Annotated in this window: 52 protein-coding genes, 2 pseudogenes and 1 riboswitch (2 of these 55 running past the window's edge); of the genes and pseudogenes, 28 read left to right on the top strand and 26 right to left on the bottom strand. The window is 69.1% G+C overall.

All coding sequences use genetic code 11. From position 1 onward, the window contains the following. Positions 1-209, bottom strand: the 5' portion of a protein-coding gene (locus tag Q9K23_RS18775; RefSeq protein ID WP_020793411.1) for an ABC transporter ATP-binding protein. Its footprint begins 736 nt before the window's first position; only the first 209 of its 945 coding nucleotides appear in the window; its start codon is at positions 207-209; the stop codon falls past the left edge of the window. A 133-nt stretch (positions 210-342) separates the two neighbouring features. On the opposite strand from Q9K23_RS18775, the gene Q9K23_RS18770 reads away from it, so the two are divergent. From Q9K23_RS18770 to Q9K23_RS18755, 4 genes are all read left to right on the top strand, one after another. Then, on the top strand, positions 343-903 hold the full coding sequence (locus Q9K23_RS18770) for a hypothetical protein (protein WP_053776644.1): 561 nt from the start codon (positions 343-345) through the stop codon (positions 901-903). Positions 904-1,054: 151 nt separating this feature from the next. Then, a complete protein-coding gene (gene serC / locus Q9K23_RS18765; RefSeq protein WP_053776643.1) occupies positions 1,055-2,200 on the top strand; it encodes a phosphoserine transaminase in 1,146 nt (381 codons plus the stop codon). A 127-nt stretch (positions 2,201-2,327) separates the two neighbouring features. After that, on the top strand, positions 2,328-3,413 hold the full coding sequence (gene sepH, locus Q9K23_RS18760) for a septation protein SepH (protein ID WP_053776642.1): 1,086 nt from the start codon (positions 2,328-2,330) through the stop codon (positions 3,411-3,413). Positions 3,414-3,421: 8 nt separating this feature from the next. Next, positions 3,422-4,273, top strand: a complete 852-nt coding sequence (locus tag Q9K23_RS18755) for a hypothetical protein (RefSeq protein WP_053776641.1) — start codon at positions 3,422-3,424, stop codon at positions 4,271-4,273. 22 nt (positions 4,274-4,295) lie between these two features. Here Q9K23_RS18755 and Q9K23_RS18750 read toward each other — a convergent pair whose 3' ends face one another. After that, entirely contained in the window at positions 4,296-4,700 is a 405-nt protein-coding gene (locus Q9K23_RS18750) for a DUF2537 domain-containing protein (protein WP_082365760.1), read from the bottom strand. Positions 4,701-4,702: 2 nt separating this feature from the next. Continuing rightward, the gene (locus Q9K23_RS18745; protein ID WP_261977757.1) at positions 4,703-5,584 is read right to left on the bottom strand and encodes an RNA methyltransferase; all 882 of its coding nucleotides are present in this window, start codon (positions 5,582-5,584) and stop codon (positions 4,703-4,705) included. A gap of 67 nt (positions 5,585-5,651) precedes the next feature. Here Q9K23_RS18745 and Q9K23_RS18740 point away from each other — a divergent pair, with 67 nt between their 5' ends. Then, entirely contained in the window at positions 5,652-6,893 is a 1,242-nt protein-coding gene (locus tag Q9K23_RS18740; protein WP_053776640.1) for a GNAT family N-acetyltransferase, read from the top strand. Between the two features lie 75 nt (positions 6,894-6,968). On the opposite strand, the gene Q9K23_RS18735 is transcribed toward Q9K23_RS18740, so the two are convergent. Both Q9K23_RS18735 and Q9K23_RS18730 read right to left on the bottom strand, forming a co-directional pair. Further along, a complete protein-coding gene (locus Q9K23_RS18735) occupies positions 6,969-7,346 on the bottom strand; it encodes a MarR family transcriptional regulator (protein ID WP_152972651.1) in 378 nt (125 codons plus the stop codon). Between the two features lie 149 nt (positions 7,347-7,495). After that, the gene (locus Q9K23_RS18730) at positions 7,496-8,881 is read right to left on the bottom strand and encodes an NCS2 family permease (protein WP_202927014.1); all 1,386 of its coding nucleotides are present in this window, start codon (positions 8,879-8,881) and stop codon (positions 7,496-7,498) included. Between the two features lie 131 nt (positions 8,882-9,012). On the opposite strand from Q9K23_RS18730, the gene Q9K23_RS18725 reads away from it, so the two are divergent. After that, a complete protein-coding gene (locus Q9K23_RS18725) occupies positions 9,013-9,282 on the top strand; it encodes a DUF2530 domain-containing protein (RefSeq protein WP_053776639.1) in 270 nt (89 codons plus the stop codon). A gap of 342 nt (positions 9,283-9,624) precedes the next feature. Beyond that, complete coding sequence (locus Q9K23_RS18720) at positions 9,625-11,145, top strand: transposase (protein ID WP_305950235.1); 1,521 nt, start codon at positions 9,625-9,627, stop codon at positions 11,143-11,145. A 383-nt stretch (positions 11,146-11,528) separates the two neighbouring features. On the opposite strand, the gene Q9K23_RS18715 is transcribed toward Q9K23_RS18720, so the two are convergent. The 8 genes and pseudogenes from Q9K23_RS18715 to Q9K23_RS18680 all read right to left on the bottom strand — a co-directional run bounded on the left by Q9K23_RS18715 (position 11,529) and on the right by Q9K23_RS18680 (position 19,404). Beyond that, positions 11,529-12,758, bottom strand: coding sequence for an acetyl-CoA C-acetyltransferase (locus tag Q9K23_RS18715; RefSeq protein ID WP_059036978.1), 1,230 nt, complete (start codon positions 12,756-12,758; stop codon positions 11,529-11,531). Continuing rightward, a complete protein-coding gene (locus Q9K23_RS18710; RefSeq protein WP_059036979.1) occupies positions 12,745-14,457 on the bottom strand; it encodes an AMP-binding protein in 1,713 nt (570 codons plus the stop codon). Before Q9K23_RS18710 ends, Q9K23_RS18715 begins: the two co-directional genes overlap by 14 nt. Next, positions 14,454-14,924, bottom strand: a pseudogene (locus Q9K23_RS18705) (alpha/beta hydrolase); the annotation flags it as partial. The pseudogene Q9K23_RS18705 and the gene Q9K23_RS18710, both read right to left, overlap by 4 nt. A 14-nt stretch (positions 14,925-14,938) precedes the next feature. Then, on the bottom strand, positions 14,939-16,249 hold the full coding sequence (locus Q9K23_RS18700) for an ISL3 family transposase (RefSeq protein WP_053778629.1): 1,311 nt from the start codon (positions 16,247-16,249) through the stop codon (positions 14,939-14,941). Positions 16,250-16,386: 137 nt separating this feature from the next. Then, positions 16,387-16,821: pseudogene (locus Q9K23_RS18695) on the bottom strand (alpha/beta fold hydrolase); the annotation flags it as partial. Further along, complete coding sequence (locus tag Q9K23_RS18690; RefSeq protein ID WP_053778785.1) at positions 16,818-17,498, bottom strand: hypothetical protein; 681 nt, start codon at positions 17,496-17,498, stop codon at positions 16,818-16,820. The pseudogene Q9K23_RS18695 and the gene Q9K23_RS18690, both read right to left, overlap by 4 nt. Then, positions 17,495-18,691: an acyl-CoA dehydrogenase family protein gene (locus Q9K23_RS18685; RefSeq protein ID WP_059036981.1), complete on the bottom strand. Its 1,197-nt coding sequence runs from the start codon at positions 18,689-18,691 to the stop codon at positions 17,495-17,497. Before Q9K23_RS18685 ends, Q9K23_RS18690 begins: the two co-directional genes overlap by 4 nt. A 92-nt stretch (positions 18,692-18,783) precedes the next feature. Further along, entirely contained in the window at positions 18,784-19,404 is a 621-nt protein-coding gene (locus Q9K23_RS18680) for a TetR/AcrR family transcriptional regulator (RefSeq protein WP_053778786.1), read from the bottom strand. A gap of 138 nt (positions 19,405-19,542) precedes the next feature. Between Q9K23_RS18680 and Q9K23_RS18675 the strand changes: the two genes are divergently transcribed. From Q9K23_RS18675 to Q9K23_RS18635, 9 genes are all read left to right on the top strand, one after another. Beyond that, on the top strand, positions 19,543-20,076 hold the full coding sequence (locus tag Q9K23_RS18675) for a nuclear transport factor 2 family protein (protein ID WP_020793281.1): 534 nt from the start codon (positions 19,543-19,545) through the stop codon (positions 20,074-20,076). Next, a complete protein-coding gene (locus Q9K23_RS18670; RefSeq protein WP_020793282.1) occupies positions 20,073-20,423 on the top strand; it encodes a DUF485 domain-containing protein in 351 nt (116 codons plus the stop codon). Before Q9K23_RS18675 ends, Q9K23_RS18670 begins: the two co-directional genes overlap by 4 nt. Beyond that, entirely contained in the window at positions 20,420-22,012 is a 1,593-nt protein-coding gene (locus Q9K23_RS18665) for a cation acetate symporter (protein ID WP_053778787.1), read from the top strand. Before Q9K23_RS18670 ends, Q9K23_RS18665 begins: the two co-directional genes overlap by 4 nt. Before the next feature lie 202 nt (positions 22,013-22,214). Next, on the top strand, positions 22,215-23,015 hold the full coding sequence (locus Q9K23_RS18660) for an enoyl-CoA hydratase-related protein (protein WP_053778788.1): 801 nt from the start codon (positions 22,215-22,217) through the stop codon (positions 23,013-23,015). A 32-nt stretch (positions 23,016-23,047) separates the two neighbouring features. Beyond that, entirely contained in the window at positions 23,048-23,797 is a 750-nt protein-coding gene (locus Q9K23_RS18655) for an SDR family oxidoreductase (protein ID WP_053778789.1), read from the top strand. A 37-nt stretch (positions 23,798-23,834) separates the two neighbouring features. After that, positions 23,835-25,532, top strand: a complete 1,698-nt coding sequence (locus tag Q9K23_RS18650; RefSeq protein ID WP_059036989.1) for an AMP-binding protein — start codon at positions 23,835-23,837, stop codon at positions 25,530-25,532. Further along, a complete protein-coding gene (locus Q9K23_RS18645) occupies positions 25,529-26,752 on the top strand; it encodes an acyl-CoA dehydrogenase family protein (protein WP_053778790.1) in 1,224 nt (407 codons plus the stop codon). Before Q9K23_RS18650 ends, Q9K23_RS18645 begins: the two co-directional genes overlap by 4 nt. 58 nt (positions 26,753-26,810) lie before the next feature. After that, positions 26,811-27,956, top strand: a complete 1,146-nt coding sequence (locus Q9K23_RS18640) for an acyl-CoA dehydrogenase family protein (RefSeq protein ID WP_020790471.1) — start codon at positions 26,811-26,813, stop codon at positions 27,954-27,956. A 40-nt stretch (positions 27,957-27,996) separates the two neighbouring features. Then, positions 27,997-28,680, top strand: a complete 684-nt coding sequence (locus Q9K23_RS18635; RefSeq protein WP_053778819.1) for a TetR/AcrR family transcriptional regulator — start codon at positions 27,997-27,999, stop codon at positions 28,678-28,680. Here the strand turns inward: Q9K23_RS18635 and Q9K23_RS18630 are convergent. The 4 genes from Q9K23_RS18630 to Q9K23_RS18615 form a co-directional block, all read right to left on the bottom strand. Continuing rightward, positions 28,666-29,340, bottom strand: a complete 675-nt coding sequence (locus tag Q9K23_RS18630; protein ID WP_053778820.1) for a hypothetical protein — start codon at positions 29,338-29,340, stop codon at positions 28,666-28,668. The genes Q9K23_RS18635 and Q9K23_RS18630 overlap by 15 nt on opposite strands. Positions 29,341-29,481: 141 nt before the next feature. Then, entirely contained in the window at positions 29,482-32,019 is a 2,538-nt protein-coding gene (locus Q9K23_RS18625; RefSeq protein ID WP_305950234.1) for a PQQ-binding-like beta-propeller repeat protein, read from the bottom strand. Between the two features lie 3 nt (positions 32,020-32,022). Further along, positions 32,023-32,613 carry a phosphatase PAP2 family protein gene (locus Q9K23_RS18620; RefSeq protein WP_082366142.1) on the bottom strand — a complete coding sequence of 197 codons (591 nt, stop codon included), beginning with the start codon at positions 32,611-32,613 and terminating at the stop codon, positions 32,023-32,025. Between the two features lie 58 nt (positions 32,614-32,671). Further along, positions 32,672-33,817: an acyl-CoA dehydrogenase family protein gene (locus Q9K23_RS18615; protein ID WP_053778791.1), complete on the bottom strand. Its 1,146-nt coding sequence runs from the start codon at positions 33,815-33,817 to the stop codon at positions 32,672-32,674. Positions 33,818-33,976: 159 nt separating this feature from the next. Between Q9K23_RS18615 and Q9K23_RS18610 the strand changes: the two genes are divergently transcribed. Further along, a complete protein-coding gene (locus Q9K23_RS18610; protein WP_053778822.1) occupies positions 33,977-34,507 on the top strand; it encodes a TetR family transcriptional regulator in 531 nt (176 codons plus the stop codon). Positions 34,508-35,266: 759 nt separating this feature from the next. Here the strand turns inward: Q9K23_RS18610 and Q9K23_RS18605 are convergent. Further along, entirely contained in the window at positions 35,267-37,987 is a 2,721-nt protein-coding gene (locus tag Q9K23_RS18605; protein ID WP_053778792.1) for an ATP-binding protein, read from the bottom strand. After that, positions 37,984-38,769, bottom strand: coding sequence for a DUF3027 domain-containing protein (locus tag Q9K23_RS18600; RefSeq protein WP_053778823.1), 786 nt, complete (start codon positions 38,767-38,769; stop codon positions 37,984-37,986). Before Q9K23_RS18600 ends, Q9K23_RS18605 begins: the two co-directional genes overlap by 4 nt. 226 nt (positions 38,770-38,995) lie before the next feature. Between Q9K23_RS18600 and Q9K23_RS18595 the strand changes: the two genes are divergently transcribed. Both Q9K23_RS18595 and Q9K23_RS18590 read left to right on the top strand, forming a co-directional pair. After that, a complete protein-coding gene (locus Q9K23_RS18595; protein WP_053778824.1) occupies positions 38,996-40,849 on the top strand; it encodes an MFS transporter in 1,854 nt (617 codons plus the stop codon). A 6-nt stretch (positions 40,850-40,855) separates the two neighbouring features. Beyond that, positions 40,856-41,395 carry a DUF2771 family protein gene (locus Q9K23_RS18590; RefSeq protein WP_202927354.1) on the top strand — a complete coding sequence of 180 codons (540 nt, stop codon included), beginning with the start codon at positions 40,856-40,858 and terminating at the stop codon, positions 41,393-41,395. A gap of 65 nt (positions 41,396-41,460) precedes the next feature. On the opposite strand, the gene Q9K23_RS18585 is transcribed toward Q9K23_RS18590, so the two are convergent. After that, a complete protein-coding gene (locus Q9K23_RS18585) occupies positions 41,461-41,886 on the bottom strand; it encodes a cold-shock protein (RefSeq protein ID WP_053778793.1) in 426 nt (141 codons plus the stop codon). Positions 41,887-42,146: 260 nt separating this feature from the next. On the opposite strand from Q9K23_RS18585, the gene Q9K23_RS18580 reads away from it, so the two are divergent. The 5 genes from Q9K23_RS18580 to Q9K23_RS18560 all read left to right on the top strand — a co-directional run bounded on the left by Q9K23_RS18580 (position 42,147) and on the right by Q9K23_RS18560 (position 45,345). After that, the gene (locus tag Q9K23_RS18580) at positions 42,147-42,356 is read left to right on the top strand and encodes a hypothetical protein (protein ID WP_053778794.1); all 210 of its coding nucleotides are present in this window, start codon (positions 42,147-42,149) and stop codon (positions 42,354-42,356) included. Then, a complete protein-coding gene (locus Q9K23_RS18575; RefSeq protein WP_020793605.1) occupies positions 42,353-42,898 on the top strand; it encodes a flavin reductase family protein in 546 nt (181 codons plus the stop codon). The genes Q9K23_RS18580 and Q9K23_RS18575 overlap by 4 nt, the downstream gene beginning before the upstream one ends. After that, on the top strand, positions 42,895-44,013 hold the full coding sequence (moaA, locus tag Q9K23_RS18570; protein ID WP_053778795.1) for a GTP 3',8-cyclase MoaA: 1,119 nt from the start codon (positions 42,895-42,897) through the stop codon (positions 44,011-44,013). The genes Q9K23_RS18575 and moaA overlap by 4 nt, the downstream gene beginning before the upstream one ends. Positions 44,014-44,018: 5 nt before the next feature. Then, on the top strand, positions 44,019-44,267 hold the full coding sequence (locus Q9K23_RS18565; protein WP_020794380.1) for a MoaD/ThiS family protein: 249 nt from the start codon (positions 44,019-44,021) through the stop codon (positions 44,265-44,267). Between the two features lie 227 nt (positions 44,268-44,494). After that, positions 44,495-44,698: riboswitch (cyclic di-AMP (ydaO/yuaA leader) on the top strand. Between the two features lie 8 nt (positions 44,699-44,706). Continuing rightward, positions 44,707-45,345 carry a transglycosylase family protein gene (locus tag Q9K23_RS18560; RefSeq protein WP_059036995.1) on the top strand — a complete coding sequence of 213 codons (639 nt, stop codon included), beginning with the start codon at positions 44,707-44,709 and terminating at the stop codon, positions 45,343-45,345. Positions 45,346-45,468: 123 nt separating this feature from the next. Here Q9K23_RS18560 and Q9K23_RS18555 read toward each other — a convergent pair whose 3' ends face one another. From Q9K23_RS18555 to Q9K23_RS18540, 4 genes are read right to left on the bottom strand one after another with little or no spacing between them, the layout of a single operon-like run. Continuing rightward, positions 45,469-45,921 (bottom strand): molybdenum cofactor biosynthesis protein MoaE, encoded by a 453-nt coding sequence (locus tag Q9K23_RS18555; RefSeq protein WP_305950233.1) that lies wholly within the window; start codon positions 45,919-45,921, stop codon positions 45,469-45,471. Then, on the bottom strand, positions 45,918-46,400 hold the full coding sequence (locus Q9K23_RS18550; protein ID WP_020792096.1) for a molybdenum cofactor synthesis domain-containing protein: 483 nt from the start codon (positions 46,398-46,400) through the stop codon (positions 45,918-45,920). Before Q9K23_RS18550 ends, Q9K23_RS18555 begins: the two co-directional genes overlap by 4 nt. Beyond that, positions 46,397-46,840 (bottom strand): cyclic pyranopterin monophosphate synthase MoaC, encoded by a 444-nt coding sequence (moaC, locus tag Q9K23_RS18545; protein WP_082366144.1) that lies wholly within the window; start codon positions 46,838-46,840, stop codon positions 46,397-46,399. The genes Q9K23_RS18550 and moaC overlap by 4 nt, the downstream gene beginning before the upstream one ends. A gap of 51 nt (positions 46,841-46,891) precedes the next feature. Then, positions 46,892-47,095 carry a hypothetical protein gene (locus Q9K23_RS18540; RefSeq protein ID WP_152972937.1) on the bottom strand — a complete coding sequence of 68 codons (204 nt, stop codon included), beginning with the start codon at positions 47,093-47,095 and terminating at the stop codon, positions 46,892-46,894. 130 nt (positions 47,096-47,225) lie between these two features. On the opposite strand from Q9K23_RS18540, the gene Q9K23_RS18535 reads away from it, so the two are divergent. The 3 genes from Q9K23_RS18535 to Q9K23_RS18525 all read left to right on the top strand — a co-directional run bounded on the left by Q9K23_RS18535 (position 47,226) and on the right by Q9K23_RS18525 (position 54,048). Next, on the top strand, positions 47,226-49,703 hold the full coding sequence (locus Q9K23_RS18535; RefSeq protein WP_305950232.1) for a protein kinase: 2,478 nt from the start codon (positions 47,226-47,228) through the stop codon (positions 49,701-49,703). A 54-nt stretch (positions 49,704-49,757) separates the two neighbouring features. Continuing rightward, on the top strand, positions 49,758-52,103 hold the full coding sequence (locus Q9K23_RS18530; RefSeq protein ID WP_305950231.1) for a helicase-associated domain-containing protein: 2,346 nt from the start codon (positions 49,758-49,760) through the stop codon (positions 52,101-52,103). Positions 52,104-52,851: 748 nt separating this feature from the next. Next, complete coding sequence (locus Q9K23_RS18525; RefSeq protein ID WP_053778826.1) at positions 52,852-54,048, top strand: RtcB family protein; 1,197 nt, start codon at positions 52,852-52,854, stop codon at positions 54,046-54,048. 5 nt (positions 54,049-54,053) lie between these two features. Here the strand turns inward: Q9K23_RS18525 and Q9K23_RS18520 are convergent, their stop codons facing one another. Then, on the bottom strand, positions 54,054-54,779 hold the full coding sequence (locus Q9K23_RS18520; protein ID WP_020790697.1) for a class I SAM-dependent methyltransferase: 726 nt from the start codon (positions 54,777-54,779) through the stop codon (positions 54,054-54,056). An 86-nt stretch (positions 54,780-54,865) separates the two neighbouring features. Here Q9K23_RS18520 and Q9K23_RS18515 point away from each other — a divergent pair, with 86 nt between their 5' ends. After that, positions 54,866-56,536 (top strand): DNA repair helicase XPB, encoded by a 1,671-nt coding sequence (locus Q9K23_RS18515; RefSeq protein ID WP_348533947.1) that lies wholly within the window; start codon positions 54,866-54,868, stop codon positions 56,534-56,536. A 21-nt stretch (positions 56,537-56,557) separates the two neighbouring features. Here the strand turns inward: Q9K23_RS18515 and Q9K23_RS18510 are convergent, their stop codons facing one another. Further along, a protein-coding gene (locus Q9K23_RS18510; protein ID WP_053778827.1) for a serine/threonine-protein kinase crosses the window boundary here: on the bottom strand, positions 56,558-57,671 show its 3' portion. 695 nt of this gene lie beyond the right edge of the window; only the last 1,114 of its 1,809 coding nucleotides appear in the window; its start codon lies beyond the right edge, outside the window — the gene reads right to left on this strand; it ends in the stop codon at positions 56,558-56,560.

Below are 57,671 nucleotides of genomic sequence, written 5' to 3'. Positions count from 1 at the left end.
GGGTCGGCGTCGAGAATCCGGACCGTTCCGGCGTCGGACCGGTACAGGCCCAACAGGATTCGGATGGTGGTCGACTTCCCGGAACCATTCGGCCCGAGAAAGCCCGCCGTCTCCCCGGCCCGGACCGTCAGGTCGAGTCCGTCGAGTGCGACAAAACGCCCGAAGGTCTTGCGCAGACCCCGGATATCGATCACCACATCCCCGGTCATGGGCATACCCCGAGGCTAGACCCGCCCCGACCCGTGGGTCTGCCGATCGGCCCGGCCCGATCGCACCCGGCCCGATCACACCCCGCCCGATCACACCCCGGCGCGATGCGCGCCCGGGTCCTATCGTGGTCAGGTGAGCGTCACCCTGCAGTGGATTCCGCTGGGCGCGGGCGGCCGGGTGGTCCCGGTGTGTGGCCGCGTCTACGAGGCGATCTGCGCCGGCACCGCCCGGCGCCGGCCCCGGCGACTCGTCCACGCCGCCCTGATCGTCGGCGTGGACGCGCGGCGGTACGCGGTGGAGATGGCACCGGCGTGGGGTGTCCCGGCCGGTGACCGCGGCGTGCGGCGCACCGGACCGGTGGGGCTCGGTCCCCTCGGCATGTCCCGGTTCTTCCGCTACGAGATCCGCTGCCGGCCGGACGGGGACATCCCGGATGCGGCATACGCCGTCCAGAGCCGGGTGATCACCGACGACCCCGCACGCTCGCGCCGCGTCGTCGAGTACACCGCGCTGGTCCCCGAACTCACCTGGGGCCGGCGCGCACCGGGCACCACCGAGATGTGGAACTCCAATTCGGCGGTGGCCTGGATGCTGACGATGGCCGGACTCGAAATGGACCCGATCGGCCCACCCGGCGGGTGCCGGGCCCCGGGCTGGGCGGCCGGCGTCGAACTCGCCGGCAGCGGACGGTGAATGCCCGGCCGCCGACCGCACCCGAGGGGCGGGTCGAGGTGTCCGCTCGGCGGGGATCGACCCTGACCGACCAGGTCGAATCCGCTGGTGCGGACGCGTTGGTGCAGGGTGGTAACCCTGTGTCCGGGCGCACATCCCTAGAATTGCCCCCATGAGCGACGCCGCCACCGCACCGATCACCATCCCCGCCGACCTGCTGCCCGCCGATGGCCGTTTCGGCTGCGGCCCGTCGAAGGTTCGCCCCGAGCAGCTGCAGGCCCTCGTCGACACCGGCGCCTCGGTGTTCGGCACCAGCCACCGACAGGCCCCGGTCAAGAACGTCGTGGGCTCGGTCCGTGAGGGCCTGTCCCAGCTGTTCTCGCTGCCCGAGGGCTACGAGGTGATCCTGTCCAACGGCGGTACCACCGCGTTCTGGGACGCCGCCGCCTTCGGCCTGATCAACCGCCGTTCGCTGCACCTGACCTACGGCGAGTTCTCGTCGAAGTTCGCCACCGTCGCCAAGAAGGCCCCGTTCCTGGACTCGCCCGCGGTGATCTCCACCGATCCGGGCACCGCCCCCGACCCGGCCGCCCTGACCGCCGACGACTTCGGCGGCGTCGACCTGATCGGCTGGGCCCACAACGAGACCTCGACCGGTGTGGCCGTGCCCGTCGTCCGCCCCGACGGCTCCGACGACGCGCTGATCGCGATCGACGCCACCTCCGGTGCCGGCGGCCTGGCCGTGAACGCCGCCGACACCGACGTCTACTACTTCGCACCGCAGAAGTGCTTCGCCGCCGACGGCGGTATCTGGCTGGCCCTGATGAGCCCGGCCGCCCTCGAGCGGATCGACCAGATCGCCCACACCGACCGCTGGTGCCCCGAGTTCCTGTCGCTGCCGACCGCCGTCGACAACAGCCGCAAGAACCAGACCTACAACACCCCGGCGCTGGCCACCCTGCTGCTCCTCGACAACCAGGTGCAGTGGATGCTGTCCAACGGCGGCCTCGACTGGTGTGTCGCGCGTACCGCCGACTCCAGCTCGCGCCTGTACAGCTGGGCCGAGAAGTCGCAGTTCGCCACCCCGTTCGTCACCGATCCGGCGCTGCGCAGCCAGGTGGTCGGCACCATCGACTTCGATGACGACGTCGACGCCGCAGCGGTCGCCAAGACCCTGCGCGCCAACGGTGTGGTCGACACCGAGCCGTACCGCAAGCTCGGCCGTAACCAGCTGCGCATCGGCATGTTCCCGGCCATCGATCCGGAGGACATCAGCAAGCTGACCGCCTGCATCGACTACGTCGTCGAGCGCCTCTGAGACATCGGTCGCCGCGATCGGGCCGCGCTGAACTGCGGCTTTGCCGCGTGTCCCGGCGTCCAGAGGACGGTTTGTGGTCTACCCTGGCCCCAATGCCCGCACTCATGGTCAACCGGAGGAGGAGCAGATGCGCGAGCTTCGAGTAGTCGGCGTCGACGCCGAGGGCTCCCGGGTCATCTTCCAGGATCCCGAGTCGGGTGAGAAGTTCACCGTCCCCGCCGACGAGCGCCTGCGCGCCGCCGCCCGCGGTGACCTCTCCCGACTCGGTCAGATCGAGATCGAGATGACCAGCGCGCTGCGCCCCCGCGAGATCCAGGCACGCATCCGCGCCGGTGCGACCGTGGCCGAGGTGGCCGCGATCGCCGGTGTCGGGACCGACAAGATCGAACGCTTCGCCCACCCGGTGCTGCTCGAACGCACCCGCGCGGCCGAACTCGCCGCCCTGTCCCATCCGATCCGGCACGACGGGCCGTCGGAGTCGACCCTCGCCGACGCCACCACCGAGGCGCTGGTCGCCTTCGGCGTCAACCCGGCCGATTCGAGCTGGGATGCGTGGAAGGGCGACGACGGGCACTGGGCGGTGCAGGTGTCCTGGAATCTCGGACACACCGAGCATCGCGCGCACTGGCGGTTCCAGCCCGGCTCGCACGGCGGGACCACCGATCCCCTCGACGACCTGGCCGAGGAGATGACCCATCCCGAGCTGATCGAGACCCGACGGCGGTTGTCGCCGGTCGCGATGCCGGCGTTGACCCCGGTCGTCGAGGCGTCGCCGCGGCACCCGAATGTCGACGTCGACGACGACGGCCGGGAGCACGTCACCTTCGACGCCGACTCGATCATCGGCGCCCAGCGCACCCTGAACGACCCGCGTCCCGCCCCGTTCGACGAGCACGGCACCTATGCCATGGATTTCGAGGTCGTCGAGGCCGAGTACGTCGAGGTCACCGTAGAGACCGGCGACGAGCGGGTACGGCCGGACCACCCGAGCCGGGCCGAACACGATGATCGTCCGGGCCGGGACCGTCCGGGTGGGGATCCGCAGGACGATCACCACGACGACCCCGCCGACGAGAACGACGACGACGGCTCCGACCAGCACGGACCGAAGCCTGCGCCGGTCGCCGCGGCCCGACGGCGCAAGGGCCGCAAACCCGCGGTGCCGGCATGGGAGGATGTACTGCTGGGTGTCCGTAGCCACCCGAACAGCTGAGGGGGACGATGTCGGCGCGTGCTGTCACACTCTGGTTCATCGACACCGACGATCCGGTCGGATCGCTGCGTGCGGGCGTCGAACACGACGTCACGGCCGCACAGCGGCTGGCGTCGTCGATCTACGGCGACAACGTACTGCTCCCGATGGTCGACACCACCCTCGCCGAGGCGATGAACGCCGGTGACGCGCACGTCTACGCCGGATACTACGGACGGCTGTGCGTGGTCTCCTGCTCGCTGTTCGCCACCGTCCGGCCGGCGGAACTGACCCGCACCGTCGCCTCGATCCGGCAGAGCGCGGCGGCAACCCTGCTGCACACCGACCCGGATTCGGGGATCGGTGCCTTCGCACGGTGGGAGAACGGCGAGCTGAAGCGGTCGTTCTCGGCCACCCCGGTCGACATCTTCGACGACCAGGGCCTCCCCTATCCGTTCGAGCGCCCGTTCTGGGCCGGTGAGCAGCCGCTGCACTACGCCGCCGGGGTGAGTCCTGACCCGCTGGCCCTGCCGTTCCACCCGCAGCAGCTGGCCGAGGAGTCCAACCGGGCGTGGCTGGGATTCCGGTTCACCCATCCCCTGGCCCCCACCGACATCGACCCGGCCGCCATCCCGGTGACCGGTTACGCGATCCATCCGGCCGACTACGTGCCGACCGTCGAGGACGACGACCGCTATCGTGCGGCGTCGCGAGGCGCACGCCCGGGAGACCAGGTCCCGCAACGGGTTCCCGGCGCCGACCCCGCCGCTGCCGCCGGACCCGTTCCCGGCGAACCGATCCCCGACGCCGAGACGGTACCCGCGCAGCCCCGCAAACGCGGACGACTCGCCCGCTACTTCGGGTTCGGCGGCGAGGGCTGAGCCGGTACGGTTCGCCCGCCGATCACTGACCGAGCGCGAAAAGCGCTATGGCGGAACCGAATCCGGCGAGCAGGCCGGTCAGGGAACCCCAGACCAGCCACCGCCACACCGGTCGGAACCGGAATTCCCACAGGGTCCACGACCCGGCGAGCGCCACCACCAGCACCGCGACCAGCCCGGCCCAGCGGACGATCCCACCGATCAGCGTGTACACCCCGACCAGGGTCAGCGCACAGAACATCACACTCACGGCGGTCACCAGGACACCCAGCGACCACGGTGTGGGTTCGGCATGCCGCCACGGTTCGAGGTCCCCCAGCGGCGTGGACCCCACCACCACCCGCTCGGCCTGCGGGACATAGATCTCCCATCCGGAGGTCGCGACACCGGGCGTCGTCGGGGGCGGCGAGGGCGGGGTGGCGGTCACCGTTACATCGTGCCCGACCGGACCCGTTCGTAGAAGGCCACCGCGGCAGCCGTTGCCACATTGAGTGAATCGGTGCCGCGACTCATCGGGATCCGGGCCCGGACGTGGGTGGCACGCATGGTCGCCGCGGTCAGGCCCGGGCCCTCGGCGCCGACCAGGAAGGCGATCTTCTCGGCGTCGACGGCCTGCGCGAGCGTCACCGCCGACGGATCCGGGGTGAGCGAGACCGTGGTGAACCCGTGCTCGTGCACGCGGTCGAGGTCGCGCGGCCAGTCCGGCGCGATGGCGAACGGCACGAGCAGGGCGTGACCCATCGACACGCGCACGCTGCGCCGGTAGAGCGGATCGGCGCTGCCCGCACCGAAGAGCACGCCGTCGACGCCGAGACCTGCGGCATTGCGGAAGATGCTGCCGATGTTCTCGTGGTCGTTGACCCCTTCGAGGATGGCGACCGTCCGCGCGCCGTCGAGCACCTCGTCGACGGTGAGTACCTGCGGCCGACGGGCCACCCCGAGTACGCCCCGGTTGAGGTGGAAGCCGACGATCTCGGCCATCACCTCCGCCGACGCCCGGAAGAACGGGACCGTCGCGGTGTCGTCGATCACCACATCCGCCGACAGTTCGGTCAGACGACGGTCGACGCCGAGAAAGGCGTGCGGGGTGAACCGCGAGGCGATCATCCGCTGGGCGACGAGCACGCCCTCGGCGATCACCAGCCCCTTGCCGCGTCGTCCGCCGGGCAATGCGGGCAGGTCAGGGCGCCGATCGACGGAGTTCAGATCGCGGAAGTCGTCCACCCTGTCGTCGTCGGGATCGTCGATGTCGACGACGCGGACCGGCAACGGTCGGATCTCCGGGGCGGCGGGGCACACGATTTCTGACACGGCCTCCCAGTCTGCCAAACGACACACCAGACGCCTCGACTCCCGGTCGATATGACACGGTGGACAGGTGAGTGACATCGATGTGATCGACGACCTGACACTGACGCGGGCGACCGACGACGACTGGGACGACATCATCGCCGCCGATGCGCGGGCATTCGCGATGCGCAACCCGCTCGCCGACGACGAGCGTGACGATCTACGCCGCAAGGTCGCCGACGACGACGTCGTGGTGGTCCGCGACCCGTCCCTCCCCTCGGCACCGCTGGTCGGGGTGTCGATGTTCTACCGGATGTCGATGACCCTGCCGGGCGGCGCACAGGCCGACGCCGCGGGACTGTCCTGGGTGTCGGTGGCCGCCACCCATCGTCGACGCGGCATCCTGCGCCGGATGCTGAGCGAACTGCGGGACCAGTGGCTCGCCGAGAACCAGACGTTCGCGATCCTCACCGCCTCCGAGGGCACCATCTACGAGCGGTTCGGCTTCGGGCCGGCCTGTTTCGCCCACACCGTGCAGATCGCGTCGGGTGCACAGCTGCGTGCCGCACCGCCGGCCGCGGCGCAGGTCCGGTTCGCGAACGCCGACGAGGTGGCCGCGGCGATCCCCGACATCCATCGCCGGTGGACGGCGACCCGGCCGGGTGCGCTGGCCCGCACCGAATCCTGGTGGACCCCGATCCTCGCCGACCGGTCGTCGGAGCGTCCCCCGGCCGCCAGCGGCCTGCACTACCTGCTGCACGAGGACGGCTATGCGAGCTACCGGGTGATCAAGGACGTCGCCGACGGCACCGTCCGCGCCGAGGTCGAGGAAGTGGTCGCCGTCACCGACGCCGCACACACCGAACTGTGGCGGGTGCTGGCGTCACTCGACCTGATCCCGACGCTGCGGGCCGCCATCCCCGTCGACGATCCGCTGCCGGCCAAGATGATCGACCTGCGTGCGGTGGAGGTGACCGGTCACGACGACAAGATGTGGGTACGGATCCTCGACATCCCGACGGCGCTGACCGCCCGCCGGTATCGCGGTGGCCTCGACGTCGTCCTCGGGGTGGAGGACCGATTCGCCGGACAGGGCGGCGTCTTCGCGCTGACGGTGTCCGACGACGGGATCGCCACGGTCACCGAGTCGTCGGAGCGGCCGAGTGTGCGTCTGGACGTCTCGGTGCTCTCGAGCATCTACCTGGGCGGGTTGTCGGCGCGGGGATTCGCCGCGGCGGGCCGGCTGTGGACCGATTCCGACGCCACCCTCGACGCGCTCGACCGCGCGTTCTCCACCGCCCACGCACCGTTTGCCGGCACGTTCTTCTGAGCGGCCCGGCCTGTCGGGTCCACTCCCCCGGGTTCATTCCGCGGGGTTCATTCCGCCGGGTTCATTCCGCCGGGTTCATTCCTCTGCGGAGATGATCCCGTCGAGGATCGGCAGCGCCGCCGACAAGGTGGCCCGGTCCCTGCTGCTCAGTTCGGCCAGCCGGTCGTTGAGCCAGGCCTTACGGGCCGCGAGTTCGGCGGAGATCACCTGCTGTCCGAGCGGGGCGAGCGTGACCACCGCCTGCCTGCCGTCGGTGGGATGCGGTTCGCGTTTGATCATGCCGAGGTCGGCGAGCGAGGCGATCACCCGGGTCATCGACGGCGGTTTGACCCGTTCGGCCGCGGCGAGGGCACCCGGTGACATGGAACCCTCCTGATAGAGGGTGTTGAGCGCGGAGAGCTGGGTGAGCGACACCAGCTCGTTCTCGCGACGCAGCCGCAGCCGGCGCGCCATCCGCACGATCGTGAGGGACAACGCGCCGGCGAGGTGCTCATCGGTGTCCTGGGCTGCTTTCACGCCTAAAGACTAGGTTTGCAACTCTGGATCCGACGCTTCCGACCTGTGAAATCCGCTGGACGAACCACATGGATTCATGAAATCGGCTAACCGATCCAGTCGGAGATCGGTTGGCGGGCGAAGTAGAGGACGAAGACGATGGCGACGGCCCAGAGCAGCGGATGCACCTGACGCCATTTGCCGGTGGCCACCTTGAGCACCACCCAGCTGATGAAGCCGACGCCGATACCGTTGGCGATCGAGTAGGTGAACGGCATGGTGACCAGGGTCAGGAAGGTCGGCAGCGCGATGGTGAAGTCGGTGAAGTCGATCGTGCGAACCTGCCCGATCATCAGCGCACCGACGATCACCAGGGCGGGGGCGACCGCCTCCGACGGGATGACCTCGTAGACCGGGGTGAAGAACATCGCGGCCAGGAACAGCAGGCCGGTGACCACGTTGGCCAGGCCGGTGCGCGCTCCCTCGGCGATACCCGACGCCGACTCCACGAACACGGTGTTCGACGACGAGGACGCCACACCACCGGCGATCGCGCCGGTGCCCTCCACCACCAGGGCCTTGCCGATGCCGGGCAGGTTGCCCTTGTCGTCGGCCAGGCCGGCCTCCTTGCCGAGTCCGGTCATGGTGCCCATCGCGTCGAAGAAGTTCGACAGCACCAGCGCGAACACGAACACCGATGCGGCGAGCACGCCGATCCGGGTGAACGCACCGAACAGGTCGACGTCGCCGACCAGGCTCAGGTTGGGCAGCCCGCCGAGCGAGCTGGGGATCGACGGCACCGACAGGCCCCACCCGTCGGGGTTGGTCGCGCCGGATCCGAGGTCGAAGACGGACTCGAGGATCACCGAGAGCACCGCGGTGATGACGATGCCGATGAGCAGTCCGCCCGGCACCTTGCGCGCCACCAGCACACCCATCAGCAGCACGCCGATCACGAAGACCAGGGTCGGGATGGTGGCCACCGAGTTCCCGATTCCCAGCTGCACGGGCACGGTGGTGCCCGCGGCGTCGGGGATGCGACGCACGAAGCCGGCGTCGACGAAGCCGACGAAGGTGATGAAGCAGCCGATACCGGCGGCGATCGCGGCCTTGAGTTCGGCCGGGACGGCATTGAACACCGCGGTCCGGAATCCGGTGACGGCGAGCACGACGATGATGATGCCGTCGACCACCACCAGGCCCATCGCCTCGGGCCAGGTGACCTCGGGTGCGATGGTGACGGCGAGCAGGCTGTTGATACCGAGGCCGGCGGCGATCGCGAACGGATAGTTCGCCACCAGGCCGAAGATGATCGACATGACGCCCGCCACCAGCGCGGTGACCGCCGCGACCTGCGCGATCGGCAGCACATGTCCCAGGACGTCGGCGTTCTTGGACTCGCCGGGGATGCCACCGATGATGATCGGGTTCAAGACGACGATGTAGGCCATCGTGAAGAAGGTGACCAGTCCGCCGCGGACCTCACGGGCCATGGTCGAGCCGCGTTCGGAGATCTTGAAGAAGCGGTCGACAGGATTCTTGGCAGTCGCGGTGCTTGCGGGCGGCGGCGTGGTGGACTCACTCGGCGAATCGCTTGACACACGGGAAAGCTACCCTGAGGCTCATGTCCGAACCAACCCGGCCCGAGGCAGCGGCCGCACCGATTCCCGAACTCCCCAAGGCCCTTCGGGCCCCGGAGCCGGTGATCGTGGTGGGCATGGCGGCCTGGCTGGTGGCGAGCATCATCGTCGGTGTCACCGGGTGGGGTGGTTCACGAACCCTGTGGGTCTGTCTGGTCGGTCTGATCGTCGGACTGCTCGGGACGACGATCTTCCTCGTCCAGCGCGCCGCATCCCGACGCGGTGACCGCACCGCCCAACGCGGACTGGACTAGCCACCCGCCGGATCGGTTTCCGAACGCAACCACCCAGACGCTGGTCGAGCCGACGCCGAACACAGCGACGAGACCCCCTACGGTGGTTGAGCCGACGAGGAGCACAGCGGCAAGGCCCCCTACGGTGGTTGAGCCGACGAGGAGCGCAGCGACGAGACGAGTCGAAACCTCAGACGGCCGAACTCGCCAACGCAACCACCACAGAAGTGGTCACCACCCCACACACGCTGCGGAGATTTCGACACGGGTCCTCGCCCATCGGGGCTGTTGCAAAATGGGGTGGCCAGGTTTTGGCGCCTGTCGCACACCCATTCTTGAGGTGTTGTAGACGATAATGGGTTGGTGGCCAAGGGATATCGACCAGTCGACCGGGATCAACAGTATCTGTTGCCGCCGAGCATGCGGGAATGGTTACCCGCTGACGATCCGGTGTGGCTGGTCATCGATGCGGTCGCCGGACTCGATACCAAGAAACTGCATGCCCGCCGATCCGTCGGTGGTGTGGGCCGGGCCGGTTATCACCCCGACATGTTGTTGACGTTGCTGATCTGGGGATGGGCCCAAGGCCAACGATCCTCCCGGAAACTGGAACGGTTGTGTCACCGCGATATCACCTACCGCATCATTTGTGCTGGTGACGTCCCCGACCACGTGACGATCTCAAGGTTCCGCGCCGAGTGCGCCGAGGTGGTCGAGGACCTGTTCACCCAGGTCTTGATGTTGTGTGCACGGGTCGGGATGGTCGAGTTGGGGGTGGTGGCCCTCGACGGCGTCAAGATCGCCTCGAACGCCTCGCTGGGAGCCAACCGCACCGAAGCCGGCCTGCGTAAAGCACTGGCCGCCGAAGCCGCCCGCGCCGCCGCCGAACACGCAGACACCGATGCCGACGAAGACACCACAGACGGTGACAGTGGTTCTGGTGACCAACTACCGGCCGAGTTGGCCGAACCCAGCATCCGGGCACAACGGATCGCTGATGCCCTCGCCCAGATGCCTAAACCCGCAGTAGATCCGGTTGAACGGGCCCGCTCCGAGGTTCGCGTGCGGGAGAGCTCGTATGCGCGGGTCGCAACGATCCAGCAGGAACGGATCGACCGCTGGTATCAAGGCCGGGTAGGACGTCCGCCGAAACCGATCGATGAAGCCGTGACGGTCGTACAGGCCCGTGCCCGACTCGATGCGGCGATCACACGTGCCGAGCAGGCCGTCGCCGCTGCAGCATCCGACACTGGTGCCAAATTGGATGGGCCGCAACGTAATATGACCGACCCGCAGTCGCGGTCGATGCCGATGCGTGGGGGTGGGTGGGTTCAGGGTTACAACTGTCAGGCCGTGACGAGTTCGGATGGTGTGATCATCGCGGTCGAGGTTTCCAACAATCCGTCTGATGGTGCGATGTTCGTCGGTATGAGTAAACGGGCTGTTGCGGCTGCCCAGGTGATCGATGCGGCACGACCAGAAGGGGCCGACGCCAACGGTATTGGTGTCATTCTTGCCGATGCCGGGTATCTGTCCGAGGAAGCGTTGACTGCTGGGGGTCCTGACCGGCTGATCGCGACGGGAAAGTCACGAGAGCTCAATCGCACCGCCCGTGACCAGCCAACTGTTGGTCCACCTCCCTCCGACGCCACCCCGGTTGAACAGATGGCTCACCGGTTGGCCACGGTTGAGGGTTCCGCGCTGTACCGGCAACGGAGTCATATTGCTGAGACACCGTTCGGGCATGCCAAACACAATCTGGGTTTCCGTCGATTCACCAGTCGTGGACAACGCCGTGCGACAGCGGAATTCACGTTCCACGCGTTGACTCAGAACCTGTTCAAGGCTTTGGGGGCAGGTCGTCTGGTTCCCACTGCTGCCTGACCGGCACCATGGGGGCACCCCTCACTGGTGCCGCCGGCCGGTGGTCGTCGGCGGCCGAAAATGGAGCGGTACCCGAAGTCCATTTTGGAACAGCCCCCATCGGGGCTGTTTCAAAATGGCCGACAGCCAGAATGTTGAGGTCGAACGCTCAGTTCGCCGAAGGTGATTTGGTCCCCAAATCGCTTACGCGGCGATTCAGCCCCTCTTTTCCGAGGACCAGCTGGCTATGTTCTTGAAAATGAAACAGCCCCCATCCGGCTCGGTCCCGGCTCAATCACCAACCGGCCACCGACGAGACGTGTCGAAACCTCAGACGGCCGACCTCAGGAACGCATCCACCTCAGAAGTGGGCTCGGTTCCGGCTCGACCACCAACCACCGGTGTCAGTTCACCCGTTCGAAGACGGCCGTCAGGCCCTGTCCGCCGCCGATGCACATGGTCTCCAGGCCGTAGCGTGCGCCGCGGCGGTCCATCTCACGCAGCAGGGTCGCCAGGATGCGGACGCCGGTGGCGCCGACGGGGTGGCCCAGCGAGATGCCCGAACCGTTGACGTTGGTGCGCTCGAAGTCGGCGGCACCGAACTTCCATTCGCGGGTCACGGCGAGGGCCTGCGCGGCGAAGGCCTCGTTGAGTTCGATCAGATCGATGTCGGCGAGGTCCAGGCCTGCACGTTCGAGGGCCTTCGCGGTGGACGGGACCGGGCCGATCCCCATCTCCGACGGTGCGACACCGGCCGCCGCCCAGGTGACCAGGCGTGCCAGCGGGCGCATCCCGAGTTGCTCGGCCATCGCCCGGCTGGTCACCAGGCAGGCTGCGGCGCCGTCGTTCTGGCCGCTGGCATTGCCCGCGGTGACGGTGGCGTCGGGGTCGTCGGCGGCCATCACCGGACGCAGCCGGGCCAGTGACTCCACGGTCGCATCGGGACGCGGATGCTCGTCGCGGTCGATGATCTCGGGGTCGCCCTTGCGTCGCGGGACCGACACCGGCACGATCTCGTCGGCGAAACGTCCCCCGTCGGTCGCGGCCACGGCGCGGCGGTGGGATTCGACGGCCAGTTCGTCCTGCTCCTGACGGCTGATGCCGTAGATGCGCCGCAGGTTCTCGGCGGTCTCGAGCATGCCGCCGGGCACCGGGTGGTTGCGGCCACCGGCGGTGACACGGCCACGCGCGAGCCGGTCGTGCAGTGCCGCGGGCCGGCCCTTGGCGCCCCATCGCATGGATTCGGTGTAGTACTCGGCGCGGCTCATCGACTCCACCCCGCCGGCGATCACCACGTCGGCGACGCCGGTCTGTACGCGCATCGCGGCGTCGAGCACCGCCTGCAGCCCCGACCCGCAGCGCCGGTCGAGTTGCAGGCCGGGAACGGTCACCGGCAGTCCGGCGTCCAGCGCGGCGACCCGGCCGATCGCCGGGGCCTCACCGTTCGGATAGCACTGGCCGAAGATGACATCGTCGATGGACTCCGCGTCGATCTCGGTGCGCGCGAGCAATTCGGTGATCACCCCGGCGGCGAGGTCGGCGGCGGGGACGTCGACGAAGACACCGCCGTACCGGCCGACCGGCGTCCGCAGCGGTTCACAGATCACGACATCCTGTAGGTCAGACACGACGATGGTCCCTTTCTGAATCGGCCCACCGCTGCGCCCAGACGCGCAGCTCGGCGGCCTTGATCTTGCTACCGTTTCCGCCCACGGTGGTCGGCATCGCCTCGATCACGTGCACCGTGGTGGGCACCTTGAACGCGGCCAGGCTCGTGCGACACCAGTCCTTCAGCACGGCGGCGTCCACCGGCTCGGCCGTACCGCCACTCACGGCGACCTCGTCGAGCACCACGAATCCCACGGCGACGGTGTGGCCGTCGTCGGCCGTCGTACCGACCACCTTGGCGGTCGCGACCGCGGGATGCTCGGCGAGGCGATGCTCGATCTCGGCCGGGTCGACGAGAAAACCGCGCAGCCGCAGGGCATCTCCCATCCGGCAGACATAGGTGTATCCGCCGTCGCCGGTGGCCACACCCAGATCACCGCTGCGGAACCAGCCGTCGGCGGTGAACGAATCCTGTGCGGCCGCTGCGTTTCCCAGATAGGCGTCGACGACATTGGTTCCGCGGAACTGCAGTTCGCCCTGTACGCCGGTGTCGACCTCGGTGTGGTCGAACGGGTCGGCGATCCGCACCTGCACCGCATCCGAGACCGGGCGTCCCCCACCGTTCCACCTGAGGGCCTCGGGATCGGTGTCGGCCCAGAGCAATGCCAGTGCGAACACCTCCGACGATCCGAAGACCCCGGTGGTGTGGGTGCCGAACTCGGTGCGGGCCCAGTCGGCGATCGCCTGGGACCGGCCGAGGAAGTCGGCGATCCCGATCCACCGCAATGCACTGAGATCGGCGCGCTCGCCGCCGTGCCAGGTGTCGTACAGACGCCCGAACAGGTCGTCGCCGCCGACGGCGTGGGTCACCCCGAGTCGCGCCATCCGCGCCAGGGTGCCCGCGGCGTCGAACACCGGCTCCATCAGCAGGCCCGCACCCCCGGCGAGACCGGCCAGCGCGGTGCTGAACCCGAACACCCCGGACACCGGCAGCACGCACAGCACCACGTCACCGGGGCCGATGCCCATCACGGCGGCGTCGGCACGGGCGTGGTCGACGACCGCCGAATCCCGGTGGGCGGCAAGCTTGGGCGTACCGGTGGAGCCCGACGTCGTGAAGGCCACGGCGAGGGCGTCATCGGCCCGGTCGTCGATCCCGGCGGCGGTGAGCACCGCGACATCGCCGACGTCGGGAACGCGCAGGCCCTCGGTGCCGCCGTGTCCGGCGATCCAGGTGCCCGAGCCGAGGTCGGGAGCCGGTACGGGATCGCCGGCGGCGCCCGGCCCGGCGACCGCGGCGACGATCGGTGGTGTCACCTCCGCCGATGCGGCGGCGTCGACGAGGATCCCGGTGAGGTCGAGTCCGTGGAAGTCGGTGGCCAGACCCACCACGACGGGCCGGGCGGCCACCAGGATGTGACGCACCTCCCCGACGTTGTAGCGGGTGTTGATGCCGATCACGTGGGCGCCGAGCGCGGCGGCGGCGAACTGCCACACCAGGGCGTCGGACCAGTTGGGGATCAGCACCGCGACGCAGTGTCCGCGGCGCACCCCCACCGCACGCAGTTCTTGGGCGAGGACCTCGGCGCGGTGTGCGAGCCGCCCGCGGGTGACCGGGACCGGCCGGCCGTCGACGACGTCGTAGACGGCCACCGCGTCGGGATCGGCCGACACCAGGTCGGCGCCGAGCGCACCGAGCGCCGACGCGTCCAGGGTGACACTCATGCCGACACCTCCGTCTTCTCCGGATCGGCTGCGGTCGACCGCAGTTCGTCGATCCATCCGGCGGCCAGGCCGGCGAAGTCGGCGATCTCCTCCATCGGGTAGTGGCCGATCCCGGGCAGGGCCGTGAAGGTCACGGCACGCCGGTCTGCGGCCGGGCCCGACGATGCGAGGCCCGCCGCCCGTCGGCGGACCCGCTCGACGTCGATCCACGGGTCGTCGACACCGCAGACCAGATGGATCGGGCAGGTCCGGTCGGCCAGCCGGTGACGCACGTCGTGGGTACCCCAGCCGATCAGGTCCGACGACGAGATCTCCGGGTCCTCCCGTTTGTGCATGAGTCCGATGAGGTGGGCGGTCTCCTTCGGCACCGACCGGCCCACCGAGGCGAGGGTGCCCAGGTAGGTGCGTTCGGCGCGCGACGGTCCGGCGACGTCCTCGAGTTCGCGGCGCAATCCGTTGACGTTGACCGGCTCTTCCTAATTCAGAGTGCGCGCAGGCTTTCTGCGAGTTGGCCGGAGTGGATGAGCGACCGCAAGATGTAGTGGGTGAGGTTGCGAAACCCGAGCGCGATACCCCGGAGGTGCTCGAGGCGCCCGTTGATGGCTTCGACGGGGCCGTTGGAGGCGCCGGTATCGAAGTAGGCGAGGATCTCGGCACGTCGGGCCCACAACGACCGTCCGAGTTGAGCCACCTCCGCGAGGCCGGCCGGTAGGCCGGTGTGGATGCGTTTGAGCAACTTGTACATCGCGATCTTCCCGTCCCGCTTGTTCGGCTGGTCATAGGCGTCGATCAGGTCCTGATAGATCGCGTAGGTGATGGCCACCGCCACATGCTCGTCGTGGGCGTCCAGACCCGTGCGTAGCCGGGTCTTCTGTTTGTCGGTGAGCAGCCCGATCCGGGTCAGCAGGGTACGGCGGATACCGTAGAGCGGATCCCCGGACCGTCCCCGGTGTCCGCACGTATCCTGTTGCACTCGTTGACGACACAGGGTGAGTTTCTCCGCGGCCAGATGCACGACGTGGAACGGGTCCATCACTGCGCGTGCCTTGTCGAGGGACTCTGCGGTGGCGGTGCGGTAGCCGGTGAACCCGTCCATCGTGACCACCCGGATACGATCTCGGAACGCCTGATCGCGAGCGTCGAGCCAGTCGGTCAACGCGGCTTTCGACCGGCCGGCGACCATGTCCACCAAGCGTGCCGGCCCGGTGCCGTCCACGATCGGGGTGAGGTCGACGAGGACGGTCACGAAACTCGGATCACCCTGGCCTCGAACATGTTTCCATTTGTGTTCATCGACTCCGAGAACGCGGACGCCGGCGAGGCGTGCGGGTGCTGCGGCCAGCGTCCGGGCCGCCTCACACGCCAGGGTGTTGACGGTGTTCCAGCTCAATCCCACCGCGGCCGCCGCCGCGGTGACCGACATTTTGTCGCAGATCATCGACCGCAGAATCCAGGTGGTGGTGCGGCGGGTGACCTGTGCCCGCGGGGCCACGATCGCGCTCAGGTCGGCGCGGAACACCGACGTCGAGCAGGCGTCGTTGCCGCATGTGTAGCGGGGCACCGTCAGGTGCAGCCGGGTCGGGTGCCCGACGATCGGTAGATCGGCGACCTCGCGGTCGACATGATCACGCAGCCGACCCGCCTGCCCGCAGGACGGGCAGCTCTTCTTCGGGTCCAGGAGCTGGCAAAACAAGTGGGTACGGTCCTCGCCGTCGATGGCGGCGTCGGTGATCGTCACCCCCAACTCGATGGTGCGGCAAATCGTGTCGGCAAGAGCGCTACGCTGCGTCATGGGTCCTGTGAGTGTTCGGATGAGTGTGTAGGAGCTTTCATCTTCACACCACAGGACCCGCCCACATCACGCGGCTCACACCCGCGAATCCGACCTACATCTTGTGGTCGATAGAACCTGTTTCACGCACCGTCAATCCTGAAGAGCCCGTTGACCGCGCCGGGTGCGGCGTCGGCGGCCATGGCGAGCGCCCCGGCGAGCGGGGTGTCGGGCCGGCAGGCGAGTTCGAGGGTGAGCTTCCCGCCGATCGAGCAGCCCAGGACGTAGGGGCGCTCGACGCCGAGCACCTCGAGGACCTCCACCAGCCAGTCACCGTAGGTGACCAGGTCGGTGACCGGTCCTCCGACCGCGGGCTCGGAGCGGCCGTGTCCGGGCAGGTCCGGGACGATCACCCGGTAGCCGCGGGCGGCGAGGGCGCGGGCGGCGTGACGCCACTGCACCCCGCTCTGGCCTGCGGTGTGGATACACAGGACGGTACCGAGGCCCGCGCCGGCGGGGCCGTGCGCGGCCGGGAGATGGATCTCGACGAAGCCGGTGGACCCGCCGATCTCGAGATAGCGTGCCTCGATCATGCCGACACCTCCCGTGCGATCGCACGGGCGTGGCCGACGATCATGTCGAGCGGCTTGGTGAGCCGCAGGTACTCGTATCCGTCTCCGGAGCTGCTGAACTCGCCGCGGATCGCGCGGCGCATGAAGTCGTTGTCGGCGTCGGACACCAGATCGACCCAGGCACGGCCGGAGGCGATGAAGGTGAACGTCGCGCCGTGCGGGCAGCGGCGGGTGACGTCGATGATGCGTCCCTTGTAGATCCGCAGCTGGATCTCGCGCTCGTCGCACCGCAGGCCGATCGCGCCGTCCCAGGTGGACAGCGAGGCGACGAAGGCGTCGTCGGCGGCCAGGCGGACACCGATCAGCTCAGCCCATTCCGGCGAGCAGAAGTTCAGCGCCGCAATGGGTTCCAGAGCATCGGACAGCTGCCAGACCTCGGTGCCCCGCTCGCACACCGCGCCGGCGGCGTCGGTGACGACGATGTCGCGGTGCACGGTGGCGGCGGTGACGCGGGTGATCACCGCATCCGACCACCGTGGTCCGGTCCCGCCGGCCGGTCCCTCGACCTGCCAGGAGGAGCCGATCCGGACCGCACCGGGCACCGGGGCCTGGGCGAGCGGATCGAGGTCACGACGCCAGTCGGTGTGGTCGCCGACCCGCACCGTCCGGGCACCGGCCACGGTCACGGCGGTACTCATGCGGCCGGCCCCCGGCCCAGGAGCTCGTCGGAGATGATGCGCATCTGGATCTCACTGGTCCCTTCGAAGATCTTGGTCAGGCGTGCGTCACGCCAGTGGCGCTCGACCTGGAAATCGGTGGTGTAGCCGGCGCCGCCGTGGATCTGGACCGCCTCGCTGGTCACGCGTTCGGCCATCTCGGTGGCGACGAGTTTGCACATCGACGCCTCCAGCGAGCAGCGGCGACCGGTGTCGATGTCGGTGGCGACGGAGTACATGAGCTGGCGGGCGGCCTCGATGTCGGCGGCCATCTTGGCGACCTTGAACCGCAGGTGCTGGAAGTCGGCGAGCTCGTGGCCGAACTGCCGACGGGTGTGCAGGTAGGCGATGGAGTCCTCGAGGGCGGCGCGCGCGAGTCCGATGGCGCGGGCCGCGGTATGTGCCCGGCCCACCTCCAGACCGCTGACGGCGAGGTAGAAACCCTTGCCCTCTTCACCGAGCATGCGGTCGGCGGGAATCCGGAAGTCCTCGAAGGACAGCTCCCACGTGCTCCAGCCGAAGTAGCCGATCTTGCGGACCTTGGTTCCCGAGATGCCCTCGGGGAACACGCCGCGTTCCTTCTCCACGAGGAATGTGCTGATGCCGCGGTGCGGCTTGGCCGGGTCCTTGTTCGGGTCGGTGCGGACGAACAGCACCAGGTAGTCGGCCTCATCGGCGTAGGTGCACCACATCTTGGTGCCGTTGACCACCCACTCGTCGCCCTCCCGGGTCGCCCGGCAGGAGATGTTGGCGACGTCGGAACCCGCCTCGGCCTCCGACAGCGCGTAGGCGCCGAGGTACTCACCGCGGGCCACCCGCGGCAGCAGTGCCGCCTCCTGCTCCGGGGTGAAGCCGCCGCCCATCCCGTTGCCACGGGCCAGCAAGCCGGACACACTCATCCAGGCGCGTGAGAGTTCTTCGGCGACAAGGCAATACTCGAACACACCGAGGCCGAGGCCACCGAACTCCTCGGGGATCATGATCCCGAAGAAGCCGACCTCGGCCATCGCCTTCTTGAGTGCGTCGGGGATGGTGCCCTGCACCGGGTCCAGCTCGTTGGCGACGGGCAGGACCTGGGTCATGGCGAACTCCCGGGCCAGATCGCGGATGGCGATGCGCTCCTCGGTGAGGTAGCGGGGGCTGTCGGTACGCGGCTGCGACGGTCGGTGGGTCATATGAGCTCCTGGACGATCTGCGGATCAGCGCGCTCGATCACCGGAATGTGATTAACAAGCGTTCACCAGTACAGCATGTCCCCGGCCCGAGGTCAACGGGTGATCTCGGCCCCCGCCGGCCGGAAGCCCATCAGGTTCAGCGCGAAGTCGCCGTAGTCGTCGGCCACCTCACGGGCGGACAGCGGGCCGTCCGGACGGAACCAGAGCGGGATACCCGAGCACATCGTCAACACCGCCGTGACCGCCTCCGACACCCTGCCGACAGAGAACACTCCCTGTTCAGAGCCCTTGGTGGCGATCTCGACGAACAGCTGTTCCTGCGCATCACGGGACCCGACGACGCGCTTGCGGTCGATCTCGTCGAGATAGCGGAGTTCGGTGTTGGCCACCAGGCACTCGCGCGGATGCGTCGCCACGAAGTGCGCATGTGCGGCGACCGCCAGACGCCATCGCTCGGCGGGATCGGCCCCCGCCTTCCGCAGGGCGTTGCGGGTGGCGGTGAACTGCTCGTCACTGGCCACCCGGAGGATCTCGACGAGGAGTGCCGACTTGTTCTCGAAATGGTTGTAGACATTGGCAGCGCTACAACCTGCGATTTTGGCGATGCTCCGCATGTTGGCCCCATGGAATCCGGAGGCGAAGAACTCGTCGAGCGCCGCCTCGACGATCCGGTCTCGCACCGACATCTGCGCGCTCGACGATCGACTGTTCATGTACCGAAGCGTAGGTACCACGACCCCCACCTGCAAGAACGGCTCCATCTGTGGGCATTGACCCAGGACGGTTCGGCGGACTATGGTCTCAATCACATGAACGCTCGTTAACCCCTCCCCAACCCTTCGGAGGACCTCATGTCCCATCCCCCCGCCTCCCCTCTCACCGAGAGCACGCCGGCCACACCTCTGACGCCGTCGACACTCGATCGGCTGACCCGTCTCGAAGACCTCGAGCAGATCCGTTCCCTGGACGCCCGCTACTGCCGTCACCTCGACGACGGCGACTGGGACGCCCTGCTGGACCTGTTCACCGAGGACGGCGAGTTCGACGGACTCGGTCACCCCCGCGGCAAGGCCGAGTTGCGCACCTTCTGCGCCGGTCTCGCCGCAGGTGGCCTGACCGCGTTCTGGCACTTCATCACCAATCTCGACATCGAACTCGACGGCGACACCGCCACCGTGCACTCGTTTCTCTGGCAGCCCTGCGTCACCGACGGCACCGCCTCGATCGCGGCGGGCCGCTACACCGACCAGGTGGTCAAGGTCGACGGCGTGTGGCGTTACCGCGTCAAGCAGGTCCGGTTCCATTTCTTCGGCCCGCTCGCCGACGGCTGGGACGAGAACCTCTTCGCCCTGGACACGGCCCGACGTGCGGCGGTGCGGCCATGATCGACCTGACCGTCACCTCCCCCACCTCGTGGAGCAGCGTCCTGGCCCTCCCCGAGGTGACCGAGCTCCGCCGGCGCCGCAGCCGGGTCACCGCACTGATGAGTGTGCTCACCATCGCCCTGTTCAGCGGTTTCGTCGTCGGCTTCGCCGGCTTCCCGGATGTGCTCGGCAGCGTCGAGATCCTCGACGTCCCGCTGTCGCTGTGGGTGGTGCTGTCGCAGTTCGTCGGCACCTGGGTGCTGGTGTTCTGCTACTTCCGGCTGGCCCGGACCTACATCCAACCGGCCGCCGACGCCGCCCTGGCCGCGGTGTCGGCCGCGTCCGAGAGCAAGGAGACCGCCCGATGACCCACGGCACCGACCATCTCGCCATCGCCATCTGCGTCGCGGTCATCGCACTGACGCTGTGGGTGACCTTCGCCGTCGCCCGCCGGTCCCGCAGTGCCGACGGCTTCTTCGCCGCAGGCCGCTCGATCGGCAGCTGGCAGAACGGCTTTGCCATCTCCGGCGAGTTCATCTCCGCCGGCAGCTTCCTCGGCACCACCGGCCTGATCTTCTATCAGGGTGTCGACGGCACCGTGATCCTGTTCGCGTCGGTGATCTCGTTCCTCCCGGTACTGTTCCTGCTGGCCGAGAAGATGCGCAACATCGGCAAGTACACGATCGCCGACGTGCTGGTGTTCCGCTCCGGGTCACGCCGCGTGCGGGTGGCCGTCGCGCTGAGCACCCTGGCCACGTGCACCTTTGTGCTCCTGGCCCAGATGGTCGCCGCCGGAACACTTCTCGAGTCCGTCGCGGGTATCCCGTTCTGGGTGTCGGTGCTCGTGGCCGGCCTGCTGATGGCGGTCTACGTCTTCGTCGGCGGCATGCTGGCCACCACCTGGGTGCAGGTGATCAAGTCGTCGATCCTGGCGATCCTGGCGATCATCATCGGCGTGGGCGTGCTGTCGAAGTTCGGCTTCAGCTTCCCGCTCCTGCTCGACTCGGCCACCCACAATGCCGCGGCCGGCGACGCGATCCTGAGTCCGGGACAGATCTTCGGCTCCGGCGGGCCGGTCAACCTGGTCTCCTATGCCCTCACCTTCGCCCTGGGCACCGCGGGGATGGCCCACATCCTGATCCGCTTCTTCACCGTCCCGGAGGCCGCCACCGCACGCCGGTCCCTCGGCTGGACGGTGGCGCTGTGCAGCATGTTCTACCTGATCGTCGTCGTGATGGGTTTCGGTGCGGCAGCACTGCTGGGCGCCAACGGTTCCGAGCGGGTCGGCACGTCGGGCAATCTCGCCGCGCCCGCGCTGGTCACCGACCTCGGCGGTGGCGCCGGGACGATCGGCGGGTCGCTGGCGCTGGCGATGGTGTCGGCGGTTGCCTTCGCCTCGATCATCGCCGTCGTCGCCGGGGTGGTGATCTCGGCGGCGGGCACCTTCGCCCGCGATGTGTGGCCCACCGTCACCCGGGCCCCGGCCGGTGAGGTCGACGACCAGTCGCAGGCCGTCGTCGCCCGCTACGGTGCGGTGGTGTTCAGCCTGATCGCGATCGCGCTGACGATGGTCATCGGCGACGACACCAACATCACCTACTTCATGGGGATGGCGTTCATGGTGGCCGCGAGCGCCCATCTCCCGGCGCTGGTGCTGAGTCTCAACTGGCGGGGTTTCACCGCCACCGGGGCGATGTACGGCATCCTCGTCGGCCTGTCGTCGACGATCATCACGCTGATGCTGACCCCGGCCCTGTGGCCGGGTTCGGGCCCGGCGCCGCTGACCATCCAGCTGCCGGTGGTGATCACCCTGCCGTTGAGCCTGATCGCCTGCGTCGTCGGCTCGCTGCTGAGCCGGCCCGACCGGACCGGCGCCGCCGATGCGGACGAGAAGTTCGCGGAGATGATCGTGCGCTCGGAGACCGGTCTGGGTGCCGAGGTCGCCTCGGCACACTGATCCCGACCCCCTTCCCGCCGATCCGCGAGGTCGCGGCTGGTGCCCCGAGCACCGGCCGTGACCTCGCTTTGTGCTTTCCCGACACCGAGATGTCCGCCGGATCCCCGACTGTGACCCTTGACACGCCCGGATGGGTGAATGTACGTTCATTCACAGTGAAGCGGTGATCACACCGTCCGTCGATTCACCAAGGGAGCACGTCATGAACCCCACCTACGAAGACATCGACTACACCGTCGAGGGCCCGACCGCGATCATCACGATGAACCGCCCGCAGCGGTACAACGCGTTCCGCGCGAAGACCGTCGAGGAGATGATCAACGCCTTCCGCCGCGCCTGGGCCGACCAGCAGGTGCAGGTGGTGATCCTCACCGGCGCCGGCGAGAAGGCATTCTGCACCGGTGGGGACGTCAAGCAGCGCGCCGAGACCGGCGACTACGGCCCCAGCGAGAGCGGCATGTTCGAGATCGGCAACCTGCACAAGACGATTCGCGACATCCCCAAGCCGGTCATCGCCGCGGTCAACGGTCTGGCCATCGGTGGCGGACACGTCCTGCACGTGCTCTGCGACCTGACCATCGCCGCCGACACCGCACGCTTCGGCCAGTCCGGCCCCAAGGTCGGCTCCTTCGATGCCGGCTTCGGCTCGGCCTTCCTCGCCCGGATCGTCGGCGAGAAGCGCGCCCGTGAGATCTGGTACCTGTGCCGCCAGTACGACGCCGAGACCGCCGAGCGCTGGGGCCTGGTCAACTGGGTCGTCCCGGCCGCCGACCTGCTCGACGAGGCCAAGAAGATCGCCGCCGAGATCGCCGAGAAGTCGCCGACCGCGATCCGCTTCCTCAAGCAGAGCTTCAACGCCGACACCGACCACCAGGCGGGCCTGTCCAACCTCGCGATGAGCGCCCTGGACCTGTTCACCCACCACACCGCCGAGGGCGCCGAGGGTGCCACCGCATTCGCCGAGAAGCGGATGCCGGAATTCAACAAGTACGCCGCCATCTGAGTCGTCTGACGCCGAGAGGACACCGAAACACCATGATCACCAACAGCATCGCCGTCGTCACCGGAGCCGGATCGGGTATCGGCAAGTCGATCGCCGAGGCCTTCGCCGCCCAGGGCGTCACCGTCGTCGCCGCCGACCTCGACCTCGACGCCGCCAAGCGCACCGCCGAGGGCACCGCGAACATCGTCCCGATGAAGGTCGACGTCGCCGACCGTGCCGCCGTCGACGCCCTGCGTGACGCGGTGAACGCCGAGGTCGGTGTCCCCGACATCCTGGTCAACGCCGCCGGCTGGGACCGCACCGACCAGTTCCTCAATGCGACCCCCGAGTTCGCCGAGAAGGTCGTGGCGATCAACTACCTCGGCCCGGTCCACATGGCCAGCGCCTTCTTGCCCGGCATGGTCGAGGCCGCCAAGTCCGAGGGCTGGCAGGGTGGCCGCGTGATCAACCTCGCCTCGGATGCCGGCCGCGTCGGTTCGGCCGGCGAGAGCATCTACGCCGGCGCCAAGGGCGGCGTGATCGCACTGAGCAAGTCGCTGGCCCGCGAGATGGCCCGCTACCAGATCACCGTCAACGCGGTGTGCCCCGGCCCCACCGACACCCCGCTGTTCCAGGCGCAGCCGGACAAGCTGAAAGAGGCTCTGGTCAAGGCGATCCCGTTCCGCCGCCTGGCCCGGCCCGACGAGGTCGCCGCGCCCGTCCTGTTCTTCGCCTCCCCCGCGGCGTCGTTCATCACCGGACAGGTGATCAGCGTCAGCGGCGGACTCACCATGGCCGGCTGAGCGGCCCCACCCCCGAGTGACCACCGGAGATCCCGACATGACCATCGCCTCGCCTCGTTCCGAGACTCCCTACGTCTACGACGCCCATCAGTACCGGTCGTTCTTCGAGCACGAGTTCACCTACCTGAACGGCTTCCGCCGCAACGTGTCCCGGTATGCCGGCACGGTGGCGATGATCGACCCGACCACCGACACCGAATGGACCTACGGCCGGCTCGGTGCCGCCGTCGACGCCCTCGCCGCAGGCCTGGCCGGCCGCGGTGTGGCACCCGGCGACGTGGTGGCCTACCAGCTGCTCAACGGTCCGGAGTTCGCCCAGCTGTACCTGGCCACCCAGGCGGCCGGTGCGGTCGGGTCACCGGTGAACTTCCGCCTCGCCGCCGGCGAGACCGCGGTGATCCTCGATGTCAGCCGCCCCAAGGTGTACGTCTACGACACCGAGTTCACCCCGATGGTCACCGACGCGATCGCCCGCGCCGACCACACCCCCGAGGTGCTGGTCGGCGTGGGTGCGGGCCCGCTGGTCGACGGCGCGGTCTCGATCCGCTTCGCCGATCTGCCCTCGGATTCGGCTCCGCCCCAGGTCGATCGCGGCGTGTTCGACGAGACCACCCGTCTCTACACCTCGGGCACCACCGGGATGCCCAAGGCCGTACCGATGAACAGCGCGATCGAGATCTTCTCCGCGCACGACGTCATCATGCATTTCCCGCTCTCCCCCGAGGACCGCACCCTCAACATGACGCCGTGGTTCCACCGCGGCGGATTGTACTGTGCCGGACCCAATCCCACGTTCTACCTGGGGTCGGCCCTGGTCCCGATGCGGACCTTCGACCCGGAGCTGACCCTCGACTGGGTGGAGAAGTACCGGCTGACCTTCCTGATCGGCGCGCCCACCAACCTCGCCATGCTGACCGCCGCCCAGGTCGCCCGGCCCCGTGATCTGTCGAGTCTGCGGGGCATCGTCACGATGGGCGCCCCACTCGAGCGCGAGGCCGCCCTGCGCTACCAGGAGGTCCTCACGCCGCGGATCTTCAACGGCTACGGCAGCACCGAGGGATTCTGGAACACCTTCCTGCGCCCGGTGGATCTGCCCGACCATGCCGGAACGGCCGGCCGTGCCTGCATCGACGACGACGTCCGCGTGGTCAAGGTGCACGACGACGGCCACCTCGCCTCCCCCGACGAGGTCGTCGCCCGCGACGGCTCCGAGGTCGGCGAGGTGATCATCCGATCCCCCAAATGCGCAGCCGCATATTATGATTCGCCGGCTCAGGAGAAGGCCAAGTACAACGGCAGCTGGCTGCACATCGGCGACCTGGCCACCTGGGACGCCCAGGAGTTCGTCACCATCGTCGGCCGCAAGGACGACATGCTGATCTCCGGTGGCGAGAACGTGCACCCGGTACAGGTGGAGGAGGCGCTCAACAGCCATCCCGACGTCGCCGACTCCCTGGTGGTGGGTGTCCCCGACGAGCGGTGGGGGCAGGTCGTCGTCGCCTACGTCCTGGCCGCCGACGGCACCACCCCGACCGCCGAGGAACTCGACGAGTTCTGCCGAGACCACCCGATGCTCTCGCAGTTCAAACGGCCCCGCGCCTACCGGATCGTCGACTCCCTGCCGGTGTCGGCGACCGGAAAGAAGCTGCACTACAAGGCAACCGAATCCGCCGCGGCCGAGATGTCCGACGGCCGGTTCATCGCACCCCGCAAGCCCCAAGGAACACAATCATGAGCACCCAGACCGCCCTGCCGGCATTCTCGGCGACCGATCCCCTCAACATCGACCTCGGCTACAGCGACGACGAACTCGCCGTGCGCGACTCGGTCCGCGGCTTCCTCACCGAGCACGTCACCCCGCACGTCGCGGACTGGTTCGAGCAGGGTTCCATCCCGATCGCGCGCGACCTGATGAAGCAGTTCGGTGACCTCGGTGTCCTGGGCATGCACCTCGACGGCTACGGCTGCGGCGGATCGAGTGCGGTGCACTACGGTCTGGCCTGCCTCGAACTCGAGGCCTCCGACTCCGGCATCCGCTCGATGGTGTCGGTGCAGGGGTCGCTGGCGATGTTCTCGATCTACAACAACGGCTCGGAGGAACAGAAGCAGCACTGGCTTCCGGGGATGGCGGCCGGCACCACCATCGGATGCTTCGGCCTGACCGAACCCGACGCGGGCAGCGACCCGGCGTCGATGACGACCCGTGCCCGCCGCGACGGCTCCGACTGGATCCTCGACGGCCGCAAGATGTGGATCACCAACTCCCCCATCGCCGACGTGGCCGTCGTCTGGGCCCGCACCGACGAGGGCATCCGCGGCTTCATCGTGCCCACCGACACCCCCGGGGTGACCACCCCGGAGATCAAGCACAAGCTCTCGCTTCGCGCCTCGACCACCGGTGAGATCGTGCTCGACGGCGTCCGGCTGCCCGCGGATGCGATGATGCCCGGCGGCGTCGACGGGAACGGCCGGAACTCGTACGGCGGCACCGGGATCAAGGCGCCGCTGGCGAGTCTGTCGGAGGCCCGCTACGGCATCCTCTGGGGTGCGGTCGGCGCGGCCCGCTCGGCATGGGTCGCCGCCGTCGACTACGCCAAGGCCCGCACCCAGTTCGGCCGCCCGCTCGCCGGTTTCCAGCTGACCCAGGCCAAGATCGCCGATATGGGTGTGGAACTGCAGAAGGCCAACCTGCTGGCCTGTCATCTGGGACGGCTGAAGGACACCGTGGGCCTGCGCCCCGACCAGGTGAGCTTCGGCAAGCTCAACAACACCCGGGAGGCCATCGAGATCTGCCGCACGTCGCGAACCATCCTGGGCGGCAACGGTATCTCGCTGGAGTTCCCGGTGATCCGGCACATGGTGAACCTCGAGTCGGTGCTGACCTACGAGGGCACCCCGGAGATGCACCAGCTCGTCCTCGGCCAGGCGTTCACCGGCGAGAACGCCTTCCGCTGAACCGGATCGGCCACGCCGCTCCTCTCATCACCGACCCGCGAGACCACAGGGACACACCATGAGCGCACTCACCCATGACATCGAGCACCGTCAGTTCCGCGACACCGTCACGAAGTTCGTCGCCGACCAGATCACCCCGCACCACGAGGAGTGGGAGCACGCCGGGCTGTGGGAGCGCAGCCTGTTCACCGAGGCGGGTAAGAACGGCCTGCTCGGCTTCCCGGTACCCGAGGAGTTCGGCGGCCCCGGCGTCGACGACTTCCGGTATCACGCGATCGTGATCGAGGAGACCGCCCGCACCGGTGCGGCCGCCGAGGCGATCGCCTTCTCGCTGCAGAACGACGTCGTGCTGCCGTACCTCACCGAGATGACCGACGACGAGCAGAAGGCGCGCTGGCTGCCCGGTGTGGTCAGCGGCGAGACGGTGCTCGGTATCGCGATGACCGAGCCGGGCGCCGGGTCCGATCTCACCGGTATCCGCACCTCGGCGGTCCGCGACGGCGACCACTACGTCGTCAACGGCTCCAAGACGTTCATCTCCAACGGCCGCAACGGCGACCTGTTCGTCGTCGCCACCCGCACCGGCCCGGAGAAGCACAAGGGTCTGACCCTGTTCGTCGTGGAGGCCGACACCCCCGGCTTCGTGCGCGGCCGCAAGCTCGACAAGATCGGCCTGCACGCCCAGGACACCAGCGAACTGGCCTTCGAGGACATGCGGGTGCCGGTGGCCAACCGGCTCGGCGAGGAGGGGCAGGGCTTCTACCAGCTGGTACACAACCTGCCGCAGGAACGGTTGTCGCTGGCCATCGGGGCCGTCGCCGCCGCCGAGGGCACCTTTGCCCGCACCCTGGAGTACGTGCAGGAACGCACCGCCTTCGGGTCACCGGTGTCGTCGTTCCAGAACACCCAGTTCGTGCTCGCCGAGCTGGCCACCGAACTGGACCTGGCGCGCACCTTCCTCGACGACTGCATCGCCGAACACGTCGCCGGTGAACTGACCGCGGCCCGCGCGGCCCGGCTCAAGTGGTGGGCCACCGAGTTGCAGGTCCGCACCACCGACCGCTGTCTGCAGTTGCACGGCGGATACGGCTACATGCGGGAGTACCCGGTGTCGCGGGCGTTCATCGATGCCCGCATCCAGACGATCTACGGCGGGACCACCGAGATCATGAAGACGATCATCGCAAAAGACCTGGGAATCTGACCACTAGACTCCAGGAGTTCACCCGAATCGAGGAGGAGTGGTGGCAAAGGCGGCAGCAGCACGCACCGGCGTGGACGGCACGAGCAGCGTCGAGGACGCGGTGCGGGCGGTACGGATCTCCTCGCGGCGCCGTCAACTGCTCGACGCCGCGGTCGCGGTGATGGAACGCACCGGGTTCCACCAGATGTCGATGCAGGCACTCGCCGAGGAGGCGGGCGTCAGCGTCGGACTGTTCTACAAGTACTTCGGGAACAAGGAGGACATCCTCCTGGCCGCGATCGTGGACATCCTCGAGAAGTTCCGCGATCAGCTCCAGCCGGCCATGGACCTCGCCGGGGACGACCCGGTGGAGCAGCTGATCGCCGGCTTCCGTCAGTACGCGCGGATCGTCGACGAGAACCGGGATGCGGTGGTGCTCACCTATCGGGAGAGCCGCACGCTCGACGCCGGGGGCCGCGAACGGATCAAACAGCTCGAGGTGGAGACGGCCGGGCCGATGCGCGAGGCGATCCTCGCCGCGGTCGACGCCGGGCTGATCCGCGCCGACGTCGAGGCCGACCTCGCCGTCTTCGACCTGATGATGCTGGCCCACGGATGGGCGCTCAAGCAGTGGCATTTCGGTGCCGAATTCGGCTTCGACGCCTATGTCGAGGCGCAGTTGCGAATGGCGTTGCCCGCGATGGTGATACCCGAACGACTCGCCGGATATCTAGCCGAAATCTGAGTTCCCGCACCGCCCGCCGGGCACCCCCGGGTGATCGGTCGGGCGGCGAAACGGCTTGAGCCGCAGGATGTGCCGTACCACGAAAGCGAGTACCGGCCGGGCGATCGGTACGCACCAGCGCCACGGCAACCAGCCCACCCAGCGCGGCGACCCGGCGATCTCCCACCGCACCGTGACGGTGCGCGGACGCGGCCCGTCGACGATGGTGAACCGCTCGGCGAAGTCCGCGATGGCCCACGGCACCGAGATCCCCGTACCGGTCAGGGTCAGCCGCTCGCCGGGGATCACGCAGATCACCCGCTGCGCGACCGACAGGATCGTGCCCGACATGGTCCGCCCGGCACCGACGACCGGTTCACTTCGGTCGGTCGCATCGGTCCATGTCGGCCCCGCCAGCAAGGGCAGCGACGACAGATACCGGACCTGCATCAACCGCGACCACACCTCCCCGCGCGACAGCGGCGTGGTGCATTCCAGCACGATGGCGAACGACGCGGTCTTCTCGATGTAGCGGTCGACATCGGCAAGGCGCATCTCCCGTACCGCGAACCGGTCCGGGCGCGTCGCCAGTCCGTAGGCGACGATCCCGCCCACCATGGCGAGCACGCCGATGACGAGAACCGCCCCGACCACGATTCCCGCCACCGCCGCACCGCTCATCTCGTCCCCCGACCACACTCGGTGCACGCCACCCCGCGTAGACGTACATCAAATATGAAATACGACCATACGCGGGCGCACCTCACCCTGTCCGGCATTCACGAAGAAGACGCCGGACAGGGGTCGCCGACGGGGTGCCGATCAGCGGTAGCGGGTGGACCCGTCCGGCGACGCGGTGGTGCTGATCAGCTTGGCGAAGCAGTGGTCGCCGTCGAAGCCCTGCTGCACACACCAGGCATTGGCCTGGTCGGGGCCCGGGAACGTCGGTGTCGCGACCGTCACCCACCAACCGCGGTAGTTGAACACGCTCCACTCGTCGCTGTAGAGCAGCCGCGCATCACCGAAGCGCAGGCGGTTGGCCAGGAACTCGTCGAGGATCGCCTGGTTGTCCCAGGTCTTGCCGTCGGCGACCAGCCCCGGCCGCTTGGACGACAGCTGCGCCACCCACCGGTTGTTCAGGTTGGCCAGGATGAACGCGCGGTCGGAATCGGCCTGTGCGCGCAAGGCGTTGCCGGTGGTCGCCGAGACGTCGACACCCGGCGGGATCACCGCCCCGGTCGCGGTCTGCGGCGCGGCGGTCGACCCGTCCGCCGGGGCGGGCAGCGTGTCGGTGGTCGGCGGACCCGGAACGCAGTCGACGACGATCGGACCGGCCGAGGTGCTCCCGGCGGCGCCACCGACCGACCCGAGGGTGTCCGGCGTGCGGAAGAACGACCCCGGCGGATACGTCAGGTCCAGGGTGATCCCGGAACCGGCGTCGGAGGACCCGACGGCGAGCGGCGATGAGCTGAAGTCGAAGTCACCGGAGGCGATCAGTCCGCTCGGATCACTGATGCTGATCCGGGTCTTGTTGCCCGACAACACGTCTCCACTCGGGCAGGTGGCGACCACCTTCATCGTCACCACCAGCCCGGCGGGGGTGGTGACGAACTTGTCGGGGACGAATCGCGGCGGGGTGCCGCAGCGGGTCACATAGCCCGCCGGTGCCTCGATCGGTGCCGGCGGTGCCCCGGGTGCCACCGCGTCGCCGCCGGTGGGTGCGAAGGCGGTGATCGCCGTGCCGGTGACGGTGACCAGTCGACCGCCGACCGCGAGGACCAGTGGTGCCTGCCCGTCGCCGAGCTGCGCTCCCGGGATGTTCCATTGCGGCACACCGGACTCGAGGTCGACGGCGGTCAGGGCACCGCCCTCACCACCCACCAGGATCCGGGTGCCGTCGGTCACCGCCACGTCGTCGGCGTAGCCCGACGTCTCGACCGGCAGCGACCACCGGACGACGCCGGTGGCGGTGTCGGCGGCGATCATCTGGCCGCCCGCGCCGATCGTGACGACCTGGCGGTCGTCGGCGACCGGAACCCTGGCCGAGTAGACGGGCTCGGTGAAGACACCGGTGGCCCAGGAGCTCGTACGGTCGGCGACCGAGACCAGTTTGCCGTCCACCAGGACGGTGTCCCGCAGATCGGGTGCGGCCACCTGCGGGACGCCGAACGTGGCGCCGGGTATCTCGCTGACGGTGCCGTCGGGGCGGATCACCGCGATCGGCCCCCTGGTGCCGTTGATCCCGCCGCTGCCGAGCGTGGTGACCAGGGACCCGTCGGCGAGTGTCCCGATCTCGATGCTGCCCGGACGACGCAGGATCTCGCGCCCGTCGACCGCCGAGGCGACGATCACCGATCCCCCGTGTGCGATGGCCACCAGCGCATCGGTCGCGGTGAACGTGTAGCCGTCGCCGCTGCCGCTGCGGTTGGGGATCACGAATTCCTTGGCCCACTCGGTTCCGGTGGGCGTGATCTTCACCAGCCGCACGGAATCGGAGTACGTCTCGTAGACGCGGGTGAACGCGGCCGTTCCGTTGTAGGCGACGCTGAACGCCTGCGGTGAGGGCATCGGCTGCTCGGCGAGCACCGTGCCGTCGGTGGTGTCGAGGAACACCATGTGATCGGCGTCGATGCAGGCGATGCGCCGGTCGACGATGGTGTCGGCACACGCCTTGAACAGCTGCTGCGACGTCCAGTGCGTGCCGGTGGCCGCGTCGACGCCGACGAGGTGGCGACCGGTGGAGGCCGCCGATCCACCGGCGAGCGTCACGACGGTGGTGTCGTCGGCGACCACACCGACGCTGCCGTATGTGGGAAGCGACGAGGTCGGTCCGACGAAGCGCTCACCCCCGAGATCCGACGGCCGCAGCGTCCAGGCCGGTGTGGGCGCCGTCGGGAACGCCCCGGTGAGCTGGCCGGGGAACAGGGCCCGGGTCTCGTCGTCGGAACCCGAACGGCCGTGCTGCCACCACACCAGCCCGCCGACGACGAGGGCCACGACGCACAGCACGGCCACCGCGGCGAGCAGCCATGGGAGCGGCCCTCGTCGGGAGCCCTGCGGGGCGGGGGCTGTGTAGTTGCCGGGCGGGTACCCGGGTCCGGGATACGGGCCGCTCGGATGGTGCGCACCGGGAGCGTACGGCCCAGAAGCGTACGGCCCGGAAGCGTACGGCCCGGAGGGATGGGGCCCGGGCTGGGTGGGCATCGGACCCGACATCGCCGCCGGGTCGGGGATGGGACGGGCCATGGTCGGGTTGTAGGCCGGGTCCGAGCCGATGGTGGTCGGCGGGGCGGGCCGCGCGATGTGGCCGGTCTGGTCGTCTTCCTGGGAATGGTCGTCGCGCGAACCCAAATCGGACATCCCTCAAGTAGAACCGACCTCTGTCCGATGGGTCCATCGTTCGAAGAGACCAAAAATCCACACGCACAGCACCACCCACATCGCGCCGAACGCCCACCCGGCGAGGACGTCGGTGGGCCAGTGCACCGCGAGGTAGATCCGGGTGAGTCCGATCGCGATGGACAGCAGCGGGGCCGCGAGCAGCACCCACCGGTGATCGCGTACCCATCCGCTGACACCGAATGCGACGACGGCCAGCAGGCAGTACACGACCATCGACATCATCGCGTGTCCGGACGGGAAGGAGTAGCTCTCGATGGTCAGGAGCCGGTCGGTGACCGGTGGACGGGTGCGGCCGAAGATGTGTTTGAGCGTCACCATCGCCGCGGAGCCCAGCAGGGCACCCGCGCCGAGCAGCACCGCCATGCCGACCTTCCGCCGGATCAGCAGTGCGGCCACGACGACCAGGCAGATCACGGTCAGGGTGAGGGTGTTGCCCAGCACCGTGACCGCATGGGCGAGCCCGACCCACGGTTCACGCCGGTCGTCGACCACCCAGCCGATCACCTCGTCGTCGAGTCGGAGGTGGGGCAGAGCGAGGACGGTCGGGGTCACGCCCACCAGGGTAGAGACGTCCTGGATCGCCGACCGACCCCACCGGGCCGGGCCACGACTATGTCTGCGACGCGAGGGCGCGGCTGATCACCAGACGCTGGATCTGGTTGGTGCCCTCGAAGATCTGGGTGATCTTGGCCTCGCGCATGTAGCGCTCGACGCGGAAGTCGCGGGTGTAGCCGTTGCCGCCGAGTACCTGCACCGCGTCGGTGGTGACCTTCATCGCGGTGTCGGTGGCGATCAGCTTGGCGGTCGCGGCGGCGCGCGAGTAGGGCCGGCCGGCGTCACGACGACGCGCCGCGTCGAGGTAGGTCGCGCGGGCGGAGTCCACCGCCGCCGCCATGTCGGCGAGCAGGAAGCCCAGACCTTGATGGTCGATGATCTTGCGGCCGAACGTGGTTCGTTCCTGCGCGTACTCGACGGCGGCGTCGAGTGCGGCCTGGGCGAGGCCCGTCGCGACGGCGGCGATCCCGAGCCGGCCGGAATCGAGTGCGGAGAAGGCGATCTGGAGGCCCTGGCCCTCGGTGCCGATCAGCCGGTCGGCGTCGATCAGGGCGTCGTCGTAGGTGGCGGCGGTGGTCGGGACCGCGTGCAGACCCATCTTCTCCTCCGGCTTGCCGAAGGTGAGGCCCTCGGTGTCCCGCGGGACGAGCAGACACGAGATGCCCTTGGACCCCTCGCCGGTACGGACGAAGACGTTGTAGACGTCGGCGATCCCGCCGTGGGTGATCCACGCCTTGGTACCGGTCACCCGGTACCCGCCGTCGGTGGCCTCGGCACGGCAGTTCACGGCAGCCGCGTCGGACCCGGCCTGCGGCTCGGACAGGCTGTAGGCGCCGATCAGGCGACCGTTCAGGAGATCGGGCAGCCACCGCTGCTTCTGCTCCTCGGTGCCGAAGGTGAACAGCGGGTGGCAGGCGAGGCCGTGCACGCTGACCGCCACCGCGACCGCCGCCCACCGGGCACCGAGTTCTTCGAGGACCTGCAGGTACACCTCGTACGGCTGGGCGCCACCGTCCCACTCGACGGGGTACGACAATCCCAGCAGACCGGCCTCGCCGAGCTCGGCGAACAGGCCGACGGGGTAGGTCTCGTCCTTCTCGTGCTGATCGGCGATGGGGGCGAGCCGCTTGTCGGCGATGTCGCGGGTCAGTGCGATCAGATCGCGGGCCTCGTCACTGGGGAGCAGGCGGTCAACAGGCATGGTCGGCCTTCCGTGGAGTATAGAAACAGTACTCAAGTACCTCGCACAGTACTATTCTTGTCAGGTGAACGAAAGGAGGAGGCCGTGACCCCATCACGCGACGCGGGTTCGCAGCGGGGCGACTTCGCCACCCGCCGACGCGGCGTCCTGTTCGATGCGATGCTCGAGCTCCTGCTCGCCGAGGGGTTCGCACATCTGTCGGTGTCGGATCTCGCGACCCGACTGCGGTGTTCCAAGTCGACGCTCTACACGCTCGCCGACAGCAAGGAGCAACTGGTCACCAGGACCGTCGCGCACTTCTTCCGGACGGCCACCGACCATGTCGAGCAGCGGGTCGGGCAGGCCGGCTCGGCCCGTGAGGCGGTCACCACCTATCTCATCGCCGTCGGCGAGGCCCTGTCCCCCGCGTCCGCGCAGTTCATGTCCGACCTGCATGCCTTTGCCCCCACCCGCGAGCTCTACGAGCGCAACACCGAGGCCGCGGCAGCGCGGGTGCGGGAGCTGATCGACGCCGGGGTGGCCGCGGGCGACTTCCGCGACGTCGACGCGGCATTCGCCGCCGACCTCGCGGCAACCATGATGGCCCGTATCCAGCGGCGCGAGGTCGCCGCGGCCACCGGCCTCGACGACGCCCGCGCCTACCGCCAGCTGGCGTCGATCCTCACCACCGGTATCGACGCGCGAGCCTGACACGGCCGACATACCCGCCTGCGCCAAGACCTCTGAGGTGGTCGCCGCCCGGCGTCGGCTGCGGAGATTTCGACACGGGTCCTCGCTACGCTCGGTCCCGGCTCAATCACCAACGCCCAGTGGATGGTTGAGCCGACGAGGAGCGCAGCGACGAGACGTGTCGAAACCTCAGACAGCCGAGCTCCCCAACGCAACCACCTCAGACGTGGTCACCACCCAGCGCCCGCTACGGAGATTTCGACACGGGTCCTCGCTACGCTCGGTCCCGGCTCAATCACCAACAGAAGCCCCGGCTCAATCACCAATGGGAGTTCCGGTTCAATCACCAATAGAAGCCCCACCTCAAACAACCAGTGCCACACGATGGTTGAGCCGACGAGGAGCGCAGCGACGAGACGAGTCGAAACCTCAGACAGCCGAGCTCCCCAACGCAACCACCTCAAGAGTGGCCACCAACATCGTCAGCTCACCAGATTTCGACACGGGTCCTCGCTACGCTCGGTCCCGGCTCAATCACCAACGCCCACAAGATGGTTGAGCCGACGAGGAGCGAAGCGACGAGACGTGTCGAAACCTCAGACAGCCGAACTCGCCAACGCAACCACCTCAAGAGTGGCCACCAACATCGTCAGCTCACCAGATTTCGACACGGGTCCTCGCTACGCTCGGTCCCGGCTCAATCACCAATGGAAGTTCCGGCTCAAGCACCAATCGAAGCCCCGGGCAGCGACGAGTCGCGTCGAAACCTCAGACAGCCGATCAGCTCACCTGTCCGCGGTGGGTGACACCGCGATCGTCGACCCACCAGTCGACGCGCTTCTCGCGGCGGGTGCCGTTGTGTTCGAGGAACACCCAGAGTTCGTCGTGTATGCGCATCGGGCCGGCGACCGCTCCGGCTGTAGCCGACCAGCGAACGGCCTCGGCCGACGTCGTCTCGACCGGCCGTCCTGGCCCTCCCAGGATGACCGTGAACTGCTCACCGGCGGTGGGTAGATCGAGGATCTCGGCGAGCATCGCCGCATCGGCGGCGACGACGGGCAGTCCGGCGATCACGGCCTCGGCGTCGTCGAGGGTCTGCAACCACCACGGCGCGTCGACCACCACGGCGTCGTCGGCCACGCCGCCGGACAATGTCCGGACCGACTGCGGCACGTCGATATCCGCCGGGTCGAGCGCGCCTGACCGGCAGGCGCCGACGATGGCCGCATGGATGCCGACCGCCACGCCGGGGGTGACGTCGCGCCCGTCCTCACCGAGTCGCGCCAGCAGTACCGAGGCGTCGGTCGCCGATTCCGGCGGCAGCGCCCCGAGTGCGGTGGCGAGGTCGTCGGCATGCGGGTGATCGAGCGGATCGAGCACACCGGCGAGGCCGGCGTCCGACGGCGCACGGAACTCGCCGAGCAACGATCCGTCGACCTCGGCGAAGTGCCGCAGCCACCACGGGGTGTAGTCGGCCCGGCCGGTGAAGGCGGGCGCGAGGCGCTCGTCGGTGGCCATCAGGGTCAGCGCGCTCGCCCACCGGTCGGGATCGACGAGGTCGAGATCACGGATGGCACAGAGTGTTTCCGGAGCATCGGGCAGCGACTCCCACCACTGCTCCTCGTCGGGCAGTTCGTGGTCGGGTCCGACCGGCAGCTCGTCGGAGACCAGGGCGAACCCCCATCCGACGCCGAGGCGGCGCAGGACGTCGGCCCCCACCCGCTCGGCCAGCTCGGGGTCGACGATCCCGAACGGGTGGTCGTCGACGAGCACCGACAGCAACGGCGACTCGGCGAGCAGCAGTTCGTCGGCACTGCACAGTTCCCCGTCGGCATCGGGGATCGGCAGGCGTGCGAGCCAGCCCGGAACCGGGGCGTCGGGGTCGGCGGCGAGCAGCGTGAGGACCTCTTCGGCGAGGTCCTCGGCCTCGTCGTCGACGAGGGACTGCAGGACCGGGTCGGCCAGCGCCTCGGCCGGCGACAGCGTCTGCACGCCGAGCCGTTCCAGGAGTGGGTGATCGGCGGCGGGATCGACGGTGGGCACCCATCGCAGCGGGATACCCACGTCGACCGTCGTGGTGAACAGGCCGCGGGCACCGATGTGCATCCGGGAATCGGATCGCGGGATCGGTAGTGCGGCAAGTTCTTCGACGTCGGCACCGGTACCGACCAGCGGCGCCAGCGCATCGTAGAGACGGTGCCACCACTGCGCATCGCGGTCCACCCCGGCCAGCCGCTCGGCGACGACGGCCAGTCCGATCCGATCCACCCCGAGCAGCTCGAGGACCGGAAGGCGATATGCCGACGACAGTTCCGGGTGGACGAGGTCGGCGAACACCTCACCGAGCACCTCGGCGAGGGCGTCGGACAGTCCGATCAGCACCACCGCCCGGGTGGGAACCAGATCGTCACCGCCCGCGCCGGGCAGCCAGCCGGAGGTGCGCAGCGCGGCCAGGACGGCCTCGATCATCCGAGTGTCGTCACCGCCGTGTGCACGATAAGGCAAGGGCACCAACGACAGTCGGTCCACCGGATCGACGAGTCGCAGGATCTCTGGATACCCGGCGGCGGCACCGACGATGTCGGCCGACGGATGCAGATGGCGACGGTCGGCGGTCAGCGGGGCGTCGGTGTAGAGCCTGCACGGCAACGACATCGGGATATCGGTGGGCGTCGGTGCCCACACCACGTCCCGGTCGCCGACGACGACGGTGCCCTGGCGCAGCTCCACCGACCACCGGCTTCCGCCGTGGGTGGCGACGGCGAACTCGCGACGGCCGCCGCCGGACTCCTCGACCACGATCCGGTCGTCACCGCGCTCGACGGTGAAGGTCTGCTCGCCCACGTCCATCCGCGCCAGTGCGGGCAGCGCGAGCAACAGGTCGGCGGCCTGCCCGGCGGCCACGGCGAGCAGGCCGGCCACATCGGTGTCCGGCCGCAACGACAGGACGATCTCGGTGGCGAATCCGGCGCGGGGTGCCGCGTCGAGCGGCCAGGCCAGGCGCAGCAGCGGAACGGCGTGCCGCGACAGTGCCTCGTCGGCATCGATCCCGGCCTGTTCCAGCGTGGCCCCGGTCCGATCCCGGTCGAAGACGATCGATCCGGGCCCCGAACGGATCTCGACCCGGTCGGCGACGGTGGCGGTGGCCGAGAAGCCGACCCCGAACCGGCCGACGACACCGTCGGTGCCCGCGGGGTCCTTGGCCGACACCCGCAGTGCGGTGAGCGAACGCACACCGGATTCGGTCAGGGGCGCACCGGTGTTGGCGATGTGCAGGGTGGCGCCGTCGGCCCAGATCGCGACATGTCCGGCGACCCCGCCCAGATGTGCGGCGTCGGCGGCGTTGGTGACCAGCTCCACCACGAGCCGGTCGCGGTACCCGACCGTCGCCAGGTCCGCCTCGGCGGCGGCGTCCTCGGCGAGTCGGGTCGGCGAATCACGCCACGCCGCGACGGTGGCCTCCCGCAGGGCGGCCGCACCGAACCGATCGGGAGTGGTCAGGACCGGCCGTCCGGATCGTCGGCACCCGCACCGGCCGACACCGCGACGATCTCGAGCACACCGTCGTCGAAGGCGTCGAAGGCCGGGGTGCCCTCACCCTTGGGGGCGACCATGTCGGAGTGTGCGCCACAGCCGTATTCGGCGGAGACGACGTGGGCGTCGGCGGAGAACTCGTTGGCGCACGCACCGAACGCCGCGCGCAGCGACCCCGACAGCGGGATGTAGAAACCGCAGGTGCAGCACGGGAACTGGGCGGCCTGTGCCATCTCCGAACCCGGTCCGAAGTCGCCGTCGTACCAGCGCTGCGCGGCCTCGTCGCGTCCCTCACTGCTGAGTAGCCGCTTGCGACCCAGGCCGAGTGCACCGGAGATCTGCGCGATCTCGTCGGGATCGGCGACGAACTCGTCGCCGGTGTCGATCTGGTTCGGGACCAGACGCACGTCGTCGGGATCGGCGGCCAGGACGTCGCCGGCCGAGAGATCGCCCGGGGCGACCCGCTTCGACCACGGCACCCACGACGGCGACAGCAGCGCGCCGTCACCGGGCAGCAGAACCACCTCGGACACGGTCACCTCGTCGCTGCCCGGGGCACCGGCCACCACGACACACCACTGCCATCCGCGGTAGCCGATCAGATCGGCGTCGAAGTAGTGGGCGGCGGCCCACTCACCCTCCGCGACGGCGTGACGATGCTCACCCGGACGGTGTCCGTCCTCGATGAGCGCAGCACGGGCAATATCGACGGCATCGAGCAACCGCGGCCCGTCCACAACTCCAGTCACCGTTCCAGTGTGCAACATCGCCGGATCCGCGTGCACACGTGGTGCCGGGTGCTTCCGGCCGGTGCCGGGCGATCCACCGGAGGTCTGCCGCGGGAGGCGGTGCGTGCGACACATCGCCGAGCACCTCATCCGCCACGCCTGTCGCCGGATAGGGAACAATTGACGCGTGACCGGATGGAAGCCGCAGGACCGCGCCGACACACACGCCGGGGCCACCGACCCCCGTGTGGGCGGGCGTACCCGGCGCAACCCGGTCGACCATCCGGGTACCGCGAACTATCCGGCCGACGGCCGTCGCCGCCGGCCGCAGCCGGGTCGTGATCCGGGTACAGGCCGCGGTTCGGGCGGCAACAATCCTCCCGGCGGCAACCGTGGCGACGCCTATCTGCCGCCGCGGACGCACAATCCGCATCTGCCGCCCCTCGACGACCCGTCGGCACCGCCGCGATCGTCGGACACCCAGGCCCTGCCCACCGACCCCGACCAGCCGAAGCTGCCCAAGAAGATCACCGTCGCCCGCGTGGCGGCGATGCGGTCGAGGCAGCTCACCGCCGCGGGCATCGGCAAGATCCACCAGGCCGCGACCGCCGACGGCGCCGACCAGTCGGGTCTGACCGCACTGACCCTGCCGGTGATCGCGAACTTCACCGTCGACGCCGCGATGGCCGTCGCCCTGGCCAACACGCTGTTCTTCTCGGCGGCCACCGCCGAATCGAAGGTGAGCGTGGCCCTGTACCTGGCGTTGACGATCGCCCCGTTCGCGCTGATCGCCCCGCTGATCGGTCCGCTCCTCGACCGGCTGCAGCACGGGCGGCGGGTGGCGATGGCGGTCACCTTCGGCACCCGCGTGGTGCTGGCCCTGCTGATCATGGCGAATGTCACGTGGGATGCCGCCGCACAGCAACTCAACTACGACCCGTGGGTGCTCTACCCGTGCGCGCTGGGTCTGATGGTGCTGTCCAAATCGTTCGGCGTGCTCAAGTCGGCGGTCACCCCTCGGGTGGTGCCGCCGTCCATCGACCTGCCCCGGGTGAACTCCCGACTGACCACATTCGGCCTGATCGGGGGCACCATCCTCGGCGGCGCGGTGGCCGCGGTGTTCGAGCTGTTGCTGGCCAAGGTGCTGCCCTTCCACCTGCCGGGTGCGATGGTGTGGCTGGCGATCGTGGCCGCCGTCGGCGCCTACCTGTGCATGCGGATCCCGTCGTGGGTGGAGGTCACCGAGGGTGAGGTGCCCACCACCCTCACCTACCACGGTCCGACGACCGCCGAGCCGCCACGCACCGGCCGAGAGGGACGTGAAGGACGCGGCGGTGTGCGGGACGGCGCGAAGGTGCTGGCCGCGACGATGCGCCGGCCGCTGGGACGCCGGGTCGTCGCAGGCCTGTGGGGCAACGGGACCATCCGCATCCTCACCGGGTTCCTGACCCTCTACATCGCCTTCTACGCCAAGGCCCAGGAGGGTGTGCACTCGGACTGGAAGCAGCTGGCGATGCTGGGTGTGGTCGGTGCGGCCGCCGGTATCGGCAACATGATCGGCAACGGCGTCGGCACCCGGCTGGAGCTGAAGAACCCGCAGAAGATCGTCCTCTACTCGACCACCGCATGTTTCGTGTTCGCCGTTCTGACGGCCGTGTTCGGCAACATGCTGATGGCCACGCTCACCGCGCTCGTCGCCTCCGGGACCAGCGCGATCGGCAAGGTGTGCCTCGACTCGTCCATCCAGGACGACCTGCCGGAGGAGTCGCGGGCGTCGGCGTTCGGCCGGTCGGAGACCGTCCTGCAGCTGTGCTGGGTGACCGGCGCGGCACTCGGCGTGCTGCTGCCCACCACACTGTGGATCGGATTCGCCGTGGTCGCGGCGTTCCTCGGGGTCGGCCTGACCCAGACCGTGCTGACCGTCCGCGGACACTCACTGATCCCCGGCCTCGGTGGGCATCGCCCCGACCAGACCGCCCCCACCACCCCGTTCGCGGCGGCACCGACCACCCACTACAGCCATCCGACGACGCGGCACGAACCGCCGCGGCGTCGACCCGGACCGGGCGACGAGCCCACCAAGCGGATGGGATATCACTAGACCGTGATGAGTTCCGGTGAGAAGAAGGCCGTCGCGATCATCGCGCTGGTCGCGATCGTGGTGGTTGCCGTCGTGGGCAGTGCGGTCGGTGTGCTCGTGGCCACCGCCCACTCCGACGACGAGGACGGCGCCTACCTGCACCTGGCGGTCGGCGACCAGCTGCACACCGTCGAACCCGTGCGCTGGTGCGATGTGTTCCTCACCGAGTGCACACCGCCGCCGAACCAGCCGCAGCGGGAGACACCGCACGTCCCGGTCCCGACCGGCACGTCGGTGCTGCTGTCGGTGCCGTCGGTGATCGCGTCGGGTCCCTGGAGCCTGACCGCGCTGTATGCGACGCCGAAGGGCCTCTACGAGGATTCCCGCATCCTGCAGTCCGGCACGACCTTCACGGTGAAGCTGGAATCAGAGCCCGATCGGGTGCTGGTCGGCATCACCGTGATCGTGCCGTCCGCGGTGGTCAACGCCGACGGCACGATCGACACCGCACGCGGCGCCCTGGCCGTGCAGACCGCGCCGGTCGGGTTCGCCGTCCCGGCGATCTGACCCGCACGCGGATCGTCCTGCCGGGAGATCCGGGCAGGACGATCCGGGTGATCGGGGTGGGGCGATCAGTGATCGAGTTCGCGGGCGACCGCGCGCACAACCTCGGAGATCCGCTGCGCGGTCTTGCGATCCGGGTAGCGGCCCTGACGCAGGTCGGGCTGCACCTTGTTCTCGAGCAGGGTGATCAGGTCGGCGACCATGCCGTGCAGTTCGTCCGGGCTGTGCCGCTTGACGTCCTTGCGGGCGGCTTCCCGGGCGGCCTCACGGGCGTTCTTGGCCATGCTGGGTGCCGGCTCGAGCACGCTCACGCGCAGCGCCTGCGGCCCCCGGCGACCGGCGGCCATGTCGAACTCCACTCGCTGCCCCGGCTTGAGGGCCGCGATGCCCTCGGGAAGGGCCGACGCACGGACGTACACGTCCTCGCCGCCCTCTTGAGCGAGAAAACCGAAGCCCTTGTCGGCGTCGTACCACTTCACCTTGCCCGTCGGCACTGTGCTCACCCTCACTGAAAATCGGTCGGTCACAACAAAAAAGGCGCCCGGTCCCACACAGAACGATGAGCAACAGGCGCCTGGTCGTCACCATCCTAGCCAACCGTCCCGCACCGGGTCACACCCATTACCGTCCACCGAACGCCCCTCGCACCCGTGCCGGTGTGGGCGAGCGGTTCCGGTACCCCTGCACTGCCACGGTCCACAGGAGGTGCCCGGGTGTTCTACCGTGGATGACATGGAGTTCTACCGTGGGTGATATGGAGAAGAAGCGATCATCGCGGCTGTTGCCGGTGGCGATCGTGGTGTTCGTGATCGGCCTGATCGCGCTCATCGCACTGTTCGTGATGCCGGCTGTCGCCGACGGCGAGACGGCACCGACCGCGGTCTATCTGCTGGCACTGTGCGCCCCGCTCGGATTCCTGCTGGCCATCGCCGCGGCCCTGCGCACCGGACGCCGGACACGGTGACCGCCCCGCCCGGCGAGTTCTCCGCGGTCACCGACCCCGGGGCCTTGAAGCAGGCCTTCGGCTGCTTCCCGTCGGGAGTCGTCGCCGTCTGCAGCGATGTGGGCGGCCCCCACGACCCGCAACCGATCGGGATGGCGGCCAGTTCGTTCACCTCGGTGTCGATGGACCCGCCGCTGGTCAGCGTGTGCGTCCAGAACACCTCCACCACCTGGCCGCGGCTGCGGGCGTCACGGGCGCTGGGCGTCAGCGTGTTCTCCGCCGACCAGTCCGAGCTGTGCCGGCAGATGGCCGGACCCGCCGAGCACCGGTTCGACGGGATCGACCCGTTCGGTCCGGACGCCGGAACGCGGACCGGCGTCGACGACGGCGCACTGTTCGTCCCGCAGGCCGCCGCACATCTGTTGTGCACCGTCGCCCAGGAGGTCCCGGCCGGCGATCACGTCGTGGTGCTGCTCCGGATCGAGGCATTGCGCTCGGATCCGGACATCGAACCCCTGGTCTTCCACGCCAGCAGCTTCCGCGCCCTCGAGGCCCGACGATGACCACCGTCCATCTGGGCCTGCCCCTCCCCTCCCGCACAGCCGATCCCTGCCTGCCCGGTCTGTGCGCACCCGACACCACGCCTGCGGGCCCGGACAACCGGCTGTGGGACACCCATGGCCGGGTCGCGACCGATCTGCGCGTGTCGGTGACCGACCGCTGCAACCTGCGCTGCCGCTACTGCATGCCCGCCGAGGGTCTGGACTGGCTGCCCGGCGACGACCTGCTGACCACCGACGAGTTCATCCGTGTGCTGACCGTCGCGGTCCGCGACCTCGGGGTGCGTGCGATCCGCTTCACCGGCGGCGAGCCACTGCTGCGCCGCGATCTCGAAGAGATCGTGGCCGCGGTGACCGGGCTCGACGAACGCCCCGACATCGCGATGACCACCAACGGGCTGGGCCTGACGCGACGTATCGGCGGACTCGTCGACGCCGGGCTGACGCGGGTGAACATCTCGCTCGACACCGTCGATGCCGCCCGGTTCGCCGAGATCACCCGCCGCGACCGGCTCGGCGACGTACTCGACGGACTGGCCGCCGCGCGGGCCGCCGGCCTGCACCCGGTGAAGGTCAACGCCGTCCTCCCGGACCGGTCGGATCTGTCCCGCCTGCCCGACCTGCTCCGGTTCTGCCTGGACCACGGCTATCAACTGCGGGTGATCGAGCAGATGCCGCTCGACGCCGGCCACGACTGGGACCGGGCGTCGATGGTGACCGCCGACGAGATCCTGGCCACCCTGCAGGCCGGCTTCGACCTGCGGCCCGATCCGACGCCACGGGGGGCCGACCCGGCCCAGACCTGGCTGGTCGACGGGTACACCGAGCCCCACGGCGGACCGGCCCGGGTCGGCGTCATCGCGTCGGTCACCCGCCCGTTCTGCGGGGACTGCGACCGCACCCGCCTGACCGCCGACGGCGCCCTGCGCAACTGTCTGTTCGCGACGTCGGAGACGTCGCTGCTGCCCGCACTGCGCGGCGGGCCGCTGTCGGTGGACACCGACGCCGCCATCGCGCGGCTGTGGCGCGGCAATGCCTGGGCGAAGGGCCCCGGCCACGCGGTCAACTCCGCCGGTTTCCACCAGCCGGACCGGCCGATGTCGGCGATCGGCGGCTGAGTCGGATGCAGGTGACCGTCCGGTTCTTCGCTGCCGCGCGCGCCGCGGCCGGTGTCGACGAGACCGTCGTCGACGTCGCCGACTCGATCACCCTCGGTGAGTTGGAACACACTCTGGCCGACGGGAATCCGGAACTCGCACGGGTCCTCGAACGGTGCTCGTATCTCCGCGACGAGACCGCCCTGTGCGACCGCACCCGCCGCCTGGCACCGGTGCGGGTGCTCGACGTCCTCCCGCCGTTTGCCGGCGGATGACCCGCAACCGTCCTGTGACCTTTCTCACATAACGGCCCGGTAACGGGATGGACACGAGACGACCATCATGCCTGTGAACTGCGGTGACACTGAAATGGGGCCGAAAGTCCCGTTCGGACACTCGAAATGGGTTGCGGGATGGGGCGTGAATCCTCCGCTCGAACGACGTAGGGTTCGTGTCGACCTACTTCGGAAGGTCACAGCCAGACCAACACATCCATAACGTTCCACCGGGCGCGCCGAGCCTCGTTCCACCGGTGGGATGACGAGAAACATCTGGGAACGAGGACGGGGGACCCACCTTCCCATCCGGGAACCGGACGTCGACCGACGTCCTTGGGGTTAAGTCCGCGGCCACACCGGCCATAGCGACCGAGCACCTCTCGCTCGAACCCGACAGCTGACTTCGCAGGCGCGTGGAGAGAGGGAACGAACACCTATGTCCGGACGTCACCGCAAGCCGACGACCTCGACCACCACCAAGACCTTCGCCAAGGTCGCGCTGACCGGCGCCGTCCTCGGCGGTGGCGCCGCCCTGCTGGGCACGGGCTCCGCCCAGGCCGCCACCGACGCCGAGTGGAACCAGGTCGCGCAGTGTGAGTCGGGCGGCAACTGGGCCATCAACACCGGCAACGGCTACCAGGGCGGGCTGCAGTTCAGCCCGAGCACCTGGGCCGGGCACGGCGGCGGCGAGTTCGCCCCGACCGCCAACCAGGCCACCCGCGAGCAGCAGATCGTCGTCGCCGAGCGAGTGCTGGCGTCGCAGGGCAAGGGCGCCTGGCCGAGCTGTGGTGGCCCGCTGTCGGGTCCCACCCCGCGCACCGCCCCCGCCGACACCACCCCGCTGCGCAAGGCCGCGCCGACCCCGGCGCCGTCCACCCCGCAGCAGCCCGCCACCGGTCTCGAGCAGACCCCGGATGCCACCAGCACCCAGGAAGCCCTCGATCAGCTCGGTGAGGCCGGCGTCAGCCCCGAGGTCCAGGGACTGCTGAAGGCCGCCCAGAGCAGCGGCTACCAGCTCACCCCGGACCAGCTGCGCCTGTTCAACGACAACAAGGGCCTGATCCCGCTCCCCTGAGCGACCCAGACGAAGGGCCCCGCACGATGCATCACGCCGTGCGGGGCCCTTTTCCAATTCCGGGGTGAGTCAGGCGGAGCCGACCCATTCGTCACGTCAGGCGGAGCCGACCCATTCGTCACGTCAGGCGGAGCCGACCCATTCGTCTCTGCCGTCGTCGAAGAACTGGTGTTTCCACACCGGTATCCGGGCCTTGACCTCGTCGACCATCCGCGCGCAGGTCTCGAATGCCGGTCCACGGTGATCGGCGGCCACGGCGACGACGAAGGCCACGTCGCCGATCCGCAGGTCGCCGACGCGGTGGGATACGGCCACCGCGCGCACGCCCTGTGCCGATGCCGCGACCTCGGCGACCACCTCGGCCAGCACGGCCGGGGCGCTCGGGTGTGCCGAGTACGACAGCAGGGTGACGCCACGGCCACCGTCGTGATCGCGGACCGCGCCGACGAACCCGACGACGGCCCCCGCGGCCCCACCCGCGGCACGGGTGACGAGGTCCTCGTGCTCGGCGAGGGTGATCGGTTCGGTGGCGAGTGCGGTGTGGACGACCTGTACCGCGGACGGTTCCGGGATCATGGGTGGTCACCGCCGCGGATCTGGTCGAGGGTGTGGTCGAGGACCGTGCCGAGCACCGTCAGCCCGTCGCGCACCCCGCCGGTGGAACCGGGCAGATTGACCACGAGGGTGGTGCCGATGATGCCTGCGGTTCCGCGGGACAGGATCGATGTGGGGACGTCGGGGAGTCCGGATCGTCGGATCGCATCGGCCAGGCCGGGGATCTCGATGTCGAGCAGTGTCCGGGTCTGCTCGGGGGTGCGATCGGTGGGTGAGAGGCCGGTTCCGCCGGAGGTGACGATCAGGTCGACGCCCGCGTAGACGCCGGCGCGGATGGCCGCTCCGACGGGGTCACCGTCGGCGACCACGTCCACCTCGTCGACGGCGAAGTCGCGGGAGGCGAGCCAGTCGACGATGATCGGGCCGGATCGGTCCTGGTAGATCCCGCTGCTCGCCCTGGTCGACGCCACGATCACCCGCGCCGAACGCGAGGGTGTCACCGATCCGGGTCCTCGTCGCGAATCCAGTGGCCCGATCGGCCGCCGGACTTCTCCAGGAGCCGGACGCCGTCCATGCTGGCGCGCCGGTCGACCGCCTTGACCATGTCGTGCAGGGTGAGCCCGGCCACCGACACGGCGGTGAGTGCCTCCATCTCGACGCCGGTCTGACCGGCGGTGGTGACCGTCGCGGTCACGTCGATGCTGTCGGTGCCGACCTCGAAGTCGACGTCGACCGATGCCAGCGACAGCTGATGGCACAGCGGGATGAGCGCATCGGTGCGCTTGGCGGCCATGATCCCGGCGATGCGGGCCGTGGCCAGCACGTCTCCCTTGGGCAGGGAGGCGGAGGTGAGCAGTTCGATCACCCGTGCGGTGGTCCGGAAGGTGCCCGAGGCGACCGCCCGACGCCGGGTGACCGACTTGTCACCGACATCGACCATCCGGGCGGTGCCCGAGTCGTCGATGTGTGACAGCGATTCGCCGGTCACGGCTCAGCTGTTGATGTCCGTCTTGGGGTTGATGTAGTGCACCTTGTCCGCAGGCAGCGGGAACTCGACGTCCCCGAACGGGGACAGTGCACCGGCGACGTGGGTCGCGAACTCCGAGACGGCATGGTCGGGCACGTTGCCGTCGCCATCCCTCGGCCAGCCGTTGTCGACGTAGTGATTCTTCGAATTGCTCTCAGCCACGCGCATATTGTGCCATGCCCGACACCTGCCGGGCAGGCCGACCACCCACCCTCCGTTCGAATGATATGGCGGCACCCGTGTCATCGGTGGCGGTAGGGTCACAATCCAAGGTCCGACGAGCATCGAAGGGGAAGACGTGCCACTGAGTCCAGGTTCACAGATCGCCGGCTACCGCGTGGTCTCACTGCTGGGTTCGGGCGGAATGGGCGAGGTCTACCTCGTCGAGAATCCGCAGCTGCTCCGCCGCGAGGCCCTCAAGGTCATCTCGCTCGCCGGGGCTCAGGATCCCGACTTCCAGCGCCGATTCACCAACGAGGCGCGGACCACCGCGTCGCTGGATCACCCCAGCATCATCTCGATCCATCAGTACGGCATCACCGACGGCACCCCGTGGTTCACGATGAACTACCTGGAGGGCTCCGACCTCACCCACGGCCCCATCTCCGCGGCGGACGTGGTGACCGTCACCGAGCGGGTCGCCGACGCCCTGGACTACGCCCACCGACGTCAGGTGATCCACCGGGATGTCAAGCCCGCCAACATCTTCGTCAGCCGGGATGCCTCGGGGGGCGGTATCGAGCGGGTCACCGTCCTCGACTTCGGTATCGCCAAGCTGGTCAACTCCACCTCGCTGACCGCGACGAGTGCGTTCATCGGCACCCTCGCCTACTGCGCCCCCGAGGTGATCGAGGGGCACGACGCGACCGCGATGAGCGATCAGTACTCGTTGGCGTGCACGGTCTTCCAGCTGTTCACCGGTCAGGCACCGTTCACCACCACCACGCCGTCGGCGCTGGTGATGAGTCATCTGACCAAGCCGATCCCGCCGATCAGCTCCCTGCGACCGGACCTCGGCGCCTTCGACGCGGTGCTGACCAGGGCGCTCGCGAAGAACCCGGCGGACCGCTATCCGGACTGCCGGTCCTTCGCCGCCGCCCTCAAGTCGGCCGTCGACGGTTCCGGGGAGGCAACGGTGATCGGCCCGGCGGGGGGCCATCGTCCCGCCACCCCGGCTCCGGTGGGGACCCCGATCCCGCCCGGCGGTCTGTCGAACCCGCCGTCCTACCCCAATCCGGGGCACCCCAATCCGCCCTCGCACCCCAATCCGGGGTCCTATCCCAATCCGGCACAGCCGAACCCGGGCGCCTACCCGGCGTCACCGGGATACCCGGGCACCCCGCCGCCGACGCCGTATCCGTCGCAGCCGGGGATCGCCTCCGGTCCGACGATGGCGAATCCGACTGCGGGACTCGGCGGTCCGGGCACCGTGCCGCTGGGTGGCGGGCAGCCGCCGACCTACCCGCCGTCGCAGCCGAACCACCTCGTCGGCGGTGTTCCGGGGCAGCCGTACGGGCAGCCGCAGCCACCGCAGCGCAAGAAGCGCACCGGCCTGATCGTGGGTGTGATCGCCGTCGCCGCGGTCGTGATCGTCGCGGCCGCGGTCGGAATCGCGTTCGCAGCGGGTGCGTTCAGCGGCAGCAAGGACGACGATGTCACCGCGGCGCAGCCGTTCACCATGTCGGCCTACGGCAAGACGACGTGCACGGTGCAGGCGGGCAAGGCCTACTGCTGGGGTAAGAACGGTTCCGGCGAGCTGGGTATCGGCTCGACCACCGACAGCACCACCCCGGTCGAGGTCGGCGGACTCTCCGGCGTCACCGCGATCTCGGTGGGCGGGTACGCCGACAGCGACCGCAACTCGCGCACCACGGTGTGTGCGGTGGCCGGCGGCGAGGCCTACTGCTGGGGCAACGACCACTACGGCCAGATCGGCGACGGCGCCACCGGTTCCGGCACCGACAAGACCTCGCCCACCAAGGTCCCGAATCTGACCGGCGTGACCTCGATCGCCACCGGATACGGGTCGACGTGTGCGGTCGCCAACGGCGATGTGCTCTGCTGGGGCGACAACGACTCCGGGCAGCTCGGTCTGCCCGGTGTGGACGAGACCACCACCCCGACCAAGGTCGCGGGTCTGCCCCCGGCCACCGCCGTGGCCACCGCACAGGGCACCACCTGCGCGATCGCTGAGGGCAAAGCCTACTGCTGGGGTGACAACGACAACGCCCAGATCGGCAACGGGTCGACCAGTCGGCAGGAGTCGCCGGTCCAGGTCGCCAATCTCACCGACGTGACCTCGCTGTCGGTCGGCACCTACACCAAGAACAACTCGGAGGACACGCCGACCGCCTATGTCACGGTCTGTGCGACCTCCGGTGGCGGCGCCTACTGCTGGGGCGACAACGCCTACGGCCAGATCGGCGACGGCAGCACCCAGCAGCGATCGGTGCCGACCCAGGCCACCGGCCTGTCCGGGGCGTCGGTGATCAGCACCGGCTGGGGCAGCACCTGTGCCGTCGCGGACGCGAAGGTGTGGTGCTGGGGCGACAACGACAACTCCCAGCTCGGCACCACCGGCGACGGCCGCCAGACCCCCGCCGAGGTCACCGGCCTGACCGGTCAGGCGGTGTCGGTGGAGACCGCGGGCGGCTCCACCTGCTCGCGGAACTCCGCCGGCGAGGTGTACTGCTGGGGCCACAACGACGTCGGCCAGCTCGGCGACGGCAGCACCAGCGACCGGTCGACGCCGGTCAAGCTGACCCTCCCCGCCTGATCGGGGTTCGGCGCGCCCGCAGCGGCATACCCGGCACTCAGTAGAATCGGTCGGATGAGTTCGGATACCCGCGCGGACGCACTGGCCGTCGATCTGGCGCGTCGCTCCGACGACGACCTCGCCGAACTCTTCGCGCTCCGGCCCGATCTCGCCGCGCCGCCACCCCAGGGGACCGGTGTCCTCGGTCAGCGTGCGTTGTCGGCCGCATCGATCGCGCTGGCCGGCGAGTCGCTGGATCTGCTCGACGTGGCCGTGCTGGAGCAGGCGATCGTCTTGGGTACGCCCCCGAAGCGACGCAAGACGCCGGTACCGGTGACCGTGTCGGCGATCGTGGACGCACTGTCCGATCGCGCCGAGCCCGCCGACCTCGCCGCACGTGTCGACCATCTCCGGCGGCTGGCCCTGATCTGGGGCGACGACGACTCGCTGCACGTCGGGGCGCACACCGCCGCGGCGTTGCCGTGGCGGGCACTGCATCTGACCGGCCCGCTCGGCCATCTCACCCCGGACGAGGTGCGGGCCCGGCTCGACGGTCTCGACGAGCGTCGGTCCGACCTGCTCGCCACCCTCTCACGCGGGCCGGCGCTGGGCCGCAGCCGCGACGCCGCCCCCGACGCGGATCCGGCGGCGCCGGTGGCCCGGCTGATCGCCGACGGCCTGCTCGCCCGGATCGATCACCAGACCGTCGAACTGCCACCGCAGGTCGGGCAGATCCTGCGCGGTGAGCCGCCGTTGCGCAGCGACGACCTGCACCGGCCGGTGCCCGACGACGACAATGCATCCCGGCGGTTCTCCGCCCGTGACATCGACGCGGCGGCCGGTGGTGAGGCGCTGGAACTGATCCGGCACACCGTCGCCCTGCTGCGGGTGCTGGGGACCGCCCCGGCCGCGGTGCTGCGGTCGGGTGCGCTGGGCGTGCGTGAGCTGCGCCGGCTGAGCAAGGCCACCGGTCTCGACCAGCGACGGGTGGCGCTGATCGTCGAGTTGCTGGCACATGCCCGTCTGATCGATGCCGGCTTCCCCGATCCGCCGCCGGCCAACGACACCGGCGAGCACGCCTTCGCGCCCACCACCCAGGCCGACGCCTGGTTGCACCAGCCGCCGGAACGGCAGTGGCTGACCCTGGCCCAGGCATGGCTGTCGGTGCCCCGCCGGGCGTGGCAGGTGGGTGAGCCCGACCGCGACGGCACCACCATCCCGGCGTTGTCGGCGGAGAACCAGGACGCCCATGCACCCGCCCAGCGGCACACCATCCTGGCCGGGCTGGCCAACACCGCCCCCGGTACCCGGGTGTCGGTGGCGGGTCTGGTGGCCGCTCTGCATTGGCATCATCCGCACGGGTTGCGTCGGATCACCACCCGCGTCGTCGACGAAACCCTCACCGAAGCACGGGAACTCGGGATCGTCGCACATGCGGCACTGTCGTCGGTGGGGCGCGCGCTCCTCGCCGCCGAACCCGACGACGAGGATGCCGCGACCCTCGCCGCGATGCGTAAGGCCTTGCCCGAGCCGGTCGACCACTTCCTCGCCCAGGCCGATCTCACCATCACCGTGCCGGGTCCGATGACCCCGGATCTGGCCGAGCAGGTGGAGCTGGTCGCCGACCTCGAATCCGGTGGAGCCGCATCGGTGTATCGCGTCACCGAGGACAGCGTGCGGCGTGCGCTCGACGCGGGACGCTCCAGCAGTGAACTGATCACCCTGTTCACCGCGCACTCCCGCACCCCGGTCCCCCAGTCGCTGACCTATCTGATCGAGGACGTGGCCCGCCGCCACGGCCAGCTGCGGGTGGGTCTGGCGTCGTCGTTCATCCGGTGCGAGGATGCCGCCACGCTGGCGGCGGTGTTACGCAGCGACGCCGCCGACCATTTGGCCTTGCGTGCCCTGGCCCCCACGGTCGCGGTGTCGCCCAGCGAGATCCGCGAAGTCCTCGAGCAGCTGCGATCCGCCGGTTTCGCGCCGGCCGGCGAGGATTCGGCCGGCGAGCTGGTGGACATGCGCACCCGCGGCAGCCGGGTGGCGACCACACGTGGGCGACGTACCCTGATCCCGCCGCGCCGTTCCGCCCTCAACTCCGACCAGGTGCGGGAGGTGGTGTCGCGGTTGCGTTCGCATGACCGGGCGATGGCGGCGAGACCGGCCCGGGAGAAGAAGGGCTCGACCACCCCGGTGCGTGCCGCGGGCAACGGTGAGACCACCACGGCCCTGATCCAGTTGGCCTTGCGGGCCAATCGCCCGCTGCGCGTGGATTACGTGAACGCCCACGGTTCGGCGAGCCGACACATCGTCCATCCCCGCATCATGAGCGCAGGTCAGTTGATCGGCACCGAGGACGGTACCGACGACGAGCAGCACTTCTCCCTGCACCGCATCACGAGCGTGGAGCTGTTGAACGAGTAGGGATACAAAGACAGCATTCGATGCTCGATCCGGAATCAGCAGCATCGGCAACCGCCACAACCATATTCGATGGTTGAGCCGGGACCAACAGCAGCATCGTCTACCACCCCAACCACATTCGATGGTTGAGCCGGGACCAACAGCAGCATCGTCTACCTCCAGAACAACATTCGATGGTTGAGCCGGGACCGAGCCGCCAGGCGAGGACCCGAGTCGAAACCCAGCAAGACAACAATGTCAGCAACCACAACCCCGACGTGGTCACCACCCAGCCCCGGCCGACAGAGGTTTCGACACGCCTCGTCGCTACGCTCCTCACCGGCTCAACCACCAAACACACTCCACCCCAATCCCATTGGATGAGTCAGCCGGAGCAGACAACATCATCAGCAACCGCCACAACCATATTCGATGGTTGAGCCGGGACCGAGCCGCCAGGCGAGGACCCGAGTCGAACCCAGCAAGACAACAATGTCAGCAACCACAACCCCGAGGTGGTCACCACCCAGCCCCGGCCGACAGAGGTTTCGACACGCCTCGTCGCTACGCTCCTCATCGGCTCAACCACCAAGCACGCTCCACCCCAATAACATTCGATGGTTGAGCCGGGACCGAGCCGCCAGGCCACACGCCGCCACCGCGCGATCTCGGGCGATCGTCCGAAAACCACTGGACTTGGGCCACCGGCGCACCGTAGCGTGTGCACGCCGACAATCGTCGGGACACCGACACGAGCAACGGAAGAATCATGAACAGCCAGTTCCCCGTATCCCTTTCGGGCGCAGCCGCGTCGACCCTGTTGTGGGCCGACGAGGAATCGATCGAGCATCAGGCGCGCAATCAGCTGCGCCGGGTGTCGACGCTGCCGTGGGTGTACGGCGTCCGGGTGATGCCCGACGTCCACGTGGGCAAGGGTGCCACCGTCGGTTCGGTGATCGCGATGCGCGATGCGGTCTGTCCGGCAGCGGTCGGCGTCGACATCGGTTGTGGCATGGCCGCGGTGCGAACCGACCTGGTGGCCGCCGATCTCCCCGACGACCTGTCGGGTCTGCGGTCGGCCATCGAGGCGAAGGTGCCGGTGGGATTCGAGCGGCACCGGGAGCCGGTGGACGTCGTCCGGCACCGGCTGGGCGGCGGTTGGGCCGGATTCTGGGACCGCTTCGGTGAACTGCACCGTGGGGTGCGTCAACTCGACGACCGGGCCCGGCGGCAGCTGGGAACACTCGGCGGCGGAAACCATTTCATCGAGGTCTGTGTCGACGACGAGCAGCAGGTGTGGATCATGCTGCATTCGGGGTCGCGCAACATCGGCAAGGAACTCGCCGAGCGGCATATGTCGGTGGCGGCGAAGCTGCCGCACAACGCCGACCTGGCCGACCGCGATCTGGCCGTCTTCCTCTCCGGCACACCGGAGATGGATGCCTATCGCCATGACCTGGAGTGGGCTCAGGAGTATGCGGCACGCAACCGTCGGGTGATGCTGGCGTTGGTGTGCGAGGCGGTCCGCGAGACCTTCGCGGGGCGGGCGGTCGCCTTCGACGAGCCGATCAGCTGCCACCACAACTACGTTGCCACCGAGCACATCGACGGCCTGGAGTTGCTGGTGACCCGTAAGGGTGCGATCCGGGCGGGCGCAGGCGACCTGGGGCTGATCCCGGGATCGATGGGCACCGGATCGTATGTGGTGCGCGGACTGGGCTCGGCGGAGTCGTTCTACTCGGCATCGCACGGTGCGGGACGCCGGATGAGCCGGACGCGGGCACGCAAGACCTACACCGCCGACGATCTGGTGGCCCAGACCGCAGGTGTCGAGTCACGCAAGGACGCCGGCGTGGTGGACGAGATCCCGGCGGCCTACAAGGACATCGATGCGGTGATCGCGGCGCAGACCGATCTCGTCGAGGTGGTGGCCCACCTGCGACAGGTGGTCTGCGTCAAGGGGTGAGGGGTTCAGCGTTTCATCGAGATCTCCAGACCGCCCTGCCCCGGGATGGTCACCGAGGTGAACGGCCCGTCCGGGTCCCGGACGAAGGCCAGGTAGTCGCGGTACTCGCGGGCCCCGCTGACCACGTTGTCGCAGACGACGAGCGCTCCCGGCCGTAGCCGCGGCGTGACGAGTTCCAGCGCCGGGAGCGCCATCGGGATCCAGATGTCGACGAGCATGAAGTCGATCGGCCCGTCGACGTCGACGAGGGTCTCGCGCAGGTCACCTTCGCGGATGTCGACGAGGCCGGCGAGTCCGGCCCTGGCGATGTTGGCCTGCGCGGCGGCCACCTTGCCGGGTTCGTGTTCGGTACCGATCACCACGGGCCCGGCGGCCCCGTCGGATGACCCGGCCCCGTCGGCCGCCAGATTGTCCCGGACGGCGGCGGCGAGGTAGATCGTCGAGACACCGTAGGAGGTCCCGGCCTCCACCAGGCGGGCGCCGATCGACCGGCACAGCAGGTGACACAGCGCGGCCTTCTGCGGGTCGAGTGCGACCATCTTGTCGGCCAGCCACCGCTTGCCGGACTCGGTTCGGGAGGGGTCCCAGGTGCCCTCCCGGATGCGCCCGGTGACCGCGCGTACCGCCATCGGCGCCACCGCCGAGATCAGTTGCCGTTTGCTCTGCCGATGAAGCGGTTCGACGACATCGCGGGAGACGGGATCGAGCGGAGACGGTGCGAGTTTCGACATGACCCCACGCCACCAGCGTAATTAGGTAACCCTAAGAACTTTTTCCGGACTCGACGGGACTTGCACCCATCTGGACAATGGATCGAGTGACTGATGGACCCCTGATCGTTCAATCCGACAAGACGCTGCTGCTCGAGGTGGATCACCCCGACGCGGCGTCGGCGCGGGCCGCGATCGCACCCTTCGCCGAACTCGAACGCGCACCCGAACACGTGCACACCTACCGGGTGACGCCGCTGGCGCTGTGGAACGCCCGCGCGGCCGGCCACGACGCCGAGCAGGTGGTGGACGCGCTGGTCACCTTCAGCCGGTATGCGGTACCGCAGCCGCTGCTGATGGACATCGTCGACACCATGGGCCGTTTCGGCCGGTTGCAGCTGGTCAAGAACCCGGCGCACGGCCTGACCCTGGTGAGCCTCGATCGCGCGGTTCTCGAGGAGATCATGCGCAACAAGAAGGTCGCGCCGATGCTCGGGGCGCGACTCGACGACGACACCGTGGTCGTCCATCCGTCCGAGCGGGGACGGCTCAAGCAGATCCTGCTCAAGGTCGGCTGGCCGGCCGAGGACCTCGCCGGGTACGTCGACGGCGAGGCGCATCCGATCACCCTCGAGCAGGATGCCTGGCATCTGCGCGACTACCAGGAGATGGCCGCCGACTCGTTCTGGGCGGGCGGCTCGGGCGTCGTGGTCCTGCCCTGCGGTGCGGGCAAGACGATGGTCGGTGCGGCCGCGATGGCCAAGGCGCAGGCCACCACCCTGATCCTGGTCACCAACACCGTCGCCGGGCGGCAGTGGAAGCGTGAGCTGATCGCCCGTACCTCGCTCACCGAGGAGGAGATCGGCGAGTACTCCGGCGAGCGCAAGGAGATCCGTCCGGTCACCATCGCCACCTATCAGGTGATGACCCGTAAGTCCAAGGGCGAGTACAAGAACCTCGATCTGTTCGACTCCCGCGACTGGGGTCTGATCATCTACGACGAGGTGCACCTGCTGCCCGCACCGGTGTTCCGGATGACCGCCGACCTGCAGTCGCGGCGCCGGCTCGGACTCACCGCCACCCTGGTGCGCGAGGACGGCCGCGAGGGCGACGTGTTCAGCCTGATCGGCCCCAAGCGCTACGACGCCCCGTGGAAGGACATCGAGGCGCAGGGCTGGATCGCACCCGCCGAGTGCATCGAGGTGCGGGTGACGCTGACCGACGAGGAACGCCTGCAGTATGCGGTCGCCGAGGCCGACGAGAAGTACAAGCTGTGCTCCACCGCCCACACCAAGGTCAACGTGGTGCGCTCGATCCTGGCCCGCCATGCCGAGTCGCAGACCCTGGTGATCGGGGCCTACATCGACCAGCTCGAAGAACTCGGCCGCGAACTCGACGCCCCGGTGATCCAGGGGTCGACCAAGAACAAGGACCGCGAGGCCCTGTTCGACCGGTTCCGGTCCGGTGAACTCCAGACTCTGGTGGTGTCGAAGGTGGCGAACTTCTCCATCGACCTGCCCGAGGCATCGGTCGCGGTGCAGGTGTCGGGCACCTTCGGGTCCCGGCAGGAGGAGGCCCAGCGGCTGGGCCGGCTGTTGCGCCCGAAGGCCGACGGCGGGCAGGCCCACTTCTACTCGGTGGTCTCGCGGGACACCCTCGACGCCGACTACGCCGCGCACCGTCAGCGGTTCCTCGCCGAGCAGGGCTACGCCTACCGGATCACCGACGCCGACGATCTGCTCGGCCCGACCATCGGCGAGGGCACCCCGCAGGAGTGAGCCCCGCCGCAGCGGAAACCCTCAGGCGATCTGCTCGAGGCAGTAGCCGAGCGACTCCGGGATCTCGAAGGTCCACCGGGTCTCGCTCGACGAGCAGGTCACCTGGCTGGTCGAGCGCCCGGTGACCCGGACCACGACGGTGTTCGCCAATGGTGAAGCACTGCAGCCGATCTCGTGGTAGTCGGCCAGCGACCCACCCGTCCGCGGGATCTGATAGCACTCGTCGGGAACGAAATTCGGTGTCAGGCAGAGTTTCTGGGACGACCCGTCGAAGGTGAGGCTGGCATTGCGCTCGTTGGGACAGTCCGCAGCGGCCGAGACGAAGCGGGCCGCATAGAAGGTCAGTGCGGGGGTGGCACAGTCGACCCGCTCGGTCGGCACGTTGCCGGAGGAGTCACGCTGCCGGCCGAACTGCACGCAGTCACCCACCGACAACTGGTCCGGGCTCGACACCGGTGTGGCCTGCTGGGTCACCGGCGGCCGGGTGAACGGGGTGGACTGCGGGGTGGCGGGGCTGGTGCCGGCGCCCGTCGGCGACGTGGTGGTGGCCCCGCCGGCGGTCGTGTCGTCGTCGGATCCGGACAGCGCGTTGGCGACGAGGATGCCGGCACCCACGACCACCACGAGCGCCACCACCACGGCGACCACGATCAGCGGCATCTTGGAGGACTTCTTCGGCGGCACCGGGATCGGTTGCCCGTAGGGGCCGGTGGCGCCGAACGGCGCGGACATCGGCCCCGGCGGAATCGACCCGGGCGGAATCGACCCGGGCGGAATCGGCCCGTTCGGGTTGGAGGCGCCCGGATGGCCCGACGGCACGTACGGTGCCTGCGGGTACGGCGCCTGACCATATGACGCCTGACCATAGGGTGCCTGCGGGTACGGATACACCGGCGTCCCCCGTCCCGCCGACGTCGGCGCGGTCGGGATGACCTCGGTGGGGCCCGGCCCGGCGATCCCGGCACCGGGTGCGCTCGGCTGCCCGAGCGCACGTACGAGGTCGGCGGCGAGATCGCCACAGGATCGGTATCGCTCGTCGGGGGATTTCCGCAGCGCCCGCTCGAACACCGCGTCCACGGCCGGCGAGGTCCCCGACCGCACCGACGACAGCACCGGCGGCGCACTGTTCAGGTGC

The organism is Gordonia sp. NB41Y, from assembly GCF_030718915.1.
Classification (GTDB): Bacteria; Actinomycetota; Actinomycetes; order Mycobacteriales; family Mycobacteriaceae; genus Gordonia; species Gordonia desulfuricans.
Note: the sequence above shows the minus strand (reverse complement) of the source record. Positions and strands in the feature narration are given on the sequence as shown.

What these genes read in the sequence shown, in the direction of transcription:
- Q9K23_RS18755 (WP_053776641.1), top strand. Translation starts at nt 3,422, where the DNA reads ATGTCGGCGCGTGCTGTCACACTCTGGTTCATCGACACCGACGATCCG.
- Q9K23_RS18580 (WP_053778794.1), top strand. Translation starts at nt 42,147, where the DNA reads ATGGAGAAGAAGCGATCATCGCGGCTGTTGCCGGTGGCGATCGTGGTG.
- Q9K23_RS18730 (WP_202927014.1), bottom strand. Translation starts at nt 8,881, where the DNA reads ATGGCCCGTGAGGTCCGCGGCGGACTGGTCACCTTCTTCACGATGGCC.
- Q9K23_RS18530 (WP_305950231.1), top strand. Translation starts at nt 49,758, where the DNA reads ATGAGTTCGGATACCCGCGCGGACGCACTGGCCGTCGATCTGGCGCGT.
- Q9K23_RS18630 (WP_053778820.1), bottom strand. Translation starts at nt 29,340, where the DNA reads ATGAGCGGTGCGGCGGTGGCGGGAATCGTGGTCGGGGCGGTTCTCGTC.
- Q9K23_RS18675 (WP_020793281.1), top strand. Translation starts at nt 19,543, where the DNA reads ATGTCCCATCCCCCCGCCTCCCCTCTCACCGAGAGCACGCCGGCCACA.
- Q9K23_RS18590 (WP_202927354.1), top strand. Translation starts at nt 40,856, where the DNA reads ATGAGTTCCGGTGAGAAGAAGGCCGTCGCGATCATCGCGCTGGTCGCG.
- Q9K23_RS18665 (WP_053778787.1), top strand. Translation starts at nt 20,420, where the DNA reads ATGACCCACGGCACCGACCATCTCGCCATCGCCATCTGCGTCGCGGTC.
- Q9K23_RS18655 (WP_053778789.1), top strand. Translation starts at nt 23,048, where the DNA reads ATGATCACCAACAGCATCGCCGTCGTCACCGGAGCCGGATCGGGTATC.
- Q9K23_RS18560 (WP_059036995.1), top strand. Translation starts at nt 44,707, where the DNA reads ATGTCCGGACGTCACCGCAAGCCGACGACCTCGACCACCACCAAGACC.
- Q9K23_RS18645 (WP_053778790.1), top strand. Translation starts at nt 25,529, where the DNA reads ATGAGCACCCAGACCGCCCTGCCGGCATTCTCGGCGACCGATCCCCTC.
- Q9K23_RS18610 (WP_053778822.1), top strand. Translation starts at nt 33,977, where the DNA reads ATGCTCGAGCTCCTGCTCGCCGAGGGGTTCGCACATCTGTCGGTGTCG.
- moaC (WP_082366144.1), bottom strand. Translation starts at nt 46,840, where the DNA reads ATGGTCGATGTCGGTGACAAGTCGGTCACCCGGCGTCGGGCGGTCGCC.
- Q9K23_RS18565 (WP_020794380.1), top strand. Translation starts at nt 44,019, where the DNA reads ATGCAGGTGACCGTCCGGTTCTTCGCTGCCGCGCGCGCCGCGGCCGGT.
- Q9K23_RS18670 (WP_020793282.1), top strand. Translation starts at nt 20,073, where the DNA reads ATGATCGACCTGACCGTCACCTCCCCCACCTCGTGGAGCAGCGTCCTG.
- Q9K23_RS18725 (WP_053776639.1), top strand. Translation starts at nt 9,013, where the DNA reads ATGTCCGAACCAACCCGGCCCGAGGCAGCGGCCGCACCGATTCCCGAA.
- Q9K23_RS18660 (WP_053778788.1), top strand. Translation starts at nt 22,215, where the DNA reads ATGAACCCCACCTACGAAGACATCGACTACACCGTCGAGGGCCCGACC.
- Q9K23_RS18690 (WP_053778785.1), bottom strand. Translation starts at nt 17,498, where the DNA reads ATGAGTACCGCCGTGACCGTGGCCGGTGCCCGGACGGTGCGGGTCGGC.
- Q9K23_RS18640 (WP_020790471.1), top strand. Translation starts at nt 26,811, where the DNA reads ATGAGCGCACTCACCCATGACATCGAGCACCGTCAGTTCCGCGACACC.
- Q9K23_RS18520 (WP_020790697.1), bottom strand. Translation starts at nt 54,779, where the DNA reads ATGTCGAAACTCGCACCGTCTCCGCTCGATCCCGTCTCCCGCGATGTC.
- Q9K23_RS18710 (WP_059036979.1), bottom strand. Translation starts at nt 14,457, where the DNA reads ATGAGTGTCACCCTGGACGCGTCGGCGCTCGGTGCGCTCGGCGCCGAC.
- sepH (WP_053776642.1), top strand. Translation starts at nt 2,328, where the DNA reads ATGCGCGAGCTTCGAGTAGTCGGCGTCGACGCCGAGGGCTCCCGGGTC.
- Q9K23_RS18555 (WP_305950233.1), bottom strand. Translation starts at nt 45,921, where the DNA reads ATGATCCCGGAACCGTCCGCGGTACAGGTCGTCCACACCGCACTCGCC.
- Q9K23_RS18685 (WP_059036981.1), bottom strand. Translation starts at nt 18,691, where the DNA reads ATGACCCACCGACCGTCGCAGCCGCGTACCGACAGCCCCCGCTACCTC.
- Q9K23_RS18735 (WP_152972651.1), bottom strand. Translation starts at nt 7,346, where the DNA reads ATGGCGCGCCGGCTGCGGCTGCGTCGCGAGAACGAGCTGGTGTCGCTC.
- Q9K23_RS18525 (WP_053778826.1), top strand. Translation starts at nt 52,852, where the DNA reads ATGAACAGCCAGTTCCCCGTATCCCTTTCGGGCGCAGCCGCGTCGACC.
- serC (WP_053776643.1), top strand. Translation starts at nt 1,055, where the DNA reads ATGAGCGACGCCGCCACCGCACCGATCACCATCCCCGCCGACCTGCTG.
- Q9K23_RS18650 (WP_059036989.1), top strand. Translation starts at nt 23,835, where the DNA reads ATGACCATCGCCTCGCCTCGTTCCGAGACTCCCTACGTCTACGACGCC.
- Q9K23_RS18540 (WP_152972937.1), bottom strand. Translation starts at nt 47,095, where the DNA reads ATGCGCGTGGCTGAGAGCAATTCGAAGAATCACTACGTCGACAACGGC.
- Q9K23_RS18680 (WP_053778786.1), bottom strand. Translation starts at nt 19,404, where the DNA reads ATGAACAGTCGATCGTCGAGCGCGCAGATGTCGGTGCGAGACCGGATC.
- Q9K23_RS18615 (WP_053778791.1), bottom strand. Translation starts at nt 33,817, where the DNA reads ATGCCTGTTGACCGCCTGCTCCCCAGTGACGAGGCCCGCGATCTGATC.
- moaA (WP_053778795.1), top strand. Translation starts at nt 42,895, where the DNA reads ATGACCACCGTCCATCTGGGCCTGCCCCTCCCCTCCCGCACAGCCGAT.
- Q9K23_RS18625 (WP_305950234.1), bottom strand. Translation starts at nt 32,019, where the DNA reads ATGTCCGATTTGGGTTCGCGCGACGACCATTCCCAGGAAGACGACCAG.
- Q9K23_RS18700 (WP_053778629.1), bottom strand. Translation starts at nt 16,249, where the DNA reads ATGACGCAGCGTAGCGCTCTTGCCGACACGATTTGCCGCACCATCGAG.